At 66.9% G+C, this 55,770-nt stretch carries 56 protein-coding genes, 1 tRNA gene and 1 pseudogene (2 of these 58 running past the window's edge); 31 read left to right on the top strand and 27 right to left on the bottom strand.

Annotated elements, in window-relative coordinates:
• Both MJ603_RS18110 and MJ603_RS18105 read left to right on the top strand, forming a co-directional pair.
• Positions 1-463, top strand: partial view of a carbohydrate ABC transporter permease gene (locus tag MJ603_RS18110; protein ID WP_243065164.1) — the 3' portion only. 380 nt of this gene lie to the left of the window's left edge; only the last 463 of its 843 coding nucleotides appear in the window; its start codon lies off the left edge, out of view; its stop codon occupies positions 461-463.
• 20 nt (positions 464-483) lie between these two features.
• On the top strand, positions 484-1,554 hold the full coding sequence (locus MJ603_RS18105; RefSeq protein WP_243065163.1) for a LacI family DNA-binding transcriptional regulator: 1,071 nt from the start codon (positions 484-486) through the stop codon (positions 1,552-1,554).
• A gap of 10 nt (positions 1,555-1,564) precedes the next feature.
• Here MJ603_RS18105 and MJ603_RS18100 read toward each other — a convergent pair whose 3' ends face one another.
• Positions 1,565-2,146: a TetR/AcrR family transcriptional regulator gene (locus tag MJ603_RS18100; RefSeq protein WP_243065162.1), complete on the bottom strand. Its 582-nt coding sequence runs from the start codon at positions 2,144-2,146 to the stop codon at positions 1,565-1,567.
• A 110-nt stretch (positions 2,147-2,256) separates the two neighbouring features.
• On the opposite strand from MJ603_RS18100, the gene MJ603_RS18095 reads away from it, so the two are divergent.
• Positions 2,257-3,138 (top strand): SDR family oxidoreductase, encoded by an 882-nt coding sequence (locus MJ603_RS18095; protein ID WP_243065161.1) that lies wholly within the window; start codon positions 2,257-2,259, stop codon positions 3,136-3,138.
• 118 nt (positions 3,139-3,256) lie between these two features.
• Positions 3,257-3,712 (top strand): heme-binding protein, encoded by a 456-nt coding sequence (locus tag MJ603_RS18090; protein ID WP_243065160.1) that lies wholly within the window; start codon positions 3,257-3,259, stop codon positions 3,710-3,712.
• A gap of 4 nt (positions 3,713-3,716) precedes the next feature.
• On the opposite strand, the gene MJ603_RS18085 is transcribed toward MJ603_RS18090, so the two are convergent.
• The 6 genes from MJ603_RS18085 to MJ603_RS18060 form a co-directional block, all read right to left on the bottom strand.
• Positions 3,717-5,216, bottom strand: a complete 1,500-nt coding sequence (locus MJ603_RS18085; RefSeq protein WP_243065159.1) for a glycoside hydrolase family 43 protein — start codon at positions 5,214-5,216, stop codon at positions 3,717-3,719.
• Positions 5,213-5,821, bottom strand: a complete 609-nt coding sequence (locus MJ603_RS18080) for a nuclear transport factor 2 family protein (RefSeq protein WP_243065158.1) — start codon at positions 5,819-5,821, stop codon at positions 5,213-5,215. Before MJ603_RS18080 ends, MJ603_RS18085 begins: the two co-directional genes overlap by 4 nt.
• 81 nt (positions 5,822-5,902) lie before the next feature.
• Positions 5,903-6,301, bottom strand: coding sequence for a RidA family protein (locus MJ603_RS18075; protein ID WP_243065157.1), 399 nt, complete (start codon positions 6,299-6,301; stop codon positions 5,903-5,905).
• A gap of 3 nt (positions 6,302-6,304) precedes the next feature.
• Positions 6,305-7,174, bottom strand: a complete 870-nt coding sequence (locus MJ603_RS18070; RefSeq protein WP_243065156.1) for a fumarylacetoacetate hydrolase family protein — start codon at positions 7,172-7,174, stop codon at positions 6,305-6,307.
• A complete protein-coding gene (locus MJ603_RS18065; RefSeq protein WP_243065155.1) occupies positions 7,171-7,611 on the bottom strand; it encodes a nuclear transport factor 2 family protein in 441 nt (146 codons plus the stop codon). Before MJ603_RS18065 ends, MJ603_RS18070 begins: the two co-directional genes overlap by 4 nt.
• On the bottom strand, positions 7,608-8,942 hold the full coding sequence (locus tag MJ603_RS18060) for an FAD-dependent monooxygenase (RefSeq protein WP_243065154.1): 1,335 nt from the start codon (positions 8,940-8,942) through the stop codon (positions 7,608-7,610). The genes MJ603_RS18065 and MJ603_RS18060 overlap by 4 nt, the downstream gene beginning before the upstream one ends.
• Positions 8,943-9,269: 327 nt before the next feature.
• On the opposite strand from MJ603_RS18060, the gene MJ603_RS18055 reads away from it, so the two are divergent.
• From MJ603_RS18055 to MJ603_RS18010, 10 genes are all read left to right on the top strand, one after another.
• Positions 9,270-10,334 carry an ABC transporter permease gene (locus MJ603_RS18055; protein WP_243065153.1) on the top strand — a complete coding sequence of 355 codons (1,065 nt, stop codon included), beginning with the start codon at positions 9,270-9,272 and terminating at the stop codon, positions 10,332-10,334.
• A 91-nt stretch (positions 10,335-10,425) separates the two neighbouring features.
• Entirely contained in the window at positions 10,426-11,592 is a 1,167-nt protein-coding gene (locus MJ603_RS18050; RefSeq protein ID WP_243065152.1) for a substrate-binding domain-containing protein, read from the top strand.
• Positions 11,589-13,226, top strand: a complete 1,638-nt coding sequence (locus MJ603_RS18045; protein ID WP_243065151.1) for a sugar ABC transporter ATP-binding protein — start codon at positions 11,589-11,591, stop codon at positions 13,224-13,226. The genes MJ603_RS18050 and MJ603_RS18045 overlap by 4 nt, the downstream gene beginning before the upstream one ends.
• A gap of 62 nt (positions 13,227-13,288) precedes the next feature.
• Positions 13,289-14,338 carry an amidohydrolase family protein gene (locus MJ603_RS18040; RefSeq protein WP_243065150.1) on the top strand — a complete coding sequence of 350 codons (1,050 nt, stop codon included), beginning with the start codon at positions 13,289-13,291 and terminating at the stop codon, positions 14,336-14,338.
• A 14-nt stretch (positions 14,339-14,352) separates the two neighbouring features.
• On the top strand, positions 14,353-15,621 hold the full coding sequence (locus MJ603_RS18035; RefSeq protein WP_243065149.1) for a DUF3500 domain-containing protein: 1,269 nt from the start codon (positions 14,353-14,355) through the stop codon (positions 15,619-15,621).
• A 74-nt stretch (positions 15,622-15,695) separates the two neighbouring features.
• Positions 15,696-16,829 (top strand): FAD-dependent oxidoreductase, encoded by a 1,134-nt coding sequence (locus MJ603_RS18030; RefSeq protein WP_243065148.1) that lies wholly within the window; start codon positions 15,696-15,698, stop codon positions 16,827-16,829.
• 45 nt (positions 16,830-16,874) lie between these two features.
• Positions 16,875-17,312 (top strand): MarR family winged helix-turn-helix transcriptional regulator, encoded by a 438-nt coding sequence (locus MJ603_RS18025; RefSeq protein ID WP_243065147.1) that lies wholly within the window; start codon positions 16,875-16,877, stop codon positions 17,310-17,312.
• Between the two features lie 63 nt (positions 17,313-17,375).
• Entirely contained in the window at positions 17,376-18,290 is a 915-nt protein-coding gene (gene purU / locus MJ603_RS18020) for a formyltetrahydrofolate deformylase (RefSeq protein WP_243065146.1), read from the top strand.
• Positions 18,290-19,135 carry a methylenetetrahydrofolate reductase gene (locus MJ603_RS18015; protein ID WP_243065145.1) on the top strand — a complete coding sequence of 282 codons (846 nt, stop codon included), beginning with the start codon at positions 18,290-18,292 and terminating at the stop codon, positions 19,133-19,135. Before purU ends, MJ603_RS18015 begins: the two co-directional genes overlap by 1 nt.
• 42 nt (positions 19,136-19,177) lie before the next feature.
• The gene (locus tag MJ603_RS18010; RefSeq protein ID WP_243065144.1) at positions 19,178-20,533 is read left to right on the top strand and encodes an aminomethyl transferase family protein; all 1,356 of its coding nucleotides are present in this window, start codon (positions 19,178-19,180) and stop codon (positions 20,531-20,533) included.
• 40 nt (positions 20,534-20,573) lie between these two features.
• Here MJ603_RS18010 and MJ603_RS18005 read toward each other — a convergent pair whose 3' ends face one another.
• The 3 genes from MJ603_RS18005 to MJ603_RS17995 form a co-directional block, all read right to left on the bottom strand.
• Positions 20,574-21,062: a MarR family winged helix-turn-helix transcriptional regulator gene (locus tag MJ603_RS18005; RefSeq protein WP_243065143.1), complete on the bottom strand. Its 489-nt coding sequence runs from the start codon at positions 21,060-21,062 to the stop codon at positions 20,574-20,576.
• Positions 21,063-21,155: 93 nt separating this feature from the next.
• A complete protein-coding gene (locus tag MJ603_RS18000) occupies positions 21,156-21,854 on the bottom strand; it encodes a GntR family transcriptional regulator (protein ID WP_243065142.1) in 699 nt (232 codons plus the stop codon).
• Between the two features lie 37 nt (positions 21,855-21,891).
• Positions 21,892-22,812, bottom strand: coding sequence for a LysR family transcriptional regulator (locus MJ603_RS17995; RefSeq protein WP_243065141.1), 921 nt, complete (start codon positions 22,810-22,812; stop codon positions 21,892-21,894).
• A gap of 140 nt (positions 22,813-22,952) precedes the next feature.
• Between MJ603_RS17995 and hpaD the strand changes: the two genes are divergently transcribed.
• The 3 genes from hpaD to msrA all read left to right on the top strand — a co-directional run bounded on the left by hpaD (position 22,953) and on the right by msrA (position 25,135).
• Positions 22,953-23,948, top strand: a complete 996-nt coding sequence (gene hpaD, locus MJ603_RS17990; RefSeq protein ID WP_243065140.1) for a 3,4-dihydroxyphenylacetate 2,3-dioxygenase — start codon at positions 22,953-22,955, stop codon at positions 23,946-23,948.
• Positions 23,949-24,067: 119 nt separating this feature from the next.
• Complete coding sequence (gene msrB / locus MJ603_RS17985) at positions 24,068-24,535, top strand: peptide-methionine (R)-S-oxide reductase MsrB (protein ID WP_243065139.1); 468 nt, start codon at positions 24,068-24,070, stop codon at positions 24,533-24,535.
• 84 nt (positions 24,536-24,619) lie between these two features.
• A complete protein-coding gene (msrA, locus tag MJ603_RS17980; protein ID WP_243065138.1) occupies positions 24,620-25,135 on the top strand; it encodes a peptide-methionine (S)-S-oxide reductase MsrA in 516 nt (171 codons plus the stop codon).
• Between the two features lie 283 nt (positions 25,136-25,418).
• Here the strand turns inward: msrA and MJ603_RS17975 are convergent, their stop codons facing one another.
• From MJ603_RS17975 to MJ603_RS17960, 4 genes are all read right to left on the bottom strand, one after another.
• Positions 25,419-26,612 carry an enolase C-terminal domain-like protein gene (locus MJ603_RS17975; RefSeq protein WP_243065137.1) on the bottom strand — a complete coding sequence of 398 codons (1,194 nt, stop codon included), beginning with the start codon at positions 26,610-26,612 and terminating at the stop codon, positions 25,419-25,421.
• 86 nt (positions 26,613-26,698) lie between these two features.
• Positions 26,699-27,643 carry a sugar kinase gene (locus tag MJ603_RS17970; RefSeq protein ID WP_243065136.1) on the bottom strand — a complete coding sequence of 315 codons (945 nt, stop codon included), beginning with the start codon at positions 27,641-27,643 and terminating at the stop codon, positions 26,699-26,701.
• On the bottom strand, positions 27,640-28,251 hold the full coding sequence (locus tag MJ603_RS17965; RefSeq protein WP_243065135.1) for a bifunctional 4-hydroxy-2-oxoglutarate aldolase/2-dehydro-3-deoxy-phosphogluconate aldolase: 612 nt from the start codon (positions 28,249-28,251) through the stop codon (positions 27,640-27,642). The genes MJ603_RS17970 and MJ603_RS17965 overlap by 4 nt, the downstream gene beginning before the upstream one ends.
• Before the next feature lie 14 nt (positions 28,252-28,265).
• Entirely contained in the window at positions 28,266-29,102 is an 837-nt protein-coding gene (locus tag MJ603_RS17960) for a sugar phosphate isomerase/epimerase (RefSeq protein ID WP_243065134.1), read from the bottom strand.
• Between the two features lie 313 nt (positions 29,103-29,415).
• Between MJ603_RS17960 and MJ603_RS17955 the strand changes: the two genes are divergently transcribed.
• The 7 genes from MJ603_RS17955 to MJ603_RS17925 all read left to right on the top strand — a co-directional run bounded on the left by MJ603_RS17955 (position 29,416) and on the right by MJ603_RS17925 (position 37,133).
• Positions 29,416-30,798, top strand: a complete 1,383-nt coding sequence (locus MJ603_RS17955) for an ABC transporter substrate-binding protein (protein WP_243065133.1) — start codon at positions 29,416-29,418, stop codon at positions 30,796-30,798.
• A gap of 62 nt (positions 30,799-30,860) precedes the next feature.
• On the top strand, positions 30,861-31,802 hold the full coding sequence (locus MJ603_RS17950; RefSeq protein ID WP_243065132.1) for a carbohydrate ABC transporter permease: 942 nt from the start codon (positions 30,861-30,863) through the stop codon (positions 31,800-31,802).
• The gene (locus MJ603_RS17945) at positions 31,799-32,779 is read left to right on the top strand and encodes a carbohydrate ABC transporter permease (RefSeq protein WP_243065131.1); all 981 of its coding nucleotides are present in this window, start codon (positions 31,799-31,801) and stop codon (positions 32,777-32,779) included. Before MJ603_RS17950 ends, MJ603_RS17945 begins: the two co-directional genes overlap by 4 nt.
• Positions 32,776-33,663, top strand: a complete 888-nt coding sequence (locus MJ603_RS17940) for an NAD(P)-dependent oxidoreductase (RefSeq protein WP_243065130.1) — start codon at positions 32,776-32,778, stop codon at positions 33,661-33,663. The genes MJ603_RS17945 and MJ603_RS17940 overlap by 4 nt, the downstream gene beginning before the upstream one ends.
• A 40-nt stretch (positions 33,664-33,703) precedes the next feature.
• Complete coding sequence (locus tag MJ603_RS17935; RefSeq protein WP_243065129.1) at positions 33,704-34,954, top strand: enolase C-terminal domain-like protein; 1,251 nt, start codon at positions 33,704-33,706, stop codon at positions 34,952-34,954.
• Entirely contained in the window at positions 34,951-36,240 is a 1,290-nt protein-coding gene (locus MJ603_RS17930; RefSeq protein WP_243065128.1) for an ROK family transcriptional regulator, read from the top strand. Before MJ603_RS17935 ends, MJ603_RS17930 begins: the two co-directional genes overlap by 4 nt.
• The gene (locus tag MJ603_RS17925; RefSeq protein ID WP_243065127.1) at positions 36,237-37,133 is read left to right on the top strand and encodes a hypothetical protein; all 897 of its coding nucleotides are present in this window, start codon (positions 36,237-36,239) and stop codon (positions 37,131-37,133) included. Before MJ603_RS17930 ends, MJ603_RS17925 begins: the two co-directional genes overlap by 4 nt.
• Positions 37,134-37,140: 7 nt before the next feature.
• On the opposite strand, the gene MJ603_RS17920 is transcribed toward MJ603_RS17925, so the two are convergent.
• The 9 genes from MJ603_RS17920 to MJ603_RS17880 form a co-directional block, all read right to left on the bottom strand.
• Entirely contained in the window at positions 37,141-38,112 is a 972-nt protein-coding gene (locus MJ603_RS17920) for an NAD-dependent epimerase/dehydratase family protein (protein WP_243065126.1), read from the bottom strand.
• Entirely contained in the window at positions 38,109-39,344 is a 1,236-nt protein-coding gene (locus MJ603_RS17915) for a S9 family peptidase (protein ID WP_243065125.1), read from the bottom strand. The genes MJ603_RS17920 and MJ603_RS17915 overlap by 4 nt, the downstream gene beginning before the upstream one ends.
• Entirely contained in the window at positions 39,337-39,915 is a 579-nt protein-coding gene (locus MJ603_RS17910; RefSeq protein WP_243065124.1) for a DoxX family protein, read from the bottom strand. Before MJ603_RS17910 ends, MJ603_RS17915 begins: the two co-directional genes overlap by 8 nt.
• 84 nt (positions 39,916-39,999) lie before the next feature.
• Positions 40,000-41,121 carry an aminotransferase class V-fold PLP-dependent enzyme gene (locus tag MJ603_RS17905; RefSeq protein WP_243065123.1) on the bottom strand — a complete coding sequence of 374 codons (1,122 nt, stop codon included), beginning with the start codon at positions 41,119-41,121 and terminating at the stop codon, positions 40,000-40,002.
• A gap of 42 nt (positions 41,122-41,163) precedes the next feature.
• Positions 41,164-42,021 carry an ABC transporter permease gene (locus tag MJ603_RS17900; protein WP_243065122.1) on the bottom strand — a complete coding sequence of 286 codons (858 nt, stop codon included), beginning with the start codon at positions 42,019-42,021 and terminating at the stop codon, positions 41,164-41,166.
• Positions 42,018-42,860 carry an ABC transporter permease gene (locus MJ603_RS17895; RefSeq protein ID WP_243065121.1) on the bottom strand — a complete coding sequence of 281 codons (843 nt, stop codon included), beginning with the start codon at positions 42,858-42,860 and terminating at the stop codon, positions 42,018-42,020. The genes MJ603_RS17900 and MJ603_RS17895 overlap by 4 nt, the downstream gene beginning before the upstream one ends.
• 137 nt (positions 42,861-42,997) lie before the next feature.
• Positions 42,998-44,125, bottom strand: a complete 1,128-nt coding sequence (locus MJ603_RS17890; RefSeq protein WP_243065120.1) for a spermidine/putrescine ABC transporter substrate-binding protein — start codon at positions 44,123-44,125, stop codon at positions 42,998-43,000.
• Positions 44,126-44,278: 153 nt separating this feature from the next.
• A complete protein-coding gene (locus MJ603_RS17885) occupies positions 44,279-44,773 on the bottom strand; it encodes a hypothetical protein (protein WP_243065119.1) in 495 nt (164 codons plus the stop codon).
• A gap of 81 nt (positions 44,774-44,854) precedes the next feature.
• Entirely contained in the window at positions 44,855-45,775 is a 921-nt protein-coding gene (locus tag MJ603_RS17880; RefSeq protein ID WP_243065118.1) for an aldo/keto reductase, read from the bottom strand.
• A 115-nt stretch (positions 45,776-45,890) separates the two neighbouring features.
• Between MJ603_RS17880 and MJ603_RS17875 the strand changes: the two genes are divergently transcribed.
• Positions 45,891-46,469 (top strand): TetR/AcrR family transcriptional regulator, encoded by a 579-nt coding sequence (locus tag MJ603_RS17875; protein ID WP_243065117.1) that lies wholly within the window; start codon positions 45,891-45,893, stop codon positions 46,467-46,469.
• Between the two features lie 16 nt (positions 46,470-46,485).
• Here the strand turns inward: MJ603_RS17875 and MJ603_RS17870 are convergent, their stop codons facing one another.
• A complete protein-coding gene (locus tag MJ603_RS17870; protein ID WP_243065116.1) occupies positions 46,486-47,079 on the bottom strand; it encodes a hypothetical protein in 594 nt (197 codons plus the stop codon).
• Positions 47,080-47,205: 126 nt separating this feature from the next.
• On the opposite strand from MJ603_RS17870, the gene MJ603_RS17865 reads away from it, so the two are divergent.
• Positions 47,206-48,057 (top strand): alpha/beta fold hydrolase, encoded by an 852-nt coding sequence (locus MJ603_RS17865; protein ID WP_243065115.1) that lies wholly within the window; start codon positions 47,206-47,208, stop codon positions 48,055-48,057.
• A gap of 17 nt (positions 48,058-48,074) precedes the next feature.
• Here MJ603_RS17865 and MJ603_RS17860 read toward each other — a convergent pair whose 3' ends face one another.
• Complete coding sequence (locus tag MJ603_RS17860; protein WP_243065114.1) at positions 48,075-48,926, bottom strand: patatin-like phospholipase family protein; 852 nt, start codon at positions 48,924-48,926, stop codon at positions 48,075-48,077.
• Between the two features lie 251 nt (positions 48,927-49,177).
• Between MJ603_RS17860 and MJ603_RS17855 the strand changes: the two genes are divergently transcribed.
• Together MJ603_RS17855 and MJ603_RS17850 are read left to right on the top strand one after the other, a co-directional pair.
• Positions 49,178-50,458, top strand: a complete 1,281-nt coding sequence (locus MJ603_RS17855) for an LCP family protein (protein WP_243065113.1) — start codon at positions 49,178-49,180, stop codon at positions 50,456-50,458.
• Positions 50,459-50,544: 86 nt separating this feature from the next.
• Positions 50,545-50,633 (top strand) — tRNA-Ser (locus MJ603_RS17850).
• Between the two features lie 165 nt (positions 50,634-50,798).
• Here MJ603_RS17850 and MJ603_RS18895 read toward each other — a convergent pair.
• Positions 50,799-51,038 (bottom strand): annotated as a pseudogene (locus MJ603_RS18895) (tyrosine-type recombinase/integrase); the annotation flags it as partial.
• A gap of 265 nt (positions 51,039-51,303) precedes the next feature.
• Between MJ603_RS18895 and MJ603_RS17845 the strand changes: the two are divergent.
• The 3 genes from MJ603_RS17845 to MJ603_RS17835 are packed head-to-tail and all read left to right on the top strand — an operon-like array spanning position 51,304 to position 53,787.
• Entirely contained in the window at positions 51,304-51,894 is a 591-nt protein-coding gene (locus MJ603_RS17845) for a PadR family transcriptional regulator (protein ID WP_279239577.1), read from the top strand.
• Positions 51,881-53,086, top strand: coding sequence for an NAD(P)/FAD-dependent oxidoreductase (locus MJ603_RS17840; protein ID WP_243065112.1), 1,206 nt, complete (start codon positions 51,881-51,883; stop codon positions 53,084-53,086). The genes MJ603_RS17845 and MJ603_RS17840 overlap by 14 nt, the downstream gene beginning before the upstream one ends.
• On the top strand, positions 53,083-53,787 hold the full coding sequence (locus MJ603_RS17835) for a DUF998 domain-containing protein (protein ID WP_243065111.1): 705 nt from the start codon (positions 53,083-53,085) through the stop codon (positions 53,785-53,787). Before MJ603_RS17840 ends, MJ603_RS17835 begins: the two co-directional genes overlap by 4 nt.
• Positions 53,788-54,236: 449 nt before the next feature.
• Here MJ603_RS17835 and MJ603_RS18830 read toward each other — a convergent pair whose 3' ends face one another.
• A protein-coding gene (locus tag MJ603_RS18830) for a beta-galactosidase trimerization domain-containing protein (protein ID WP_243065110.1) crosses the window boundary here: on the bottom strand, positions 54,237-55,770 show its 3' portion. 560 nt of this gene lie beyond the right edge of the window; the window shows 1,534 of its 2,094 coding nt (coding positions 561-2,094); the start codon falls outside the window, past its right edge; its stop codon occupies positions 54,237-54,239.

The following is a 55,770-nucleotide window of genomic DNA, read 5'->3' as shown; positions in this document are numbered from 1 at the left end:
GACGATCGTGCTTCTGCTCAGACAACTCGGTCTAGCAGGCACAGCGATCGGCATGATCAGCGTGTACACGGGCATGTACCTGTCAACCGTGATCTTCTTCGTCACCGGATTCATCCGAACCATTCCGCCTGAGCTCGAAGAAGCCGCCCGTATGGACGGAGCCAGCCCCGTCGGGGTCTTCGTTCGGATTATTCTTCCGCTGCTCAGCCCGACGTTGGCAACGGCGACGATCTTGATCTGCCTCTACATCTGGAACGACGTGTTCTACGCCCTCTTCGTCATCGGCGGCCGACTCGACACCCTGCCGCTGAACCTCTACCAGGTAGCCAGCTCGGGGCTCTATCTTCAGAACTGGCACCTGATCTTCGCTTACATCATCCTGATGAGTCTTCCGCTGCTGATCACGTTCGTCGTTCTTCAGCGCAAGATCATTTCTGGTATCACCAGCGGCGCCGTCAAGTGAACTCGAGTAGAGGCAGAACGATGAGCAACGGTAACAACGTGCGCAACGCCACGATGGCTGATGTTGCTCGGCTCGCCCAGGTTTCTGTTCCCACCGTCTCCAGGGTGCTTTCTGGCGCTGCTCGCGTTCGGCCAGACAAGCAGGCGAGAGTCGAGGCCGCCATACAGCGCCTCGGCTTCCGACCCAGCGCTGCGGCCCGCGCCCTCGCCTCGGGCCGTTCGGAGGTGATCGCGGTCATTACCGGCAGCACCTCCAATTACGGCTATGCCGAAGCCATTCGCGGCGTAGAAGAAGCTGCTCGTGCCGATGGATACACCGTCATCATCACCGTGGTCGAGAGCTTCGATGACGACGTGGTCTCTGCAGCCGTTGAAAATGTTCTCAACCAGTCGATCGCCGGTGTGGTGGTACTGAAATTCGATCGTGCAGGAGTTGCTGCACTTCGTCACCTTCCCTCCGATCTGCCTCTCGTCGCTCTGTCCGGTGTGCGAGATACCGGTGTGCCACAGGCCGTGATCGACGAGACCCGGGGCGCCGAAGAGCTCACCGAGTACCTGCTCTCGCTCGGCCACGAGACCGTTCACCATGTGCGAGTGCCACCGTCACGCCGAGAGGACGGGCGGACGACCGGATGGAAGCGCGCACTGCGTAAGGCGGGCGCGCCGATACCGCTTCCGCTGGACGCAACGTGGGAGCCACGCAGCGGACGCGTGGTCGGTCGTGATCTAGCTCGCAATCCGGATGTCACCGCCGTGTTCTGCGGTAACGATGAGATCGCAATGGGTGTGATCAAGGGCATCACGGACCAGGGACTCGCGGTGCCAAAAGACATCAGCGTCGTCGGATTCGACGATCACCCGCTCGCGGAACTGTGGACGCCTGCGCTCACCACAGTGCGTCAGGACTTCGCAGACCTGGGCCGCCGCGGGTTCGGTCTGTTGAAGCCGATTCTCGACAAACAGGCGGCCTCGCAGTTCTCGTCGGTGCACCCCGAGATGATCATCCGATCAAGTGCTGCGGTAAGAACGGATTCTCAACGGCGGAAGTCCACCGAAGGATCTGGCGACGCTTCTGGGGCGATGAGCGCTTAGCCGCAGATCCCTATCGCAGTCCAGTGGCCGCGGCCTGCAGCTCGTCGAACGCCGCTCGCGTATACGTCGTCAGCTCGCCGGGATCGTCGTCGCGGCTCGGGTCCGCCCACCGCCGGTACCCGACCTTGAACGCGAGCACGCCGAGCTCAGCGGCGACTTGCGCCGTCGGCTCGGGGACGTTCCGCTGCATCAATGCGTCGACGATCGCCGCCGCCATGCCGATGCTCTTCATCGCGTCGCGGGTGCGCAGCTCCTCGTTCGCCTCGATCGCCGCGTGCAGCCGCGGGCTGAGGTCACGATTGAACGACGTCATCTCACCCGAGGCGCGCTCGAGGCCGGCCACGACGGCAGCCAGCGGCGTCGCATCCGTGGGCGCATCCGCAATGCCGGCTGCCAACAATCGGCTGAGGGTCTCCTGGCCCGCTGCAAGGATCTCTCGCTTGTCGCCGAAGTGGCGAAAGAACGTGCTGCGCGTGAGCCCGGCACGCTCGGCGATCTGCGCGACCGTCGTCTCGTCGTAGCCCTGTTCGGCGAACAGGTCGAGGGCGGCGACGGCCAGACGCTCGCGGGCATCCGGCTTCCATCTCGGCATGGGTCGATTCTACGCGATGCGACACGTGTCGCATCATCGGTGTACCCTGATGGGACATCAGTCGCATCACCTAGACCGCAGATGCGGTCGCAGAATTCAAGGAGCTCAGCATGCGCGTCTTCATCACCGGCGGAACGGGTCTCATCGGATCGGCCGTGGTCTCCGAACTGATCAGCTCGGGGCATTCCGTCACCGCGCTCGCCCGATCGGATGCCTCGGCCGCGCGCGCAGAGGCCGCGGGCGCCGACGTGCTCCGTGGCGGCCTCTCCGACCTCGACGTGCTGCGGACCGGCGCGCAGGAGGCGGACGGCGTCATCCATCTCGCCTTCGCCAACGACTTCAGTTCGCCCGAAGCGCTCGCGCACGCCATCGATGAGGAGGGCACAGCGCTCGCGACCCTGGGCGAGGTGCTGATCGGATCGGACCATCCGCTCGTCACAGTGTCGGGCACGCCGTACGTGCCGGGACGCCCGTCGACCGAGCAGGACCCGCTGCCGACCGATGGACCCGTCGGCGGCCGAAGCGTATCGGTTGGCCGAGCGCTCGAGCTCGCCGACCGTGGCGTGCGCAGCTCAGCGATCCGGCTGCCCCGCACCGTGCACAACAACGGCACCGGTGGATTCACCGGGCTGCTCACCCAGATCGCGCGCGGAACAGGCGTCGCAGGGTACCCGGGCGACGGTACGCAGCGCTGGCCCGCGGTCCACGCGCTCGACGCGGCCGTGCTGTTCCGCCTCGCGTTGGAGAACGCTCCGGCAGGAAGCGCGTGGCACGCCGTCGACGACGAGGGTGTCGCGGTACGCGACATGGCCGACGTCATCGGGCGACGACTCGGCATCCCGGTCGAATCGGTGCCGGAGGAGACCTTCGGAACCCTCGGTCCGATCTTCGCGACCGATCAGCCGGCATCCAGTGCTCACACACGTGCCGTTCTCGGGTGGGAGCCCACGCATCCGAACCTGCTCGACGACCTGGAGAACATCGAGGCCTGAAACTGGGCGTCGTCGTGATCGCGCGAGAGCGCGCACGGTCACGACGGCACGGTCATGACGGCACGGTCACCACGATGAAGACGATGCACTGGCAGGGCCGATGGGCCAGGATGTCGTCATGACCCACCCGGAACCCGTCTACACCCTCGAACAGCTCGAAGCCGAGCCCGTCGCCGAGTTCGCCTCCTTCAGCCGCGACGACGCGGTTCGCCTCGGCGAGCTCGCCGTTGCGCTGGTACGCGAGCGCGGGCTGAACCTGGCTATCGAGGTGCACATCGGAGACGATCTCGTCTACCGCGCGCAGCTCGGCACGACCGGTCAGCACAACGCCGACGTGATCGCAGGCAAGCGTCTCGTCGTCGAGAAGTTCGGGCACAGTTCCGTGCTCGCACGCTTCAAGAAGGATGCCGACCGGTCCGTCGCCGAGGGCCTCGGCCCTGAGTACAAGTTCTGGGGCGGCAGCATTCCGATCTTCGTGAACGGGGAGTTCGTGGCGACGCTCTCATCATCCGGCGAGGCGGATGTCGTCGACCACGAGACCATCGCGGATGCGCTCGCGCAGTTCCGCGGGTAGCGGATCAGCCCAGCTCCCACCCCTCGTAACGGAACCGGCGGATGCCCACGCGCCCGCTTTCGGCGACCACACCGATGACCCGACCCGTGAATCCTCCCGCCACCTCGGTGGACAGATAGCGGCCGTCCAATCGCCCGAGCTCGACGGTCTCGCCGTCGCGCACGATCGACGCCACGATCGTGTCGGGACCGAGTCTCGTGGTGAAGGGCAGGGCATCCGACGCTACGGTCTCCAGACGCAGCACGTCACCCTCGAGGCGCTGGCGTTCGCCGAGCGTCGATGCGAGTCCGCCGATGCGTGCGACTGCCCGGACGACATCGCCGGCCAGCTCGACGGAGACGGCGTGCCACGGGTCGATGCGCAGTTCCAGTCCGCCGCGCGAACCGTCGGGCACGTCGAGTTGCACCATTGCGACCATGCCGGTGTGCTCCTGCCTGCGCCCAGTGAAGACTCGGCTGGAGGCTGACGCCGTCAGCCGCACGGTGCCGTCCGGATCGGTGGTCGAGACATCCTGAGGGAACGCACCAGGCGTGATCCAGGATGCCGGCAGCGGCCCCGCCCCGATCTCCTCGACGAACGGCTCGCGCCGCGTCGGCTCGAGATGCGCCGGCTCGATCGGCTCGCTGTACACAGGCCATCCGTCGCGCCACTCGATGCTCGCGCCGAACGTCTCCCGGCCGAGAACGTGCCACTGCGGGAACATCCCGCGCGGGCGCACACCGAGGAACACCATCGCCCAGGTGCCGTCGCCGCGCTGAACGAGGTCGGCGTGACCGGTGCTCTGCACCACGGAGTCGCTGCCGCTCGCCGTGATCAGCGGGTTGTACGGACTCGGCTCGAACGGGCCTGATGGTGACGCGGATCGCGCGACAGTCGCCGCATGGCCCTGGCCCGTGCCGCCCTCGGCGAGAACGAGGTACCAGTGCTCACCGACTCGGTAGAGATGCGGGCCCTCCGGAAACTTGCCGCCCATGCCCTGCCAGAGCAGGGCAGGTTCGCTGAGCAGTTCGCCCGTCGCCGTATCGAGCTCGGCCTGCATCACGCCGTCGCGCAGATCGGCCCAGGTCAGATAACACGTGCCGTCGGCGTCCCACGCCAGGTCGGGGTCGATGCCGCGGCCCGTGCCGGGTATGCGCAGCGGCTCCGACCACGGTCCGCCCGGGTCGGTGGCGGTGACCAGGAGCAGACCAGGGGCGCCTGTCGAGTTGCGCACGATCATCCAGAACCTGTCGTCGTGAAAGCGCAGCGTCGGCGCGTAGATGCCGCCCGACGGACGAGCGGATGCCAGATCGAGCCGCGACGGACGGTCCAGCGCGTGTCCGATCAGTGTCCAGTCGAGCAGGTCCGGCGAACTGAAGATCGGCACGCCCGGCGCGTATTCGAAGGTCGAGCACGCCAGGTAATAGGCATCGCCCGCGCGGCAGACGCTCGGGTCGGGGTGGAATCCGGCGAGCAGCGGGCGACGCGGGAGCTGGTCCGCCGCGTGCTGTGACGACTCGCTCATGCGCCGGCGAGCCAGGCATCCGCCTCGGCGTAGAACGCCGTGACGAGGTCCGGTCGGTCGGTGCCGGGCAGATCGTCGGGCACCGGGTAGCCGATGCTCAGGTTGAGGTAGCTGAGGAACCGGTACGACTTACGGGCGCTGTCGAGGATGCCTGTGTCGAGCTCGACCGTCGCCCCCGAGAGAACCGGGTCGAGTCTGTCCTTCAGATAGATCGCGTCGAACGTGAGCAGTCGCCACACTCCGTCGCGCCGCTCGGCTCGCGAGAAGAACCGGCACCACGCCGTGACGTCGCACTCCTTCTCGTGCACGCGCGGCCTGATCAGGATCTGCCCTCTGCTCTCCACGACGGCCCGGTCGCCCTGCACCTGCAACCGCACGGGCGTGATCGTGTGCATGCCGCCGCCCCCGCGCTTCGCACGCTCGCGCGACACGGCGACGAACTCGTCGGCCGTGCCCTCGAACCACGTGACGCGCACGAACGAATCGGGCCAGTACGAGGCGCTCAGGGCATCCCAGTCACCGGTGTCGCGTGCCCAGCGCTCTCGCTGCACCAGTGTGAAGAGCTCGTGCTCCAGCTCGAACGACGGCGAGGACGATTCGCCCATGATTCCTCCTTGACTCGTGCGCGACGGCCGTGGCGTGCCCGACGCGACCCTTTCACAGTGTCGTCGTGGCGGCTATACCCGTCATGAATCGGTCGCGAGCCCGAGGATCGCGACGAGGTCGCACTGGATCAGGCATCCGCCGTCGAGGGTCGCGGCCATCGCCTGGCGTGCTGGGCGGCTCGAGGCATCCGGGAACAAGGCCAGCCACTGGTGGTTGAGGGCGTCGCGGTCGCGGTAGTCGGCGAGCCAGAACGTCATCTTGACGATGTCGTCACTCGAGCCGCCTGCGGCATCCATCAGGGCGCGCACGTGAGCGAAGAGGTTCGCGCACTGCTCGCCGAGGGTCGGCGGCAGCTCGCGCGTCTGCGAGTCGCGGCCGGTCAGAACGCCGGAGAACAGGAACGGGCCGATCCGGCTCGCGGTCGGAATCGGATTGGCGTGGGAGAACCCCGGCAGAGTGATGCTGACTCGACCCGCCACCGGTCAGCCCTCCGAGACGACGCGATTCTCGATCGCGCCCAGCCCGTCGATCTCGGCCCGCACGACGTCGCCGACACGCAGGAAACGCCCGGTCGGCGCACCGATGCCGGCAGGGGTCCCGGTCGCCAGGATGTCGCCGGGCATCAGGGTCATCACCTGTGTCAGATACGCGATCTGCTCGTAGATGTCGTAGATCATGTCGTCGGTACGCCAGTCCTGCCGCACCTCGCCGTTGACGGTCAGGTGCATGTGCAGGTCGAGAGGATCCTCGATCTCGTCATCCGTCGTCATCCACGGTCCGATCGGACCGTGCGTGTCGAACGACTTGCCCAGCGTAAACGTGGGCGAGCGCTTCTGCAGCCAGTCACGCACCGAGACGTCGTTCGCCACCAGGTAACCGGCGATGACGGCACGGGCATCCTCCACCGCAACGTTCTTGCATCGCGTGCCGATGACGACGCCGAGTTCGATCTCGTAGTCGAGCTCGTCGGACACGGTCGGCTTCACGATGTCGTCGTACGGCCCGACGATGCACGACACCTGCTTGTTGAACCAGAGCTGGCTGGTCGGCGTCGGGATGCCGGCCAGCCTGGCCTCCTCCGCGTGCTCGCGATAGTTCATGCCGATGCCGAGATACTTCTGGGGGTCGTCGATCGTCGGCAGGAGCGTGACCGAATCGAGCGGATGCCTCGGCGCGCCGGTCGTGGTCAGCGTCGCGCGGAACGCCGGGTCGGTCAGGCGGGGCAGCACGGCCCGCACGGAGCCGTCGACGGCGTCCGAGAGATCGACGATCGTGGTGTGGTCGGTGCCGGCATCGACGACGCGACCGACGCGCGGAACGCCGTCGCCGAGATGGAAGCGGGCGAGCTTCATGCGTTCGCCTGCTCGCTGGGCAGCGCGCCCCAGATCTGCTCGCCGTCCGGCGTCATCTGGAAGCTCACGAAGCGCCATTCGCCGCCGTCATCTCGGTGCAGCACCTGGGTCACCGGTCCTGCGACGATGCGCTCCGAGCCGTCGGGCGAGCCGAGCCGGTTGACGATGCGCCCGGTCATGACCGCGACATCGTCGCCGATCATCCGGATGCGCGGCTCGTCGCGCTCCATGCCGCGATAGGCGCCGCGCGTCACGAGGTGCTCGATCAGCTGCGCCTTGTTCTGCACCAATCCCGGCGCGTGGATGTGCACGAGCTCGTCGTCCATGAGCGCCGCGAGAGCGTCTCCGTCCACGTTCACCAGGGCCTCCTGGCGGCGACGCTCCACGTCGAGGATCGCGGCGCGGGTTGCGGCATCCGCGTCCTGCACCCGGCTCATCGTGCGGCCTCCGACGTACCGGTCAGCGTGCCACCGGTCAGGGAGTCGCCGGTGCGGAATCCCGTCGCCTCGCCGGCAGCGCGGCCCGGCCTCGGCGAGCCGACGAGGGAGTGGTACTTGCTGAAGATCTCGTCGGCCTCGGCCAACGGCAGCACCTGTTCGATGTCGCCGAACGGCTGGTGATCCGTGCGGTCGGCGACGATGCGCCGGATCACCTCGTAGCCCTCACCGCGCATGTTCTCGACGATGCGGTTCACCGGCACGCGGCGAGCGGCGTCGTAGGCGACGAAGGCGGCGTGCGGGTCGAGCGGATGCGCGACCAGCTGCTCCACGATGACGCGTGCGTCGATCATCGCCTGCGTGATGCCATTGCCGCCGCGCGGGTACATCGCGTGTGCGGCATCCCCCATCAGCGCGACCCGCCCGTCGACCCAGTTGTCGAGCGTGTCGTGCCGGATGAGCGGGAAGAGGTAGACCTCGCGGGCGTCGCGCATGAGCTGCTGCACGTCGAGGAACGGGATCTTCGCGCTGTCGTAGAGCGGGATGACGTCGGTGATGTCGCCGACCTGGTTCCAGTCTTCGATGGTCTCCTCGCCGTTGGTCTCGACGACCCAGTTGATGAGGTCGAGTCCCGAGTCCTCGAAGTTCTGGGCGATGGGGTAGACGATCATCGACGAGATGGTCGGGTCGCCGATGTGGCAGATGGTGTGGCCGCCGCGGATCGGCTCGCGCAGCGTGGTACCGCGCCACATCGTGATGCCGGAGAAGTGCGGTTCGGCCTGGTTCGGGTGCATCTCGCGACGGATCGCGGACTTGATTCCGTCAGCGGCGATCACCGCGTCGTGCCGCACGTGCTCGGTGCGGCCGTCGCGGCCGACGATCTCGAGCGTGACACCGTCGGCATCCTGGGTGTAGCCGGTGACGCCCGCGCCGAGCCTGACGGCATGCGCTCCGAGGCGCTCGATCACCGTGCGGTAGAAGAGCATCTGCAGGATGCCCCTGTGCACGAACCGCTGCTCGTGCAGGTACCCCATGTGCACGCCGCACTTCTCGGCGTAGATCTCCTGGCCGTAATGGTTGAAGAAGATGGAGTCCTCTGCGTCCACCGAGATCGCGCGGAACTCGTCGAGCAGGCCGAGGTCCTCGAGCTCCGCGGTGCCGACCGTCTTGATGTCGACGCCCACGCCGAGCGGCTTCAGCTCGGGCACCGTCTCGTAGATCGTGGGACGGATGCCGTGCTGGTGCAGGCGCAGCGCGGTGACGAGCCCTGCGGGGCCGGCGCCGATGATGGCGATATCGGGCTCGGGGTGAGATGTGGGCTCAGCGGGCATGGTGTCCTCGTGCTTTCTCGTGCGCGTCATTGCGGCCACGGGTCGTGCGTGCGATCGGATGCCGACGGCGCCCATGGCGAGGCATGGCAGCGATCGTATGGAAGATCGCACACGATTTCAAGCGAAACGAGTCAGGTTGACGGCATCGTGTCGGTTTCCGCCTGACTGGCAAAACCGAGAAATACAGCCGATGATCAGGACTAACACCTGAATCTGCTGGGAGTATGCAGATTTGCTGGTTGGATTTCATGCGAGATGTGCATAGGATTTCGCACACGATGTTTGCACGACACTCGCGATGTTGCGAGAGATCGGGAGCATGACCCCATGATCCAGACCCCCAGTACCGGGACCCGCCGTAGCGACGCCCATACCGTCGCCCCCGCAGGTCCCGACCCGTACACGGGCGTCGTGACCGCGCAGGAACGTCGCGTGGCGACTCGATCGTTCGGCTGGTTCGCCACCCGGTTCGCGGTCATCGTCGTCTGGCTGCTGTTGATCGTGCTGTTCTCGGTGCTCGAGCCGTCGAGCTTCTTCACGGTCGGCGCGCTGCAGTCGATCCTCGGCGGACCGACCCAGACCACGCTCGTCTTCCTCTGTGCGGCGCTGCTCTGCACGATCCTCGTCGGCGAGTTCGTCGACATGTCGGTCGCATCGAACTTCGGCCTCGCGGCGATCCTCATCTCGGTGCTGAATGTGAACCTGCATCTCAACGCGTACATCGCGGCGATCGTCGCGATCGCGGCATCCACCGCTGTGGGCGCCGTGAACGGCTGGCTGGTCGTCAAGCTCGGCGTCAACACGATCGTCGTCACACTCGGCATGGGCACGTTCCTGCTCGGACTCTCGCTGTGGGCGGCGAACCTGCAGCCGGTCAGCGGCGTTGCGACCTACTTTCAATGGATCGCGAACGCCAAGTTCCTCGGGCTGCCGCTCGCGTTCTACCTCGGCCTGATCCTGATGCTGGGCTTCGCCTACCTGTTGCGGTTCACGCCCCTCGGCCGCAACATGCGGTTCGTCGGAGAGAACCGCGAGGTCAGTCGCCTGGCGGGCGTGCGTGTGCAGAGCATCCGTTTCGGTGCCTTCACCTTCGCCGGTCTGATCGCCGGTCTCGGTGGGGTGATCGCGGCGGCAGGCACCGGCGGCTTCGACCCGAACGTGTCGAACGCCTACCTGCTGCCGATGTTCGCGGCGACGTTCCTCGGCACGGCGATCATCGATCCCGGCCGATTCAACGCTCTGGGCACACTGCTGGCGGTCTTCTTCCTCGCCACGGGCGTGCTCGGTCTCCAACTGCTCGGCGCCACGTCGTGGGTGACCGATGTCTTCTACGGCGGCGTGCTCGTGGTCGCCGTCACGATCACGACGATTCTGCATCGCAGGGCCCGATGAACGCCGCTGACCGAAGAGCGGCATCGCAGCACCGGCCCACTCAACCCGAAAACCCTTCCACTGCCGAAGACGCCAACCAGGAGGACCCATCATGAACAGAACCCACGTGGGACGAGCGCGTGCGCTCGCCTTCGTCGGCTCCGCAGCCCTCGTCGCACTCGCTCTCGCGGGCTGCGACGCGACGAGCTCCACAGCGTCGTCGACCTCGACCAGCACCTCGACCACCGGCACGGGGCTCGCCGCCCAGGTGCAGAAGCTCGAACAGCCGTTGAAGAGCTGGCCGATCCCGACGGATAAGGTCACGAACGCGGACGCCCTCAAGGGCAAGACCGTCTACTACATTCCGATCACGCTTCAGGCTCCCGAGTTCGGCACGATCCAAACCGCCTTCACGGCGGCGGTCGCCGCGCTGGGCGGCAAGGTGCAGGTGTGCGACGGTCAGGGCACCCCGACGTCGATCTCGGCGTGCGTGACGCAGGCGACCAACGCGAAGGCGGCGGCGATCGTCGCGGACGCGATCCAGTACGAGATCGCCGGCAACGCATTCACCGCTGCGCAGGCCGCGGGGGTTCCCGTCATCATCGCCGACCAGGCGGCCGAGAGCGCCCACCCCGACTCGAAGACGCTGGCCACCATCACCGGGCCCGTCGGCAACGCGATGGACGAAGCACTCGCCAAGTGGACCGTCGTCGACTCGAAGAGCAAGGCCGATGTGCTCGCCAACGTGTCGGCGGACGGCTCGTCGCCGGCGAACTACTTCGCCTCGGCGCAGAAGGTCTTCTCCGCGTGCTCAGGATGCACGGTGACCGTCAACAAGGTGTCGTCGGGCAACTTCCCGCTCGTGGCCCCCTCGACGAGTTCGGCGCTGCTGAAGGACAGCTCGGTCGGCTACCTGCAGGTGCAGTTCGCACAGTTCCTGCAGGCCTCGCAGGGCGGAGTTCAGGCCGCAGGCAAGGGGAGCAGCATCAAGGTGACCACCGGGGCCGCCCAGCTCGGGGAGTTGCAGGCGGTGAAGGCCGGCACGGTCGCGGCGGCCGCCAGCCCGTCGGGAGCGTTCGAGGGCTGGATCTTCGCCGACGCCGCGCTGCGTCTCATCGGCGGCGACACCATCCCCGACTATACGGTGCCGATGCGACTCTTCACCGCCAACAACATCGGCTCCATCACCCTCACAGCCGACGCGATGAACACCGGCGCCTGGTACGGCCCGAGCAGCTCGTTCTCTGACGGATTCAAGACGCTCTGGGGCGTGAATTGAGCGCGGATGCCTCACAGCCGGAAGCGCGGACGGTCACCTCATCCGCGCTTCCGGCGCGCCTGACCGTCGACGGCCTCGGCATGACGTTCGGTGTCAACCGGGTGCTGCGCGACGTCGCCATCGAGGTGCGACCGGGCGAGCTGCACGGACTCATCGGCCAGAACGGCTCGGGCAAGTCGACGCTCGCGAAGGTGCTCACCGGTCTCTACTCGCCGGATGCCGGCACGGGCATCGCGGTCGACGGCACGCCCCTGCGCCTGCCGGTTCGTCCACAGGAGTCGCGGGCCGCGGGGGTCGCCGTCGTGCACCAGAGTCTCGGGCTGATCGAGCACCGCACCGTGCTCGAGAACCTCCGGCTCGGACGGCTCAGGGGCCACGGCATCTCGCGGCGCATCGACTGGAAGCGCGAGCGTGCCGAGGCGGCATCCGTGTTCGAACGGCTCGGTCGTTCCGTGGACTTCGATGCGAAGGTGTCGAGCCTGCGGGAGGAGGACCGTGCGACCGTGGCGATCGCTCGAGCACTGCAGGACGCGACGCCCGGTCGCGGCCTCATCATCTTCGACGAGTCGACGAGAGCGCTCAGCCGTCGTTCGCTCGAGCACTTCTTCACGATCCTCGACGAGATCGTCGCCACCGGAACGTCCATACTGCTCATCACCCATCGTCTCGAAGAGATCGTCGATGCGGCAGACCGGGTGACGATCTTGCGGGACGGCCGCGTCGTCGAGTCCGGTCGCGAGGTGGCGGGCATGGACGAGGGCGATCTCACAGCGATGATGCTGGGCCGCGGGCTGGTGAGTCTCGGCACGCACGTGTCGCAGGCATCCGCCGGCTCGGGCGCGCCGCTGACCGTCGAGAATCTTCGCGGCCTGGGCGTCGACGACGTCGAGTTCGATGTGGCGCCGGGAGAGGTGCTGGGTCTGACCGGCATCGCGGGATCGGGGTACGACGACGTCCCCTATCTGCTGAGCGGGGCATCCACTGCGCAGTCCGGTCAGTTGAACCTCAGCTCGGTGAAGGTGCCTTTGCGCGGGCTCACACCGTCGCGCGCGATCGAGGCCGGCGTCGCCCTGGTGCCGGAAGGGCGCGATCACGCGGGTCTCGCCGGCAACCTGAGCGTGGCGGAGAACGCCGCGTTTCCGCAGACCAGCCGTTCGCGCCGCGCGGTGCTGCCCTTCTCCCAGTCGGCGGAGAAGACCCTTGCGAAGGAGTGGATCGAACGCCTCGATGTGCGGCCGGCAGACCCTAAGGTGCTGGTGAAGAACCTCAGCGGCGGCAATGCCCAGAAGGTGCTGCTGGCCAAGTGGCTCGCCACGGCGCCGGAGCTGCTCCTGCTGCACGAGCCGACGCAGGCCGTCGACGTCGGCGCACGGCACACCATCGTGTCCGCCGTGCGCAAAGCCGCCGCCGACGGGCAGGCGGTGATCGTCGCGGGCTCCGACGAGAACGAGCTGTCACTGCTCTGCGACCGCATTCTGGTGTTCAAGGACGGCCGCGTCGCGCGCGAGCTCACCGGTCAGCAGTCGCCGGACGACATCGTCGACGCGATCTACGCGGGAGGCGCCCGCGTTCGGCTGCGACAGAACCGAGGCGAGGAGGATCGCCACAGTGGCTCTGCTCCGAGCTCTGAGTAGAACAAGACCAGACGTAGAACACGACCAGACGTAGAAGAAGAACGAAGTAGGAGAGAAGCAGCATGACCGTCGTCGACATCAACATCCATCACCTGCCGGAGGACCTGTTCTCGAACCCGAAGATCCTGAACGCGTTCCTCGACTCTGCCCCGCGCGGATTCGGCGAGATCGCGCGGGTCATCGAGATGGAGTCGGGCAAGAAGCAGCTCATCCTCGAGAAGCCGGCCGGCCACCAGAACCTCAACTACGTCGAGGGCGATTACTCGGCACAGGCGAAGCTCGCCGCCATGGACGACGCCGGCGTCGACTACGGCATCATGCGGGTGCCGGTCTGGCAGGAATGGCTCCCGCTGGATGCCTGCAAGATCGTCAACGACGAGGCTGCCAAGATCGTCTCCGAGTCGGGCGGCCGACTGTTCATGACTGCGGCGGTTCCGCCCTGGGGCGGCAAGGAGAACATCGCCGAGCTCGAGCGCTGCATCGACGAACTCGGCGCTGTCGGCGTGCAGCTGGCCTGTCACTACGGGCAGCTCTACCTCGACGACGAGGCGTTCATCCCGTACCTCGAGGTGCTCAACGACAAGCAGATTCCGGTCATCGTGCACCACACGCCGCTGCCGGTGGAGTGGCGCTCGATCATCGACTACACGAACCTGCGTCGCGAGTTCGGCCGCATCCAGGACCAGGCGACGGCCGTTGGCCGCGAGCTGTTCAGCGGTATGTTCGACCGATTCCCGAATCTGAGGTTCGTGCACACGATGCTCGGCGGCAACTGGTTCGCCAACACGGAGCTGCTCACGCCGCACGCCTCCAACAAGAAGGAGTCGATGGTGCGTCTCGACCCGACGGGCGGCGAGAAGATCAAGAGCTACCTCGAGAACAACATCTTCTACGACCTCACCCACCCGCACTCGTGGGGCACGAAGCAGGTCGAGGCCGCCATCGATATCAACGGCGCCGACCACTTCATGTTCGGGTCGTCGTTCCCGGTGTTCTACGGCTGGATGAGTCAGGGGGTCGACTTCATGCAGAACAAGGTCGAGCTGTCGGATGCCGACCGCGAGGCCGTGCTCTCCGGCAACGCGAAGCGGCTGTTCAACCTGCCGATCTGAGGAAGCAGAGCTCCATGAAAGACCGGCGCGCGGCGTCGAGCGCAGACAACGACATCGACTCGACGTTCTCCTCCGACCGGGTCGCCGGCAGGGCCGACGGCGTCGCGTTCGAGAGCGAGGACTTCCGCGACTACCTGTATCCGCTCGACGACCCGATGCTGGTCGCGTCACGCGAACTGGACTACCAGCAGTTCTCCGCCGACAAGGAGAGCGCACCGTTCCTCGCCGACCTGCTGCGGTACTGGCAGGGGCTGTACGACGAGCCGTTCGAGGGCGTCACGACCGACGGCGTCGTGCGTCGGGGGCTCTACGAGTCGACGCAGGCGAGCGTGTGGGATGCGGAGGCCGCGGCCGCAGCATCCGTCGTCGTCGACCTGCTGCCTGCTGTGCGGCATCCGATCGACGCTCACGAGTGGCGGGCGTGGAGCAACCCGGAGTTCGTCGTGCACAGGGTCGGCGTGCGGCTCGAGGAGCTGTCGGATGACCAGGTGACGGCCGTGCTGCGCGTGGTCGAGGCATCCCTGTCGCCCGCCGGGTTCACGAAGGTGACCGGCGCCATGGCTCTCAACGGCATGCTCGGCGAGCTCGTCGAGGTGCCGCGCGTGCTGAACGAGCGGTCGTACTGGTTCTCGGTCTTCGGCACGCCTGAGGTGGGCGGAACGTGGGGCTGGCAGCTGTTCGGGCACCACGTCGCGGTGAACTGGGTCAGCGACCGGGGACGGCAGACGTGCGCGCCCGTGTTCCTCGGCGCAGAACCGGCCGTGGTCGACGGCGCCGGCCTGTTCGACGAGCGAGTGCATTTGGCGCTGGACCTCGCAGGCTCGTGGGATGCCGCCCAACGGCAGGTCGCGGTCGTGTACGCGTCGGTGCTCGACGAGGCGATGCCGCAGGGAAGATTGCACCCGGCAGACGAACGGCACGTCGCCGGCGCGTTCCGCGACAACCGGGTGATCCCGTACGAAGGGGTGCGCTGCGCCGGCTTCACAGAGGAGCAATGGGCCGCGGTGCGCGGAATCGTCGCGGACTGCCTGCTGCAGCGGGACCCGGGGCCGATGCTCGCCCTCGTCGACCGGAATCGGGACGAGACGTGGGTGAGCTGGTACGGCGCGACCGACGGATCCCAGCCGTTCTACCTGCGCGTGCAGAGCCCCGTCGTGCTCGCCGAGCTCGACCATCACGCCGGGGTGTGGTTGAACAACCGGCTGCCGGCACGGTTCCACATCCACACGACGCTGCGGCATCCGAACGGCGGTGATTACGGAGGAGTGCTCGCGGGCACGTGACGCACTCGACGTGTTGATCTTGTGTATGTCTCAATATATATTGAGACATACACAAGGACGCAAGGGAGCGTGACATGCAACACGGCAGCATCCTCATCATCGGTGGCGGCATCGGTGGACTCTCCGCAGCGATCGCGCTACGGCAGAAGGGGTTCGGGGCAACAGTTCTCGAGCGGTATCCAGACATGCACGCCTCGGTGTTCGGTGTCGGGATCATCCAGCCCGGCAATGCTCTGCGCGCCCTCGACGCGATCGGCTGCGCCGATGCCTGCGTGGCAGCCGGGTACCCGGCGAAACAGTGGGGGCGCATGCTCGACGTCGCAGGCGATCACGTGCACGACATGCCAGGGGTCGCCATCGCGGGTTCGACCCTTCCGCCGCTCAATGGCATCACCCGGCCGCGGCTGCATCAGATCCTCACCGACCGCGCGCTCGCCGTCGGGGTCGACATTCGGTACGGCACGTCGATCGACACCGTCGACGACGACGGTGATCGCGTGACGGCGCGGTCGGACAGCGGCGAGAGCTTCACGGCCGACATCCTCATCGCGGCCGATGGTGTGCGTTCTCGAGTACGTCGGCACGTGCTCGGCACCGAGATCGAACCGCACTACATCGGCCAGTCGGCGTTCCGTATCAACATTCCGCGCCTGCCAGAGATCGATTGCATCGTGCTGCAGGGGGATGACCGGGGTATGGCGGGCTATGTGCCGATCGGCCCCGACCTTGCGTACATGTTCTACAACGCGCACCTCGGCGCTCACGAGCGCATCCCGGAGCAGGAGTTGGCTCCGCGTCTGCGCGAGTATCTCGCGCGCTTCGGAGGCCTGACCGCGCGTGTGCGCGACGAGTTCATCGCCGACGATGCCGAGATCGTGCTGCGCCCCGAGGAGTCGATCGGCGTGCCGACACCCTGGCACAAGGGGCGCATCGTCCTGATGGGCGACGCAGTGCACGCCATCACGCCGCACCTCGGGCAGGGAGCGGCGCAGGCGATCGAGGACGGCGTCGTGCTTGCGGAGGAACTGGCATCCGATCGCGACGTCGACGCGGCGTTCACCGCCTACACGGAGCGCCGCTACGGCCGCTGCAAGCTGATCGTCGAGACCTCGTTGGCGATCGGCGAGTGGGAGATGGGCCGACTGGACGGCTTCGACAACGTCGCCGCCACCAACCACGTCCTCGAGGTGATGGCGCAGCCGCTGTGACGGCGTGCTGCGACAGTGGAGGCGGCGACGGGGGAGAATGCAGCGGTGTCAGACGAATCGGTAGCCGTCATCCTTCGCGAGCTCGCGTGGACCATCCACAAGCGCGCGCCGGACCCGGCGGGCGTCGGCCCGCTGCCTACCACCGAGGTTGCCATGCTGAAGCAGGTGGTGGATGCCCCCGGCTCGACGGTACGCGAGCTTGCCGGCGCCCTCGGGCTGCAGCAGTCCAACGCGAGCGCTGCGCTGCGCGTGCTCGCCGGCCGCGGTCTCGTCGTTCGCGAGGCGGGGGAGCGTGACAAGCGCACGGTGCGCATCCTCCCCACCGAGCAGGGCCGTCGTGAGCACGTCTCGATCTCGGCGGCATGGGCGGCCGGGGTGGAACAGGCGCTGACGACGCTGGCGCCGGAGGAGAGGGATCGGCTGCAGGCGGCATCCGATGCTCTGCTCGCGCTCACTCGGGCGGTGCGATCGCTCGACGCTTGACGCTCCCAGGCATATGGTTTAGTTTCAGATGACTGAAACACTTCAGTGCAGAGGACGTGTGCAATGACGCTGGTCGAACCTCGAGTTCCCAATCTCGAGCTGAAGCTGCCCTCCGACGAGGGCGTGCTGCTCGTGCAGGGCGAGGACCGGCCTGGACTGGTGCGGGTGATCTCGACCGTGCTCGCGGAGCTGGGTGCGAACATCCTGTCGCTCGACCAGTACACCGACGATGCGGACGGCGGGCACTTCTACCAGCGCGCGGTGTTCCACGTGGTCGATCTCGCAGGCATTCGCCCGGCGCTGGAGACGGCGCTCGACGAAGCGCTCGGCCGCGGGCTCGAGCTCACCTGGCGGCTCGCCGACCGCTCGGCGCCGAAGCGCGTCGCGATCCTCGCCTCGACTTCGGACCACTGCCTGCTCGATCTGCTCTGGCGGCAGCGCCGCGGCGAGCTGCCCGCGACGATCCCCATGGTCGTCTCCAACCACACGAAGGTTGCCGACGACGTGCGCTCGTTCGGCATCCCGTTCTTTCATGTGCCGTCTCCGGTCCCGGGGGAGAAGAGCAGCGACAAGGCGGCCGCAGAGGCCGAGATCCTTCGACTGCTCACGGGCAACGTCGACCTCGTGGTGCTCGCTCGGTACATGCAGATCCTTTCCGCCGATTTCTTGCAGAAGGTCGGTGTGCCGGTGATCAACATCCACCACTCGTTCCTGCCGGCCTTCGTGGGCGCCGCCCCCTATCGCAAGGCGAAGGAGCGCGGCGTCAAGCTCATCGGCGCCACCGCCCACTACGTCACCGAGGACCTCGACGAGGGTCCGATCATCGAGCAGGATGTCGTGCGCGTCACGCACGTCGACACGGCGGCGGATCTGCAGCGGCGCGGCGCCGACGTCGAGCGCGCCGTGCTCGCGCGGGCCGTCACGTGGCACTGCCAGGACCGGGTGTTCCGCAACGGGCGCGAGACGGTGGTGTTCTGATGGACGCCGACGTTGGCGTGCCGGCGAGAGTCATGACGGATGCCTCACTCGAGATGACCGCGAAGGATGCGGGCGACGTGGCCGCGGCATCCGCCGTTCTCGCGCCGGGCACCTGCGTCAACATCACCTATCTCGGCAGCGAGACGACCGACTCGCGCGTCGAGGCCGCCCGGGCCGTGCGTGCCGCAGGCCTCACTCCCGTGCCACACCTCTCTGCTCGGCGCCTTCGCAACCGCGACGAGTTCGTGCGGTACCTCGAGGTGCTGAAGGGAGCGGATGCCTCGCGGACCGTCTTCGTCGTCGGCGGCGACCCCGCGACGCCGGAAGGGCCGTTCGGCAGTGCAGAGTCCCTTCTGCGCACCGACCTGCTGCAGGAGCACGGAGTGCGCGACGTGGGTATCGCCGGGTACCCGGACGGGCATCCCGAGATCGCCGACGCCGAGTTGTGGCGCACGTTGCACGCCAAGGTGGACCTGCTCGCCGAGCTCGGGCTCGGGGCATCCATCACGACGCAGTTCACGTTCGACGAGGCTCCGGTTCTCGCATGGGTCGAGCGCGTGCGCGAGGAGGGCATCGAGGTGCCGATCCGGGTCGGCGTGCCCGGCCCGACCGGCATTCGGCGGCTGCTCGGCTACGCCCGCCGCTTCGGCATCGGCGCCAACGCCACGATCGTCAAGAAGTACGGCTTCTCACTGACGAACCTGCTCGGTGCAGCGGGACCCGGCGTCTTCATCGACGCCCTCGAGCAGGGCTACGACCCGGCGCGACACGGCGTCGTCACCCTGCACTTCTACTCGTTCGGCGGCCTGGAGGCCACAGCGCAGTGGCTCCATGACGCCCGCTGAACTCATCACAGAAAACCCTGATCCTCACAGAAAGTGATGGCCATGACCGACAAGCAGAACCCGCCGACGCTGCAGGACGCGATCGACCGCGCCGGTTCCCCCATGAAGTTGCTCTGGAAGCCGGATGCCGAGCCCTGGGACGTTCCCGTGCTCGCCCCCGAGTATGCGGGCTGGCAGGCGGAACAGGATGCCTGGCGCTCCGGCGTCGCCATCTCCGACCTCTCGTTCCACATGTTCGACACCGTCGTCGAGGGACCGGATGCCACCCGCCTGCTCTCCGAGGTGAGCGCCAACAACTTCGCGAAATTCGCGATCGGCCAGGCGAAGCAGTTCGTGCCGGTGGCCTACGACGGCAACATCATCACCGACGGCATCCTGCTGCGGCAGGCAGAGCACCGCTACACGCTCTCCGGCGTACCGGCCGCGCAGAACTGGGTGAAGTTCCACGGCTCGACCGGCGGCTACGACGTCGCCTTCGAGACCGACCCCGACTCGTCTGTTCGCACCGACCGCGACCCGAAGCTGTTCCGTTTCCAGGTGCAGGGACCTCACGCGCTCGAGCTCGTGGCGCGCGCTTTCGGCGGTCCACTGCCCGAGACGAAGTTCTTCCACTCGACGATGGTCGAGTTGAACGGGGTGACCCTGCGCGCACTGCGGCACGGCATGGCCGGCCAGGCCGGATACGAGTTCATCGGCGACTACGCCCATCACGACGCGGTGCTGGATGCCCTGCTCGCCGCCGGCGCTTCGCTGAACGTCGTGCAGGTGGGCGGCCTCGCCTACTTCACCAATGGCGTCGAGAGCGGCTGGATCCCCACGCCGACCCCGGCGATCTACCTCGACGAACGACTGGCGGACTACCGACAATGGCTCCCGATGTTCTCGTACGAGGGCATGAAGCCGCTCAGCGGCAGCTACTACTCCGACGACGTGCGCGACTACTACCTCTCGCCGTGGGAGCTCGGCTATGGTCGCTCGCTCTCGTTCGACCACGACTTCATCGGACGCGATGAGCTGCTGGCAGCAAAGGAGGACGCGCACCGCTCCAAGGTCACCGTCGAGCTCGACCCGGCGGATGTCGCTCGCGTGTTCGGCGACGATCCCGGGTATGTGCGGGGCTACGACCGGCACCGCATCCAGACGCTGGATGGCGAGCTGGTGGGCATGACGTTCTGGACGGCATCCATCGCGCCCGTCGACCGCATTCTCGCGCTCTCCCTGGTCGAGAGCTCGGCCGCGACGCCCGGAACGCAGGTCGAGATCGTCTGGGGCGAGCACCCCGGTGCGGGAACGGCACCGGATGCCGACCTCGGGCTCCCGCGCATCCGCGGCACGATCGCGGTCTCGCCCTACAACGAGTACACCCGCACCGCCTACCGCGCGGGTGCGATGGCCTGAGGGCGGCGGCCCGTTCGCGGGTCGACCAGCGAAGGGCGCGTCAGTCGCGCCGTTGCCCGAGCAGCGGCCACATCGTGCTCGTCGGCACCTCGACGCCGTCGAAGCGCGACGTGAGTGCTGCCAGCGCCGCGCGCAGCACGGTCTGCTGGTCGGCGTCGAGCACCTCGTCGACCTCCCGGTTCACGACGGCGACCCGGGCGCGACCCTCGTCGGCACCCTTGAGGCCGGCCTCGGTGAGCTCGTACCAGATCACGCGCTTGTGAACGGGGTGCGGCACCCGCACGACCCATCCCATGCGCTCGAGGTGGTTCAGTGCTGTTGTCGTGCTCTGCGGCGTGAGCCGGAAGAGCCGCGCCAGATCGGATGCCGACATGTGGCCCAGCTCGTCCAGGTGCACGCAGATGCCAAGTTGCGTGACGGTGACGCCGAGGTCCTCGATCGCTGTGACCGTGTGCCCGTTGAGCGCCTGATTCGCGCGCCACAGTCGGTAAGGAATGCCGTCGAGCCATTCGGACGGTCCGTCGGTCATGGCGCCTCCCGTACTGAAGTGACTGAGAACATCCTCCAGCATCGCACAAGGTTTCAGAGAGCTGAAACAGTACGAGCGCGATCGAGGCTGCAGCTACCGCCGACGTCGCGACGTCGGCCGCTCGGCATCGCTGCGATCGTGCTCGGTCGCTTCCGCGTCGTACTTCGTCACGGCCTCGAGCGTGTTGACCTCATGCCTGCGAGCGGCGGTCTCGATCATCTCGGCGTCTGCTGCGCCCTCGATGAGGTCGAGGATCGCGTCGTGTTCACTGATGGATGCCAGCGCCCGTCCGGGCGCGTACCAGAACGCGGACCGGCGGATGAGCTCGATGCGGGTCCATTCCGCGTCGACGAGGTCGTGCAGGCGGTCGTCGTTGCAGCGGGAGTACAGCAGCTCGTGGAAACGCCGGTTGAGGCGGCCGAAGCGCGCGGGGTCGAAGTTGGCAAGGGCATCCCGCATGTCGCGGTTCAGTTCTCGTGCCTCTGCGATGTCATCGGCAGTGAGGTTCGTCGCAGACAGTGCGGTCGCGAGGCCCTCGAGTCGGGCGAGCAGTCGCATGCTCTGCTGCCACGAGTCGGTGTCGAAGGTCTTGACCACGGCGCCGACGTTGCGGATGATGTCGACCCAGCCCTCGGCCTCGAGCCGGCGCAGCGACTCGCGCCACGGCACGGAGCTGATGCTGAACTGCCGACTCAACTGGTCGATCACGAGGCGGTGTCCTGGGCCGAACGTGCCGTCCATGATCCGCTCTTTGACGATGCGGTAGGACTGCTCCGCCTTGCTGTCAGCCACTCTGGTGCCCTCCTGCGGCGTGGCCGCTTCGTACACGTTATCGTACAGGATCTGGGGTATTTGTGCGGATGTGTGCGAGCAATCCGGCAACGATCGCATTCTCGGAAGCGGCCGGCCTGGTGAGCACCACGGCACGAAGCGGGTCGGGCTCCGGAACGATTCGCCGCACCGTCACGTCGAAGCGCGTCAGGCTCGCGTGGTCCGGGTCGGGCAGGATGCCCCAGGCCAGTCCCGCCTCGATCAACGGCAGGCTGGTCTGGATGGTCTCGACCGTGCGGATCGACACCGGCACGACGCCGCTGCTGCGCAGGGATGCCTCGACCGCCTCCGGCAGGCTGGGAACTGCTGCCGTACGGCGGGGGAGCACGAGGGTGCGGCCGTCGAACGCCTCGAGCGGAAGGGGCTCGTCGGCGTCGCCCTCCGACGGCGGGAGCACCGCCACGAGCGGAATGGCACCCCAATCGACGATGTCGAGTGAGCCGCTGTGCCTGGCGATGAACCGGCGCGGATCCGACACCATGATCGCGGCGAGGTCGGCGGTGCGCTGCTGAACCATGTCGATCGCCGTCCACGGCGGCGGGTCGACGAGGCGCACCTCGACATCCGGCGCGTCGACCGCGAACGCGCGCAACAGCGCGGGCAGCCGGTGCCACATCAGCACCGGCACGGCGGCCATGGTGAGCGTGCCTGACGTGCCGGAGCCGAACCTGCCGAGCGCCGCGACGATGTCGTCGACCTCGCCGAGCAGGCGAGCGGATGCGTCGAGCAGGTACCGCCCAGCGCTGGTCGGCTCGACGCCGCGTGGCGTTCGCACCAGCAGGCGCAGGCCGAGCTCGGCTTCCAGCTTCGCGATCGCGACACTCAGCGGGGGTTGCGAGAGGTGAAGCGCGGTCGCACCGGCCGTGAACGAGCCGGCTTCGACCACGGCCGTGAAGTAACGCAGTTGCCTGAGCTCCACGCAATCGAGCATATGCCGTAGGCATGGTGATCAGCTGGATATAGGCATCCGTTATGGCTGACAGAGCGAGAAAGTAGTTCCCCGACGGCCGTACCGGTGTCACGCTCGAACGGAGACGCACCGAACTACCGGAGGCCACGATGCTGCCGACAACCAACCCGAATCCGCCCTTCGAGCTCACCAGGGCCAGCCACGTCAGGCTCGCGGTGACCGATCTCGAGGCGAGCCGCGACTTCTACCGCGACGTCGTCGGACTCGTGGTCTCAGAGGAGACCGACGACGCCGTGTACCTGCGCGGACTCGAGGAGTCGGCGCACCACAGCCTGGTGCTCGAGCGTGGTGAGGTCGCGCAGGCGCTGCGCGTCGGCCTGCGCGTGCGCACCGACGACGACATCGTCGCCGCTGAGCGCTACTTCGCCGACACCGGCATCGAGCACGAGCGTGTCGAACGGCCGCACCAGGGGCCGACCCTGCTTTTCAGCGACCCGGTCGGAACCCACATGGAGCTGACCTCGTCGATGGACCTGCTGCCGCGCAAGATGCAGAACTTCGACGAGTTCGTGGCAGGAGCGCCACAGCGCATCGACCACTTCCAGTGCATCACCTACGACGTGCAGGCCGGTACCGACTTCTGGACCGGTCTCGGCATGCGAATGTCGGAGTACACAGCCAAGGACGGCACCGACGAACTCTGGGGAACCTGGATGGAGGTGAAGGGCAACACGCACGACCTGGTCTTCACCAACGGCCACGGCCCGAGGCTGCACCACTTCGCCTACACGGTGCCCGACGGCATCTCGCTGCTGCATGCCGCGGATGTCGCCGGCGCGCTCGGCTTCGGCGAGGAGATCGACCGCGGACCGGGTCGGCACGGCATCAGCAACGCCCTGTTCCTCTACCTGCGCGACCCCGACCAGCACCGCGTCGAGCTCTTCACGACGCACTACCAGTTCATCGACCTCGAGGACGAGCCGATCCGCTGGGACATCAGCAACGCCAAGCGTGCGCAGTTGTGGGGGATGCCGGCATCCAACCGCTGGTTCTTCGAGGCGAGCGAGTTCCCGGGCGAGGTGCTGCACGAGCCGTTGTTGCACGCGAACCCGCAGACCCTCGAGGCCTACCTCGGCGTGCACTGAGTCGTCTTGTGCGCCGGTCTCTGCCCGGCGCGAGTCACAGCATCCTCACAGCCACAGGGGGCACAGGCGGGAACTTACTGAAGGGGTACTGCGTTTTCCCCTTTGTAAGGAGTTCACACATGAGCAAGTACAGCAAGGACCCCAAGGCGATCGCAGACCTGACGCCCCGCCAGTACGAGGTGACGCAGGAGGCCGCGACGGAGCCCGCGTTCCGTAACGAGTTCTGGGACAAGAAGGATGCCGGCCTCTACGTCGACATCGTCTCGGGCGAGCCACTCTTCGCATCGACGACCAAGTACGACAGTGGATGCGGCTGGCCGAGCTTTACCGCGCCGCTCGACCCCGCGAACATCGTGGAGAACACCGACAGGGCGTTCGGCATGGTGCGCACCGAGGTGCGCTCGACCCACGGCGACAGCCACCTCGGCCACGTGTTCGACGATGGCCCGATCGAGGCAGGCGGATTGCGCTACTGCATCAACTCCGCCGCGCTGCGTTTCGTACCCCTCGCCGACCTCGAGAAGGACGGCTACGGACAGTACGTCTCGCTCTTCGATCACGCGGCGTCCACCGGCGCACAGGCGTAAGCGCGAACGGATGTGACGTCCGCTGTGACGGCGGGCGCGCATCCGACAGACAATGTCAGCATCCACAAATAAGGAGTCATCACTATGAGCACCGAGCGTGCCATCCTCGCAGGCGGATGTTTCTGGGGAGCCCAGGAGCTTCTGCGCCACAAGCCGGGCGTGATCTCGACGCGCACGGGATACTCCGGCGACCCGAACACGCCGAACGCGACGTATCGCCACCACGGAGATCACGCGGAGTCGGTGGAGATCATCTTCGATCCCGATGTGATCAGCTACCGCGACATCCTGGAGTTCTTCTTCCAGATCCACGACCCGTCGACCAAGAACCGTCAGGGCAACGACATCGGCCGCAGCTACCGCTCGGCGATCTTCTACACGTCGCCTGAGCAGGAGCGCGTTGCGCGCGACACCATCGCTGATGTCGACGCGTCCGGTCTCTGGCCGGGGATGGTCGTCACCGAGGTCGAGCCGGCAGGCGTGTTCTGGGAGGCCGAGGAGGAGCACCAGGACTATCTGGAGAAGTACCCGGCGGGCTACACCTGCCACTACGTGCGCCCGAACTGGCGTCTTCCCCACCGCGAGGCGCAGACCGCGTAGCCCCAGCTCCCTGAGCGAACGCAGCGAGTCCCTCGCCCGGCGACTTCACGGCGGGGGCATCCGAGGGCCTGAGCACTTTGCTGCTCGATACCGTCGCACCAGGTGGGCAGGCGGCGTCGACGTCGCGGATCGATGAAGCGGGTGGCCGCGGCGGTCGGCGAGGGGTCGAGCGCCGTCGCATCCGTTCATCGGGCGCTCGCGCTCTGAGCGGCAGGCCGGCGTGAGTCGTCGGCGCCGGTGAGTCGTCTGCGAGGGTGAGTCAGGTCCGAACGTCGATCGACGCTCAGGCGGCGAGCACGTCGTCGCTCTGCACCTTCGATTCGTCGATGCGGATGCCGAAGCCCGGCCCCGTCGGCAGCCGGAACGCGCCGTTCACGGGGGCGGGGGCATCCGTCTCGAAGTGATGCCGTACCGGCATCATGCGCCACAGGTACTCCGCCTTCGGGCACACCTCGGGGGACTGCGACGCGATCACGTGGAGCGCCGCGTGGATGCCGTGTCCGTGCGGGATCAGCGGAACGCCGAAGGTCTCGGCAAGGGTCGACATCCGCACCAGTTCGGTGACGCCGCCGCACCACTCCGGATCGCACTGGAGCACCGCGATCGATCCGTCGGCGAGCAAGTCGAGCGCCTCCTGACGGTCGTAGACGTGCTCGCCGGTGGCGATCGGGATGGCAGTCGACCTCCGCAACTCCGCGAACGCGGCGTGCCGGTTCGGGAGCAACGGCTCCTCGAGCCAATCCGGCCGGTACTGCTCGACGCGTCGAGCCCATGCCCGGGCGAACGGCAGATCCCAGCCGTGGTACGCGTCGAACATGATCGGCTCGTCCGGCCCGACGGCTTCACGCACCTCGCGCACGAGCTCGACGTTTGCGCGCAACCCTGCAGGTCCGCTCGCTGGGCCGTGCTCGAAGAACCACTTCTGACCGGCGAAGCCCTTGGCCTGTGCTTGCGCGGCGGCAGCCCGTACAGACTCGGCGTCGAGGGGTGTGCCGAGCATGCTGGCGTATGCCGGGATGCTGCGACGCGAGCCTCCGCCGAGCAGCTGCCAGACCGGCGCATCCAGGACGCGCCCGCGCAGATCCCACAGCGTGTTGTCGATCGCGGAGATCGCCGCCTTGTGCAGACCGTGCCTGCTGTGCCGGTCGACGCGCTCGAGTTGATCCCAGATCGTGGAGCTTGCGAGGGCATCCTGCCCCATCAGCAGTTCGCGGTAGACGTCGAGCACGACCCGCGCAGGCAGCTCGTCGATCGGACCGTAGAGACCGTGCGCGCCGTCATCCGTTTCGATGCGCAGGTAGCAGCGCGAGATGGTCGTCGGACGCTCGCGCCCGCCGGCCGCGACTCGCAGGGGTTCCCGCGCCGACTCGTACAGATCGATCGCCTGCACCTGGCGCTGATGGTCGCCTGGCAGCGGGTCGGGATGCTGTCCCGTCAGCCTGTGCACCTCGACCTTGCTGATCTTCGAGGTGCGCATCGATCCTCCTGTCGGCTCGGACTCGTCGAGGTTACGCCGGGCGTCGCGATCTCGTGGTCGCCGCAGGTCGCCGGCACGGAGGCGGCTCAGCGCAGTGAGGCGATGAAGCGCACCTCGTCAACGGATGCCACGTCGTGGATCGAGCGCAACGCCGCTTCGGCGAAGGCGTGTCCCGACGCGAGCCGTTCCGTAGCGGATGCCCCGCTCAGCAGACCATGCAGATACCCGGCGCCGAACGCGTCCCCTGCTCCGACCGGCTCGACGACCTCCACCTCGTGTGCCGGCACGAAGGCCGCGCCGTGCTCGCCGAAGGAGGTCGCGCCGATGGCGCCGTCCTTCACCACGAGTTCGGGACCGGGGAGCAGCTCACGCACCTCCGACGCCGTCTGACAGCCCCACAGCGTGTTCGCCTCGTCGAGTCCGACGAACACCAGATCGGATGCCGCGGCCTGCGCGAGCAGCACCGGCGCGGCATCCGCGACGCTCCACAGCCTCGCCCGGTAGTTGACATCGAACGAGGTGACCGCTCCGACGGCGCTCGCGGCGATGGATGCGTCGCGCACGAGCTGCGCGCATCCGTCGGAGAGTGCGAGCGAGATCCCGGTCAGGTGCAGCACGCGCACGCCGTGCAGATCAGGGAGGTCGACGGCCTTCGTGGTGAGCCGCGACGCGGCGGAGCCGCTGCGGTAGTAGTACACCGAGGTGCCGGTGGGTTCGGGGTCTTTGAAATAGACGCCGGTCGGGGCATCCGGATCGATGAGCACGTGGGACGTATCGACGCCGTAGCCGCCGATCTCCTCCAGCATGCGCTGCCCGAACGGGTCGTCGCCGACGGCGCTGACCCACGCGACGCTGCGTCCGGCAGCCGCGAGATAACACGCCGTGTTCGACTCGGCGCCACCGATGCCGACATGTACGGAGTCCGCGTGCGCGAGGCGCGCCCCGTTAGGCACGAGTTGCACCATCGTCTCGCCCAGCGCGACCACGTCGTACGCGGTGCCGGGTTCCGCGCCGCTCGGGGCCGTCCTCATGCCCTGGTGAGCAACGGTGTGATGGCGGACAGCTGCTCCGGGTCGGCGAGTGCAGAGCCGAGCGCGACGACGGATGCCCCAGCAGCGAGGAAACCCGCGGCGTTGCCGGCGTCGATGCCGCCGGTCGCGACGAACTTCACCTGTGGAAATGGTCCGGCCATGTCCTTGAACCACGCCGGCGTCAGCCTGGCAGCGGGGAACGCCTTGAGCCAGCGCAGCCCGATTCCGACGGCGGCCTGAATCTCGCTCGCCGTCGCGACACCGGGAATGCTCGGCATGCCGGCGGCGACGGATGCCAGCACCACGTCGGCCGAGAACCCGGGACTCACCGTGAACTGCGCTCCGGCATCCCGCGCCTGCGCAACGGTCGTGTCGTCGATGACCGTCCCAGCGCCGACTGCGAGGCCGCGCCCCTTGCCCGCCGCGACGGTGGCCTCGAGCGCCTCGATGTCGCGGGTCGACTGGATCGGAACCTCCACCAGCGTGACGCCGAGATCCCACGCCTTCTCGGCCAGCTGGAGCGTGCGCTCCGGGCCGAAGCCGCGCAGAATCGCCATCACCGGGCAGGCGCCAAGAGTGGCGTCGAGCCATTCGTTCTCGGAATGCATGCTTCGTTCTCCGTTCAGAACATGTCGCCGTAGCCGAGCCCCACCAGGTGGGCGCGCGAGTCGGCCAGGCAATCGTAGATGTCGCGCCCGTACTGCTCGTCCTGCTCGATCAAGAGATACTCTGCGCCCGCGGCCACACCGGCATCGACGACGCCGGCGAAGTCGAGGTTGCCTCGCCCTACCTCGGCGAACTGCACCAGGGCGCTCCAGGCCGCATTCCAGGTTGTCTGGTCACCGCCCGCGAGCGCGTCGAACGCCTCGGGGGACGGCAACTCGATGCGGTAGTCCTTGAGGTGAACCAGGTCGACGGCCCCCGAATAGCGCTCGAGCACCGTGACCGGGTCCATACCGCCGCGCTGGATCCAGTGCACGTCGAGTTCGAGCTTGAGGTCCGGCGCTCCCTCCCTGATCAGGTCGAGGATGTGTTTCCCGTCGATTCGTGCGAACTCGGCGTGATGGTTGTGATAGCTCAAGACGATGCCCTGATCGGCGAGGCGTCGCGCCATCTCGTTCGCGTCGGCGATGAAGGCGAGCAGGGCATCCTTCGATGCGAGCGACGGGGTCGGCAACATTCCGATGCGCACGCGCTCGGTGCCGAGCGCCCGGCAGTCCGCCACGATCTTGTCGAACGACTCCCGCAGCGAGTCGTTGCCGCCGCCGCCCGTCTCGCCCATGCCGCCGGAGATGGCAGCGACGACGATGCCGAAGTCGTCGCCCGCTCGCACGATCTCGTCACGAGTCGCCTCGGTGAGCTCGATCTGAGACACCTCGACCACACCGAAGCCGTGGTCGGCCAGTCGTTTCCACACCGCGTATGCGCCCTCTGCCGCCACGTGCTGTTTCAACATCATTGCCTGGACACCGATTCTGGCCACGTTCTTACCCCAAGTTCTCTCGTTGCTGCGGATCTTGCGAATGCAAGTGTGGGCGCGATCCGGTCGATAAGGCAAAGGGTTGCCATCGGATTGCCATCCGTGTGCGCACGCGCTGATCGGCCTTCGAACGAGGTAGACGCAAGGCTCGCAACGCACCCCGTACGGGGGAAGACTACCTGCCTCTTGATTTAGTAACACTCTTGGTTTTATATTTACCACCACGCCGGGTGGCACCGATAGTCCGGCACGGAGTGCATCCATGCACAATCACTCAACAACGGGAGTTTCAATGAAGAAACGCGTACTGAAGGTCGCGACCATGCTCGCGGCCATCGGCACCATCGCGGCCCTAGCGGGCTGCAGCGGAGCCGGGACCGGGACCAGTTCGGATCAGAGCAAGGCCGATCCGAAGGCGAAGGTCACGATCACTGTCGGAGACGAGCCGACGGCCGACAAGAAGGCCGACCGGGCGAACTTCTTGAAGCAGCTGCAACAGTTCGAGAAGATGTATCCGAACATCACGGTGAAGCCGTCGACCGAGTACTGGCAGGCGCAGACCTTTCAGGCCAAGCTGGCCGGTGGCACGCTTCCCGACACGATGAACGTGTCGCTCACCTACAGCAAACAGCTGATCGCCAACAAGCAGTTGCCGAACATGACGCCGTACCTCAAGCAGATCGGCTTGCTCGACGACCTGAATCCGCTCGCACTGAAGAACGTGCAGGACGCGAACGGCGACGTTTACACGGTGCCATACGGCCTGTTCTCGGTCGGAATCTCTTACAACCGCGCGCTCTTCACCAAGGCCGGTCTCGACCCGAACAAGCCGCCGACCACCTGGGACGAAGTGCGCGCCGACGCCAAGCAGATCCACGACAAGGTGCCCGGTGTCGCCGGCTACGCGCAGCTGACCACGAACAACACCGGCGGCTGGATGCTGACCGCCATGACCTACAGCATGGGCGGTACGGTCACGAACAAGGCCGGTACCAAGACCGACATGGGATCGGCGACCGAAGAGTCGCTGCAGTTGCTGCACGACATGCGCTGGACCGACAACTCGATGGGCAGCCAGTTCCTCTACAACCAGGATGACATCCGCAAGGCGTTCTCCGCCGGCAAGATCGGCATCGTGATGCAGGCACCGGACATCTACGGACAGGCGATCCCGACCTACGGCATGAAGCCTGCCGATTTCGGGCAGGGCGCGTTGCCGCAGGCCAATGGCACAAACGGCACGTTGACCGGCGGCACGATCGCCATGTTCAACGCGAAGGCGACACCGAACCAGTTGCTCGCCGCGGCGAAGTGGGTGAAGTTCATGAACTTCCAGCAGTACTTCGACAAGGACCTGGCGGTGCAGAACGCCACGGCAAATGCGGCTGATGGAACCGCGGTCGGCGTCCCGGGCCTACCTCCTGTAACGGACGCGATCAACAACCGCTATCTCGGCTGGATCAAGGACCAGATCAACGTGCCGCTCGACCAGTTCAAGGGCTACACGTCGTCGACGCTGCCGCTGATCCCGGAACCCGCGGATGCGCAGAACACGTATGCGGCGTTGGATCCGGTGGTGCAGAAGGTGCTCACCGACAAGAACGCGGACATCAAACAGTTGGTCCAGGCGGCCGGTACGACGATCGACCGCAACCTGTCGCAGGCCGCGGGCTGAGACAGGATTCGTGAGGGGCTCGGCCCCGGCTTCGGCCGGGGCCGAGCCGCACGGAACACATCATGACTCGAACTCTTGACATCGCAACGCCGCGGCAACTCGGCCGCCCGCGCAAACGGTTCAGCGTCAGCCGGTGGTATCGCGCCGGCGGGCTGACCACGGCTCTCTTCGCCGTACCGATCGTGCTGATCTTCCTCTATTTCTCGTGGGGCCCGGTCGTCAACGGCCTGGTGCTCAGCCTGCAGAGGACCAACCTGGTCTCCGCGGCCAGCTGGGTCGGCCTGAAGAACTTCGAATTCGTCCTCACCGACCCCGGGCTGCCGCAGGCGGCGCTCAACACGGGCTACTACGCCCTCCTAGGCCTGGTCTTCGGATTCCCCGTGCCGATTCTGCTCGCCGTGTTCATCAATGAACTGCGCAAGTACGACTGGATGTACAACCTGCTGGCGTACCTGCCGGCCGTCGTGCCGCCGGTGGCGGGCATCCTGCTCTGGAAGTTCTTCTACGACCCCTCCAGCGAAGGCATCTTCAACACCATGCTCGGATGGATCGGCCTCGGGCCGTTCCCGTGGCTGAACTCGGAGGCGATGGCGATGCCATCCCTCGTGCTCTACACCACCTGGGCGGGGGCAGGCGCGACGGCGATCATCTACCTCGCAGCGATCGGCGGCATCAGCCCTGAACTCTACGAGGCCGCCGAGATCGACGGCACCGGCATCTGGTCGCGGCTGTGGCACGTGACGATTCCGCAGTTGCGCAACATCATCTTCATCATGATGCTGCTGCAGCTGATCGGCACGTTCCAGCTGTTCACCGAACCATTCCTGTTCACCGGAGGCGGCCCGAACAACGCGACGATGACCATCATGCTGAAGATCTACAACTACGCCTTCGTCAACGGCGACTTCGGCTCGGCAACCGCACTCAGCGTGCTGCTGGCTGCAGTCCTCTGCGTGCTGTCGATCATCTACCACTTCGTGACCAAGAGATGGAGCCCGTCATGAGCGCGCTCGGACAAACCATCGTCGTTCCGGGAACAGACTCGGTTGCGGCAGAACCGATTTCGGCGCACCACTCGAAACGGCCGCAGAAGGAAGCGAAACCGCGCGGTGCGATCTCCACCGCCGACCGCAATCGGCCTGTCGTCAAAGTCAGCATGTGGATCATTCAGATCGTGATGTTCATCGGGCTGATCTTTGCCGGCCTCGGGCCGATCCTGTGGTCGGCCAGGGCGTCCGTTGCGCCGAGCCAGACGATCGTCAGCAATCCGATGGGCATCTGGTTCTCCCCGTACGAGTGGGGCAACCTGTTGCAGGCCTGGAACGGAGCTCAGATCGGTTCGTCGCTCGCCAACACAGCGTTCGTCGCCATTGGATCGACGGTCTCCACACTGTTCATCAGTGCCACCGGCGCCTATCTGCTGAGCGTGCTGCGACCGAAGTGGGGCCCGATCCTCTCCGGTGCCATCCTCGCGACGCTGTTCCTGCCCGGCGTGATCTCACTGGTGCCCCTGTACCTGACGATCCTGCACATGCCCGTGATCGGCGTGAGCCTGCAGAACACGTTCTGGGCGGTGTGGCTGCCGGCCGGCGCGAGCGCGTTCAACGTCATCGTGCTCAAACGGTTCTTCGACTCGATTCCGCGCGAGCTGATCGAGGCGGCGAAGATCGACGGCGCCGGCCAACTGCGGGTGTTCACCACTGTCGTCATACCGCTGTCGCGCCCGATCCTCGGTGTCGTCACCCTGTTGACGGTGATCGGATCATGGAAGGACTATCTGTGGCCGATGCTGGTGCTGACCAATCCGAACCTGCAACCGGTTTCGGTGGTCCTCGGCAGCTTCGGAAACGGAACGTCGCAGCCGTTCTCGGTGCAGATGGCCGCGGTGTTCTTGACCATCATCATCCCGGTGATCCTCTTCATCATCTTCCAGAAGCAGTTCCTGCGCGGCGTCGGAGCGGCGGGAGGGATCAAGGGATGACGCGACTGGATGGACGGCGCGTGCTGGTCACCGGGGCATCCGGTCGCATCGGCCGGGTGGCGACTCGGCGCCTGGCCCGGTGCGGGGCCCTCGTGACGGCGATGTGCGCACACGGCACGACTGTCGAGCATGCCGACCGCGTCGTCGAGGGCGACACCCGGGCGGTGGACGACGTCGCCGGAGCGCTCGACGGCGTCGACCTCGTCGTACACCTCGCAGCGCTCGCCCATCGTGACGCGGCACCCGCCTACGACGTGTACAGCAACAACGTCGTCTCGACGTTCAACGTGCTCTCGCAGGCGGCCGAGCGTGGCGTGCGGCGAGCGGTCGTCGCCGGGAGTATCAACCGTTACGGGCTGCCGCAGGGCATCGATTCGAACGCACAGCCGCCCTACCTGCCCATCGACACCGACATGCCCGCCGATGTCTCCGACTGGTACTCGTTGTCGAAGCTGAACGACGAGAACACCTCGCGCATGGTGTGGAGGCGATGGGGAATGGATATCGTGACGCTCCGTTTTCCGCACGTGAACATCACGGATGCTCTGATGGCGCAGTCCGCGACCCTCACCCGCGACCCGCGTCACGGTCTCACCGAGGCGTGGGCGTATCTCGATGTGCGCGACGCCGCGAGGGCCATCGAGCTCGGGCTGACGGCATCCACCAGCGGAGCGGTCGCGTTCTATCTGGCGGCGCCGACCACCAGCATCCCGTACCGCACGGAAGACGTGCTCGACGCGATCGCACCCGATGTCCCGCGGCGCAGGCGCTTCGCCGGGCGCGAGGTTCCGATGGACCTCGACGACGCGGAACGTCTGATCGGGTTCAGGGCCGAGCACGAGCTCGACCTCGAGACGCGGGAGCTGCCGGCTGACATCCGCTGATCGCACCGATAAACCGACAACTGAACGACGAAAGAGCACGATGAACACCTTCGACAACCCCTGGACCGCGCGCACCGATCTGCGCATCACCTCGGTTCGCGCCATCGTCACAGCGCCGGAGGGCACACCCCTCGTCGTCGTGCGCATCGACACGGACGAGCCGGGACTCTACGGGCTGGGGTGCGCGACGTTCACGCAAAGGTGGACGGCCGTGCGCTCGTTCGTGGACGACCACGTCGCCAGATTGCTGGTCGGGCGATACCCGGGCGACATCGGCGACCTCACGAGGCTGGTCGGCTTCACCGGGTACTGGCGGGGCGGGCCCGTGACGAACAATGCCATCTCGGGCATCGACCAGGCACTGTGGGACATCGCGGGCAAGCGGGCGGGTATGCCGGTGCACGAGCTGCTCGGCGGCAAGGTGCGCGCGGCGGCCGACACCTATCTGCATGCAGACGGTCGAACGATCGACGAAGCTCTGGATGACGCGGAACGGCTCATCGAGCAGGGCCAGCGCTACGTGCGCCTGCAGGTCTCCACTCCTGGCGGTGGCGGATACGGCGCCCCAGCCGTGCCGACCGAGTACCCGAACGCGCCCTATCCCAACGGCTGGAGTGCTCGGGACTATGTGCGGCGCACACCCGCGCTCTTCGAGGCGGCGCGTGATCGTCTGCCCGACAACGTCGAGCTCCTGCACGACGTGCATTCGAGGCTCACACCGAAGGATGCCGTCTGGCTGGCGCGCGCGCTCGAGCCGTATCGCCTGTTCTTCCTCGAAGACGTGCTGCCGCCCGAGCACTGGGATCGGCTGCCAGAGGTGCGGGCTGCGAGCCCCATCCCGATCGCTGTCGGCGAGCTCACGACGTCGTTCCAGGATGCCGCGCGGCTCATCCAGGGCAAGGGCGTCGACCTGATCCGCAGCCACGTCTCCGACATCGGCGGCCTCACCGCTGGGCGCAAGCTCGCCGACCTCGCCGAGATCAACGGAGTGCGCACGGCGTGGCACGGCCCGGGGGACACCTCGCCGATCGGTGCCGCGGCGAACGTCGCGCTCGACGTCGTGTCGCCTGCGTTCGGCATCCAGGAAGGACACGTCTACAACGAAGCGACCCACGAGGTCTTCCCCGGTACTCTACGTATCAGGGACGGCTGGTTGACGCCCAACGATGCTCCGGGGTGGGGAATCGAGATCGACGAGGCGGCGGCCGCACGGTTTCCGGCCGGACTCTCGGGCCACGACGCATGGGCGGCAGGCGTGCGGCGACCGGATGGCGCTCTGGAGGCTCCGTGACACAGGTGGGCGAAGAACCCTCGCTACTGAAGAGCGCGCGACCCGCGCGTCGCGCGCAATCGAGGGGAGCGGATCGGCGCGCTCACGGCGGCGCCAACCAGTACGACCTCGGCTCGTTCAACGAGGCGACGATCATCGAGACCATCAGGCAGGCAGGGGTCATCAGCCGTACCGAAGTGGCGGAGCGCACAGGGCTCACGCAGCAGTCGGTGTCACGCATCCTGCGCCTGCTGATCGAACGCGGACTCGTCGTCGAGGGTGAGCAGGTGCGCACGGAGCAGGTTGGCAAGCCGCGCACGACCATCAAACTTCGCGCCGAGGCCGCGCACGCGGTCGGCGTGCTCGTCGACCCCACCTCATTGACATTCGTGCTCTCGAACCTCGACGGCAGCGTTGTCGAGCGCCACACCGTCGCACTCGATGCGGATGTCTCGCCGGACAGCCTCGTCGAGTCGATCTCCGACCGCATCGACGAGCTGATATCGACGTCGGGCATCGACCGTGACTCCCTGCTCGGTGTCGGGGTGGCCACACCGGGACCGATCACGATGGACGGCGCACTGCTCGAACTGCCGCTCTCGCGCTCGTGGCGCAACGTGCCGCTGCGGGACTTGCTCGAGAAGCGGTTGGACTGCCCGGTGATCGTGCAGAAAGACGGCGAAGCCGCCGCCGTCGGTGAGCGCTGGGTCGGGCGGACCACGCGTTCGGGCGACTTCGTCTTTCTCTACTTCGGAACCGGTATCGGCTCAGGCCTTGTACTGAATGGCGATGTGTACCGCGGCGTGAGTTCGAACGCCGGCGAGTTCGGCCAGCTCTGCGCCATCCGCGTCGGCCGCGTCGATTCGGCCGGAAGGCCGCTGCTGGTGAGGGAATGCAACCCGACGGCTGCGCTGCCGGAGATCGCACGAGAGCTCGGCTACGCGGGCACGGCATCGACGTATCGGGAGATGTGCGCAGAGGTCGGGCGTGGAGAGGACCACGCAGTGGCGGCAGTCGAACAGATCGCATCCGTCATCGCGCAGGGTGCGACGGCGCTGATCGATCTGCTCGATCTTCCGCTCATGGTCATCGGCGGCCCGGCGTTCGAACCGGAACTGCGTGATCTCGTGGTGTCGGTGATCTCCCGTGAGGTGAACACCGTGCCGACGGCGCACTCCGCGCGCGAGGTGCTCGTCGAACGGTCCGTTCTGCAGGGCGAGGCCGGCGCGATCGGCGCGGCGTCGTCGATTTTCCACAACACTTTCGCTCCCCGAATGGGCAGCAAGACGAGGTCGATGACGCTATGAAACGAACCGCCCCCGCAAATGCGTCGGCGGATGCTCGTGCACTGGAAAAGGTCTCGATCGGCTCGACTGCGCTCGATGTCGCCGTCGAGCCCCTTGGTGCCCGCATCTCATCGATCATCGATCGCCGCACCGGCACCGAATTCCTGCTCAGCACTCCATGGGCCGACGAGCAATGGGAGCCAATAGCACTATCCGCCGGCACGAGTGTCGAGTGGCATCGCCGCTACCCGGGAGGATGGCACACCCTTGTTCCACACGCCGGGGACGAGCGCACGGTCGCCGGCGTGGAGCATCCCTTCCACGGCGAAGCGTCCTGGCGCACCTGGCGCCTCGTGGAGCACGATGATGCGGTCTGCGCGCACGAGGTGGTGTTGCGTACCGTACCGCTGAGGGTCACGCGGCGTGTGAGCATCGAGGGCCCGACAGTTCGCGTCGAGCAACGAGTGGAGAATCTCTCGCCGGAGCCGATCGATTTCACCTGGACGGAGCATCCTGCCCTCGGGCCGGCTCTGATCGGTCCGCGAACGGCCGTGACCACGCCGGCGGGCCGGCTCGATCTCGCGTTCCCGCAGAGCGAGCAAGGTGTTTCGGGGTTCCGCTCGCTGCCGGTCGGTGATCGCGGCGAGGCAACCATCGCCGACCCCGACTCCGGGGCGTTCGGTCGCTTGCGCTGGGATGCCCGGCTCATGCCGTACCTGCACGTCTGGCAGGAGCACCACGCGACCGACGGCTTTCCCTGGTGGCGCACCATCTCGGCGATCGCGCTCGAGCCGGCGTCGCGCGACTACTGGCCGAATGGGGAAGGGCTCGGACCGGTCGTCGTGCCGGGACGGGGCGTCGTCGACGGGGCGATCGAACTCACCGTTGGCGTGCGCGAGGACGGGGCAGAGTGACAGCGCCTCACACGAACGCGAGCCGCCGCTCGAACGCACCGTTGCCGTTCAGCCATCCGACGGCCTCGCGGGTCGCCTCGAGCGACGTGTACGCGGGCCTGTAGCCGAGCATCCGTCTCGCCTTGTCGATGCTCATCGCATGGCTGCGTGCGACGTGCTCGATCGTTGTCGCGGCGTTCTGCTCGCTCGTCGCCGAGGCGAGTTCGGCGAGGGGCACGTAGCCGAGGTTCGCGGTGTGACCGAACCAGCCTGCGGCGGCCTCTGCGAAGCCGCGGAGCGTGAGGGCGCTCGCCGACACCGCGAAGAAGGCGTTCCCGCCGACATCAGGGCCGCTGGCGACCGCCAACTCGAAGAGCTGGGCGACATCGTCGGCGTGCACGTGGTGAAGCATCCCGAGTCCTGAGTCGGGGAGTATCACGCGCTCGCCGAATGCGAGGCGCTCCCACACGAGCGGATCGAGGTTTCCGGCCGGGTTGATCACGTGCCACCCGGGACCTGAGATGTGTCCGGGGTCGATGATGACGCTCGGCAGACCGTTAGGACGCGCGGATTCCTCGAGCAGATAGCGTTCGAGTTCGGCCTTGCCGACGCCGTACTCACCCCAGGCGTTCAGCGGGGAGTCCTCAGTGCCGGGCACCTCTGTCAGGATGCCGCGCGACCAGATCGATCCGCACGACACGAGCATGCGCACGCGTCCGCGCAACGACTCGACCAACTGCGCAGCGGATGCCCGCGAGAAGCAGATCATGTCGATCACGACGTCGGCGCCCAGGGACGCGACCCGCTCGCCGAAGGTGCCGGCGGAATCCTCGGCCTCGCGGTCGAGGTCGATGCGCTCGACCGCGTGCCAAGCATCGTCGGCGCGGTACGGCGCGCGGAGTCCACGCGACAGGGCAACGACGGAATGACCCGCTCGCACCAGACGAGGAACGAGGTAGCCGCCGACGTGACCGGTGGCGCCGATGACGACGATTTTCATGAGTCCTCCGATCCCACCTGCGCGAAGCGTTCGTCGAGCCAGTCGAACATGCGCTCGTCCGTCAACGCGCGCGCGAGGGGTTGACAGTGCAGGTCGGCGCCCTCGGCTGCGGTGAAGGGAACGAGAGCGGAGACATCCTGTGTCAGCTTCGCGAGTCGTTCGGACTGGCCAGGCCAGAACTGTTCGCCCTCCGGCGAGGTGATGAGCAGCGGCGTCGTGATCTGCTGCGCGACCTTCTCGAGGTCGTACGTGAGTACCTCTTCGATCGTTTCGGCGTATCCGAGCGCCCCGTACGGCCGAGCACGGAAGGCCCAGGTGACCGCGTTCTGCGGCTGGAACTTGAGCCCGAGCACCATGTCTTTGTCGAACTTCTCGTTCTCGCCCTTGTCGATGAGTTCGAGCATGCTCTTCGGCAGGTGCGACGTCCACGAGGCTGACACGTCCACGACACCGGGGTCGGCGATGGCCGCCGCGAAACGGTGCTCGAAGGCGAGCGCCCGTGGCACCCAGTAGCCGCCCTGGCTGATGCCGTAGACGGCCGTGCGCCTCGCATCCACGCCATCGAGGCCGAGCGCGAAGTCGAGCACCGGCGTCAGTACCGCCTCCCAGTCGGGCCGGAACGTCGTCTTCTGCTCGAAGAGCATCGACTGCTGACCAGGGCCGTCGTAGAGGAGCACGGTGTACCCGCGCTGCAGGGCGCCGAAGACGCACGACGTCCACATCGAGGTGAGCGATCCGTCGCTGCCGTTCGTGCCGATCAGGAGCGGTGTCGATTCGGATGCCTCGCGCGGTCGGAACACGTACCCCGGCAGCGTCGCCCCCTCGTACGGAATCGCGACGCGCTCCACGCGTGCCTGTGTCGTGGTGTCGACGAATCCGTCCCACGCGGCACGGTGCTTGCGGAAGGTCGTCAGCAGTTCGTTCTCCGAGTCGAGCGCGGACGCCGCATTCACCGCGACCGCGTAGTAGCCGGATGCCCGCAGATACGCCCCCGACGCACTCGCGGCGTGTCCCTTGCCGTGCGCGGCATCCGCGTCGGCGGCGATGCGGTCGCCGAGTGCCAGCCAGGCCTCGAACCACCCCCGGTGGTCCTTGCCCTTGACGGATTCGACAGCGGCGAGAACCTCGCCGACGTCGGCGGCGCCGGAGTACGCCCCACCCAGCACGGTGCGGATCTCATAGTCCGCATCCGCGTTGTCGGAGAACGCGTTGATCAGCGAATGCTTACTCATCGCTCGTGTCTTCGTCGTCGTCGTCTTCGGTGGTGTCGTCCGGGTCTGCAACGTCGTCCTCAGCCGCGTCGGGTTCCTCAGCCGAAGCCACGGGCGCGAACCGCCTGCCCGCCGCTATGGCAAGGCTCGAGCCGATCGCTCCCGCGAGCACGGCGAAGACGGCCCAGCCGGTGCCCCACTTGGAGCGACCGAACGCTCCGTCGATCGACGCCTTGCCGGGCCGTTCGGCGAGCAGAACCGCAGCCGCGATCATCACGAGGTTGAACTCGGCACCGCCCTTCGAATTCCAGAGTCCGTTCTTCGCGTGCACCTTGCGAACGGCCGTCAGCATCGTCGCGATCAGCCCGGCGGACGCGAAAGGCGTGGCGACGCCGAGCGCCAGCGCAGCACCCCCGGCGGTCTCGGCGAGGCCGGCCGCACGTGCCTGAAGATTCGCGGGATGCATGCCGATGGCATCCATCGTCGCCTCTGTCTGCTTCAGCCCGCCGCCTCCGAAGAGCCCTGCGAGTTTCTGCAGGCCGTGCCCGACGAAGAGCAGTCCGACGACCAGTCTCAGGATGAGCGTTCCCATGCGATCCTCCGTGATGCGGTGTGCGAAAGGGGCGGCGGATGCCCCGGCTACCGTTCTATCGGCATGGCCGCGAAATCGGTCGCTTTACGTATGGTCCGAACCGTCGAGCGCGCCCGCGAGCGACTCCAGGTCGACAGCGACGCCGAGCCCGTGAAGCGCGCTTGCGTAGGCATTGACCGTGCTCGCAACGGACGCGAAGTTCGCCCGGCGCCCGGTGTGATTGAGCCGCACGAAGCGTCCGGCCGCTTCGCCGAGCGCCGCAGAGATCGTGTCGTCGAGTCGGCGTGCACGGGCGATGAGGTCATCGATGTCGATGCCGACCGGCACCGGCGCGAGCGTGACGAGGTGGGATGCGTCGGCGTCGTCCGCCGGAGATGGCCCGATTCCCAGCCCGCCCACCGCACCAGTCACCGCGACCCTCGCCAGAGCGGATGCCTGCGCGTGGCGCTGAATCACGGCATCCGTGCCCTCGACGAGGAAGGTCTGCACCGCGTTCTCCAGCGCCCAGAACGAGAGCGGATCCGGAGTTCCCGGCAGCAGCCCGCGTCCTGCGTCGAGCCAGTCGCGCTTCAGATCGATCAGCGAGAGCACGGAGTGCGAGGGGCCGTCGATGGATGCCCAGGCCGCGGTGGACACCGCAACAGCTGACAGCGCCGCCGGCCCACCCAGTGCCTTCTGCGGCCCGACCACCGCGATGTCGATGCCCCACGCGTCGAGGTTCAGCGGGTGGGCGCCGACCGACGCGACGGCATCCACCACGACGAGCGCCCCGTGCGCACGAGCGGTGGCGGCGAGGTGCTCCAGCGGGTTCGCGACCCCGGTCGCGGCCTCGCCGTGCGTGATGTAGACGACTTCAGCGGGTGACTGCTCCAGCGCGACGTTCAACTGCTCGGGATGGATGGCCGTCGGGCCGGCGGCGCGCAGGTAGCGCACGTCGCTGCCGGCGGCCTCGAGCCAGCGACCGAAGACATCCCCGTACGGGCTCGTGACAAGCACGAGCGCGCTGCGGCCGGGTGCACCGACGGATGCCGCCACCGCCTCGAGCGCGACGATCGCCTCCGCCTGCACGAAGACCACGTCGCCGATCGTGCCGAGGATGCCGCCGATGCGGTCGGCCAGCGGCGCATACCGCTCGGCCGGGTACGGCCGCACGGCGAATCCGGATGGCACGAAGCCGGTTGCCGCGGAGGGATTCCACTCGGTCATGGTCTGTGTGCGTCTCCTGTCCTTTGTCGCTCACGTGCACCGTCACGCATCAGCGGCATCCCGTCGGCGTACGCGCAGCGCCGTCCTCAGCAGCAGAGCCGCGATGCCGAGCGCGACCACCGTGAACACGAAGATGAGCGTCGCGGTCGCGTAGACGGCGGGTGTCGCGCCGTACTGCAGGGTGCCGTAGAGATACACGGTGAGAACGTTGACGGTTGGCGTCGAGAGAAAGTTCGCGATCACCACGTTGTCGAACGCGAACGTGTACGCGATGAGCGCTGCGGCGCCGATCGCCGGGCCGAGTTGAGGGAGGACGACGGTGCGCAGGGTGGTCAGGCGCGCGGCTCCGAGGTCGGCCGCGGCATCCTCGACACCGGCATCCAGTGTGAGAACGCGCGCCCTGATCACGAACGCCACGACCGAGATGCTCGGTGGTGTGAGCGCCGCGATCAGCGTGAACTCGTCGAGGGGAATTCGGGTCTCCGTGTAGAACAGCAGCAGCGAGACGCCGAGCACGGTCTCCGGCACGATGAGCAGGATGTACGTGAGCCCGGCGAGCAGGCGCCGCACCGCGCGATTGGGGTTGCGCGCCAGCTCGAAGCCGAGGATCGTGCCGATGACCACTGCGATGAGTGCTGCCCAGAACGAGACGACGAGGCTCGTGCCGGTTGCCTGCGCGATCGTCGGGTCGCTGAACGTGTGCGTGTACCAATCCCACGTGAACCCAGTGAACGCCGAGGTCTGCTTGCCTGCGACACCCTGGTTGAACGAGTAGGCGATCGCCGTCACGATCGGCGCGAACAGGAACACGACGACGACGCCGAACCACACCCACAGGGCGATGCCGGTGGCCAGGCGCCCCCTGCGGCCAATTCGCTCAGGGAACTGGTGCGCGGTCATCCTGCAGTCCCTTCGAACCCGCGGGTGAGGCGCACCAGCAGCGCGACGATCACCGCGACGGCGAGCACGAGCAGCACGACCATGGCGGAGCCGAGCGCGTAGTTCTGCGACTGCACGTACTGCGTCGAGATGGCCTGCGACAGGAACAGCCCCTTGTTGCCACCGAGCAGTACCGGGATGACGAGCTCGCCGAGCATCGGCACCGCTGTGAGCAGAGCGGCGGTGGCGATGCCGGGTCGGCTGAGCGGAAAGATCACCGTCCAGAACGTGGCGGTGGGGGATGCCCCGAGGTCGTGGCTCGCCTCGACCACCTCCGGCGGAATGCGGTCGAGCACCACGGCGAGCGCGATGATCGCGATCGGGAGATAGACGGCGATCGTGCCGATGATCACGGCGGGCAGTGAGTCGAGGATGGTGATCGGCGAGTGCAGCACGCCGATCGCGCGCAGGACCTTCTCCAGCGGACCGCCTTGCGCGAGCAGGATCTGCCACGACATCACCCTGATGAGCAGGCTCGCCAGATAGGGCAGCAGGATCAGCGCGAAGGCGACGACCTTGAAACGTCCGCTGCGCCGGGCGATGGCATAGGCGATCGGGTAGGCGAGCACGAGGCAGAGCAGGCTCGATCCGACCGCGAACCCGAGCGTGCGCAGGAACGTCTCCAAATAGAGAGGACCGAGCGCCTGCACGTAGTTGTCGAGCGAGAACCCGAGCTGCACGGTGCCGAATCCGCTGGTGCCGAACGAGTACACCAGCGTGAACCCGAGCGGCACGAGGAACAGCACGGCAAGCCACGCGAGCGGGATCGCCGCGAGTACGTGGTCACCCGTGCGTCTCACCCTTCGATCCTCCCATCGCCCGTCCCCGCCTGCGGAGCCCCGTTACCGCGAGACTGCACGCCCCGGGCGAGACAGCGGGTATACCCCGCAGCTTCGCCGCGGGCGTGCAGTCTCGCGGTCGCGCCAGTCGCGCCGGTCTACGCGCCGGCTGCGGCCTGCACCTTGTTCTGGATGTCTTGGAACGTCGGGTACGTGTCAGGGTTCACGATGAAGCTGGTCAGCTTGTCGAAGTCGACATCCGGGCCGCCGAAGATGAGGTCCGACTCCTTCACGTTCGACGGCAGCTTGTCGCGCAACCCGTTCAACGAAGCCGGGTAGCCGAGGTAGACGGTTTCGTTGACCTGCACGGTCGGCGTGAGCTGGTACTTCAGGAACTCGTATGCCCGCTCCACGTCAGGAGCACCCTTGGCGATCGAGAAGCTGTCGACCCAGAGCTCGCTCGTCGGGCCGGGCACGACCCACTTCAGCTTCGGGTTGAGCAGAATCGCGTTGCGCGCCGCAGCCTGGTTGGCCTGCGCCATCACGATGGCGCCGCTTTTCAGTGCGTTCGGGTCGAACGCCGAGAACGTCTTCACGTGCTTGGCGAACGTGGTGAGGAAGTCTTCGGTGCCCTGGATGTCCGCGATCTTCTTGGTGTTCCAGTCCTTGCCCTGCACCCACAGGGCCGGTCCGACTGTTTCCTCTGCCGCGCTCGTCATGCGGATGCGCCCGCTCGCGCCGCTCTTGGCGCCCGCGTCGAAGAAGTCCTGCCAGGTCTTGATCTCGCCGCCGACGGCATCCGGATCGTAGACGACACCCAGCAGACCCCAGTCCTTGGGAATGGAGTACTTGTTGTGCGGATCGTAATTGCGGTTGAGCAGCGACTGATCGAGGTTCTTCAGGTTGAACCGGTCGAGGTCGAGCTCTTCGAGCAGGCCCTTGTCGGAGATCTGCTTGATCCAGCTCGACGACGGCACCACGATGTCGTACCCGGCGCCGGCGGCCGAGTTGAGCTTCGTGAACAACGTGTTGTTGTCGGTATAGGTCGAGATCTTCGGCGTCACACCGTACTTCTTGGCGTAGGCCGCGAGGTCCTTGTCGCTGAAGTAGTCGGGCCAGGTGTAGATGTTCAGCTGGCTGGTGAGCTTCGCGGATGCCGTGCCCGACGATCCCGTCGACGAGCAGGCCGCGAGGAACGCCGCGATCGGTGTGAGTGCTGCTGCACCGAGAACGGTGCGCCGGCTGATCAGGGAGGAGCCGACGCTCCTGGGCGCTGACGTGCTCATGGACGGGTCCTTTGCTGTGGGAATCCGTTCGCGGGTCGTGCCGTCGCGGGTCGTGCCGTCGTGCGGATTCGGGGGATAACTGCCTCGACGTCAACGGTAATCATCTCGCGCGACCGCGGCGTCCGCGCCGGTCACCTGGCGTAATGCCCGGCCTCAGTGCTTGCCGTGCACGTCCACGCGGATGTCGATGCGCAACCGCCCGCTCGAGGTGGACGTCTCTGCGAAGTGGCGCGTGACGTTGGCCTCATCCGGCGGAGCGCCCGCGGCGAGCGGCGACGGGGCATCCTGCGGCAACAGGACCACGGCGTGCATGGTGCCGTTGCCGGGGGAGTCCCCGCCGGATGACGTCGAGCTGACGACCTTCGTTCCCGAGGGCAGGTCGAGCGCCGACAGGGCCGCGATCTCCGCCACCGTGAGGTCCGAGCAGGGGCGGGGGTCCAACGGTCCGACGAGGTAGCACGAGCCGAAGGAGGTGTCGTACCTGATGCCGTCGACGATGGACCAGAGGGCGATGCCTCCGCCGAACACTGCGGCGAGCAGCACGACGAGGCCGGCGGCGAGCATCCACACCTGGGTCGCGGTGCGGGGCGCGCGCCCGGGTGGATCGGTGGGCTCGGCACCGATCGAGGTGAACAGATCGTCGGACATCCCTCGATGGTCGCAGAGGATGCCCGTGCCCCGCGACTGCGCAGCGCGACCGCTGCTCCGCGAATGGCAACTCCGCGACTGCTACACCTCGGTCGCCCACTGGATCTCGCCGGCACCCACCGGCTCGAGCACGTCGAGCGTGGCCAGCGTCTCCGCGTCCAGCTCGATGGATGCGACCGCGAGGTTCTCGTCGAGGTGCTCGATGCTCGCAGTCCCGGGGATCAGCGCGATGTCGGGGGAGTGTTGCAGCAGCCACGCGAGTCCGATCTGCGAAGGAGTGGCGCCGAGGCGGGTGGCGGCATCCAGCACAGCGGGCTGCTCGGTGACCTTCGCCAGCCCGGGGAACGCTCCGCCGAGAGGGAAGTACGGGACCCACGCGACGCCCTCGGCCGAGCACAACTCGAGCATGCCCTCGAACTGCCTGTCGACCAGGCTGTAGGCGTTCTGCACCGCCGTGATGCCGGCCGGGAGCGCGTGGCGCACGCCGTCGGCATCCACGGCGCTGATGCCGAGCGCGGCGATCTTGCCCTCGTCGCGCAGGGCGGTCAAGGTCGCGAGCTGGTCGTCCATCGGCACGATCTGGTCGCCTTCGGGTCGGAGGCCGGGGCCGACATCCATGCGTCGCAGGTACACGAGGTCGAGGATGTCCGTGCCCAGCGACCGCAGATTGTCCTCTACGCTCGCGCGCAGTTGCTCCGGCCGTTGAGCGGCGCGAAGGGGGAGAGGTCCGCCGGGGTTCGGGGTCGCTCCGATCTTCGTCGCGACGAAGACGTCGTTCCGCACGCCGGCAACGGAGCGGATCACCGAGTTCACGAACCCGTTGCGGTAGAACTCGGCGGTGTCGATGTGGTCGACGCCGTGGTCGAGAGCGTGACGCAGCACGGACGCTGCAGCATCCGGATCATGCGACAGCCGCTCCAGCTGCATGGCGCCGTAGCCGATGCGCGCGACGTCGCGCCGCGCGATCGTGACTGTTCCACCTGGTGTGTTCTGCATCGTCATGGGGGCGTGCCTTCTCTCTTGAATCGAGTTCCGCGCCCGAGCACCTCGCGTCGTATTATGGATGCCATAAGCGGAGGACTCTCCGATTCATTGAGCGTAACGGAGGGTCCTCCGGATGTCTACCACCGAAGCACCGCGCATGCGTGCCGACGCCGCGCGCAACCGCACCCTGCTGCTGGCGACGGCGCGGGAGGCGTTCGCTGCGGCCGATGACGACACCTCCGTATCGCTCGAGAGCATCGCCCGCGCTGCGGGCGTGGGCATCGGCACGCTCTACCGTCACTTCCCGACACGAGAAGCGCTCGTCGAGACGCTCTACGTCTCCGAGCTGGATGACGTGGCGAACGCAGCCGACGCGCTCCTCGCCGAGCACACCGGCTTCGACGCCTTGCGCCTCTGGATGGACACGTACTCGCACTTCGTCGCCACCAAGCAGGGGATGCCGAATGCCCTGCGTGCCGCATGGTCGTCGGGGACGCTCCGCATGTCGGATACCCGCGAACGCATCAGCGGAACGATCGGCAAGCTGCTCGCGGCCGGCGCCGCCGACGGCACGATCCGCGCCGACGTCACAGCTGCAGACGTCACCGACATGCTCGTCGGCATTTTCGTCGCCACTCGCGACGCGAAGGATCAGAGTCGTATCAGTCGGCTGCTCGACCTGCTGGTCGACGGCCTACGGCCAAGGGCATAGGGATCAGCCGGGCGCCCTACGCCTCGGTCAGTGCCTCGAGCTCGGCGCGCAGACCGGCCAACTCGATGTCTCGGTCGACCGGGTCCAGGCGCGGCTGCGCGCCCGGCGAGTACAGCAGGGCGTGGTCGACCAGCGATGCGCTGACCTCGTGCCAGGCATCCTGTCGCGCCTGCTCGATGAGCCCCAGCAGGTAGTCCTCTTCGGCGGCCTTCTGCCGAAGCAGGCTCGCGGCCTCGGTCGACACCATGAGCCGGTGCCGCACGTTCGCCTCATCTCCGCGCCGGTAGTCGTGCACGTGCTGCGCCTTGCCTGAGCGTCCGATCGTGTTCGCCAGCTCCTCGGTGAGCCGGTCGGATGCCTGCTCAGACTCGTCGGCGAGCTCCGTGAACGCGGCGGAAGCCTGCGGCAGATACGAGCGCGCGTCGTAGGCATCCGGCGACACGATCGCACCGATCGCGATGTCGTTCTTGAGACGCATGCGCACCGCGTACTCCGCGATCATCAGTCCTTCGGCCACGGACTGCTCCACCGTGGCCGTCGGCCGCTCGTTGATGGCCGCATCGTTGTAGGGCGTCAGGATGCGGCGGCGCCGCCAGTTGAACCAGGCCACCGCGCCTCCTTTCGCCGACGTTAAAAGGTACCGGGGACGCGCCGCCGCCGTGGGCTACCGTGGACCCCAGTTCCCTGAGCGAGCGAAGCGAGTCGAAGGGCGATGGCCAGACCGAACGGAGTCCCGATGGCGACCGAACAAGATATCGAGCTGCCGAACGGCCGTGTGGTGCGAACCTGGGACACCGGCGTCGACAGCGGCGACCTCGCGATCGTCTGGCACCACGGAACGCCGCAAACCGGAAGCCTGCTGCCGCCGGTGGTCGACGCGGCGGCCGCGCGGGGCATCCGTGTCGTCTCATGCGCACGCGCCGGGTACCCCGGAACGACGGTGCTACCCGGTCGCACGGTGGCGGATGCCGCGGCCGACGTCGTCGCCGTGGCCGACGCCCTCGGACTGGAGCGGTACGCGACGGTCGGGGCATCCGGTGGCGGACCGCACGCACTCGCATGCGCCGTGCTCGATCCGCGGGTCTTCGGCGTCGTGACGTTCGCAGGGATCGCTCCCTACACGGATGCCTACCCCTGGTTCGCGGGAATGGCCTCGCCGGGCGGTCTCGAGTCGGCGCTGAACGGACGCGAGGCCCGCAGGATCTACGGCGAGACGGCGGAGTTCGACGAGACCGTGTTCGTCGACGTGGACTGGAAGGCCCTCGATGGCGCGTGGTCCTCGCTCGGCGCCGACGCGAACCGCGCCTCGACGCTCGCCACGGCCGATGGCGGCGTGCCGTGGGGCGAGATCGACGACGATGTGGCGTTCACTCGGCCGTGGGACGTCGAGATCGCGGCGATCGGATGCCCCGTGCTCGTCGTGCAGGGCGGTCGCGATCGCGTCATCCCGCGTGCGCACGGCGAGTGGCTCGCGGCGAACCTGCCGGCAGCGCAGCTCTGGCTGCGCCCTGCCGACGGCCACGTCGCCGTGCTTCAGGCGCTCCCGGTAGCCCTCGACTGGCTCCGCGACCTCGCCCCACTTCCCTGAGCGAGCGAAGCGAGGCATTACGCCAACAGGGCGGCGACCCGGGATGCCTCGCGCCGGCCGACCTCGCGGCCCGCGAGCGCCGACTCGGGTCGGGTCGCCGGATCGAGCGGGTTCGCGCCGAACGCCGCGATCGATGCGGCATCGGCCGGCACGATAGCCACTTGTGCGTCGCCGAGAGCGGCGAGCTCTGCTTGCGACACCGATCCCAGTCTTTCCGGGGCATCCGCCGCAGACGGTGTGATGATCAGCACGCGCTCGCTGCCCTCTGCGAGGTCCGCGTTGGCCGAGGTGCGCACGCCGCCGTCGACGTATTTGCGGTCGCCGATCGTCACGGGCGGCCACACCCCCGGCACGGCGCAGCTCGCCGCCACCGCGAGAAGCAGATCGACGTCGGAGTCGCGGTCGAAGGTGACGAAGGCGCCGCTCGCGGCATCCACCGCAGTGATGGTCAGCGACCTCTCCGGCCAGTCCAGGTGCGGCAGTCTGGCCCGGATCGACACGAGCCGCTCCGGTTCCGTCACGGTCGCCGCGGCCAGGGCGAAGGCGCCGACGTTCTGGAGTCGCTGCTCCTGGGTGAGTCCGGGCTCGTCGAGCGCGGACAGCGATTCCCAGAGCTTCGCCACGTCGACCTTCGGGTCGAACTCGGCAGTCTCCGACGAGAGCTGCGCTGCATAGAGGGCATCGACATCCAGGCCGCCGGCAAGCTGTGTCGCGACCGCCGAGCCGGCCGACGTGCCGATGTAGCGTGTCTGCGGGTCCCGGATCAGGGATGCCAGTTGCCTGCTCGACTCCATCAACCCGGCGACCACGCCGAGCTCCCATGCGATGCCGGCGACCCCTCCGCCGGCGAACACCACTGCATCGGACATTCGCGACTCCTTCATCTGTCGAAATGACGCTACTCGGAGCGTCCGACCCCGTCGCGGCGAGTCGTGACGTGCCACGGCTTTCAGGTTTTGCCCAGGTCTTGCGGGGTTTCGCATAGAGAGGTCGTTTAGCCTGGAATGCGGGCCTGATGCCCCAGCACCACCACGACACACGAATCGAGCGCCGCGCCGGGCATCCGATTCGCAGGCGGGTACGACTCGAATCGGCCCTGACGAGATGGAAGGCGGCGCGCGTGACGGATCACGGAACCAGGCACACCCGCGCTGCCGCCCGCAGTGAGCGGGCGCCGCGGGGCATCGCCAGGCACGGCCGTCTGCACGCGCATCCGTGGGCCACGTTCGGCAAGGTCGTGGCGTCGGTGGCCGTTGTCGCTGTGGTGAGTGTGCTCGGCATCGCGGGCGTCGCGGCCGCGAACCTGGTAAGCGATTCCAAGAAGTCGTTCCACCTGAGCGGTGAGGCCGCGCAAGCCATCCCGAACATCGCGGCGCTCAAGGGTGGCGTGAACATCCTGGTCGCGGCATCCGACACCCGCAGCGGTCAGGGCGATTCCTGGGGCTCGCTCGACGACAGCGCGGGGGCGGGCAACAACGACGTGACGATGCTTCTGCACCTCTCGTCGGATCACACGCACGCCATCGTCGTCAGCTTTCCGCGCGACATGACGGTTCCCGTTCCTGCCTGCGGCAACAGCTCGGCGCAGGATGCGGCGCAGTTCAACAGCACGCTCTCCGAGGGCGGCATGAGTTGTGTGGCCGACACTGTCACGCAGCTGACCGGCATCAAGATTCCGTTCGCGGCGCTGATCACGTTCGAAGGCGTGGTCGCGATGTCGAACGCGGTCGGCGGCGTGCAGGTCTGCATCGGCGGCGACGGTATCAACGATCCCGACACGAGCCTGGTTCTTCCGGCGGGCAACGTGACACTCAAGGGTCAGGATGCCGCGGAGTTCCTGCGCACCCGTCACGGCTTGGTCGACGGCTCGGACCTGTCGCGCATCAGCAACCAGCAGGTCTTCCTGTCGTCGCTGGTGCGCACCATCATGAGCAACGGCACGCTGACCAATCCGGCGAAGGTGTGGGGGCTCGCGAAGGCGACGACCAGCAACGTCTCTTTGTCCGACAACCTGAACGTGACGACGCTCTATCAGATCGCCACGGCCCTCAAGGGTCTCAGCTGGAGCAACATAGCGTTCGTGCAGTACCCGGTCGTTGAGAATCCGGATAACACGAACTGGGTCATCCCCGACGATACGGCCGCACAGACCCTCGATCAGGCGATCATCGACGACCAGTACGTGCAGATCACGGGCGGCACCGGTGACGGTTCGGTGACGTCGACCGATCAGCCTGCGGCGCAGCCATCCGCGACCAGCACGCCATCGGCGAGCGACAAGAAGGCCAAGAAGAGCACCGCAACGGCGACTCCGGCACCGACTTCCACCCCGGTGGCATTGAGTGACAATGTGCACGGTCAGACGGCCGCGACGCAGACCTGTTCGAACGGCGCTGGTTAGCGCTCCGCGCTCCTGCCTTGCCGGGTTCGAAGAGCCTCCTTCGGTCCGTTATGATGGTGGGCGTGTGTCCGCCAGGCGGGCACGCTGGAGACGTCGCATAGTCCGGCCGAGTGCACCACCCTGCTAAGGTGGAGTCCCCGCAAGGGGACCGAGGGTTCAAATCCCTCCGTCTCCGCTCAAGAAATACCAGGTCAAGAGCTGTTTTGACGCCATCTCGCCGGCCTTCGCCTCTCTCGCTCGCGTTCTCAGGTATGGCACGAGGGTCCTGTGGCGGTCCCGACGCCAGCTCGTTGAGGCGGCGCAGCCCCTCGATCGTTTCCCGCTCGCCCAGAACGTGCGCGTAGACCTTGAGCACCGTCCGCGGGTCGTCACCCAGCCCCTCCGTGACCTGATTGATCGGAATGCCTGCGCGCAGCCAATGGGTGGCGCAGTAGTGGCGCAGTATGTGCGGGCGCTTGCGCGGCGCTGTGACCGACCACTTCGTGAAGCGACGGTAGAGGTTCATGTGCAGCTGCCTCCCGGCCGGGCTCGTGAAGAGGTAGCGTTCGGGCCGCTTGTCTGCTACCCCTTCGCGTGCGATTTCGCGCGCCGGTCGCTGAGCGGCACGGCCCGTTCGCCATGAAGCCCGATCACGGTGTTATCGGCGGCAAGATCGTCCTCCCGAGCGAAAGGAAGATGGTCGAGCGTGACCTACTGAAGCCGTTCGGGGGAACAGTCAGCCGGGGATCAGAATTGACTATTCAGGATTAACTAGTCATAATCGATCATATGGTTCATTGGTCCGTTGAGGTTGGAGCGTCTTCGTGGTGAAGCGGAGGGTGTCGAATCCGTTGGCGTTGCCGGTGATGTCGTATCTGACAACGCGTCCGATGCACCGTTATGACCTGGTCCGCACGTTGACGGCGAACGACGATGGTCGGAGCGTGAAGTTCACGCCCGCCACCGTCTACATGGTGGTGGAGCAACTGGAGAAGGCGGGGTTCATCGTTGAGCATGAGACGTTGCGCACGGGTGCCTACCCCGAACGTATCGTCTATGCGTTGACCGACGAGGGCCGTGCTGAGTGTCGGGAGTGGTTGCGCAGTCTGATCGCCGACCCTGCGCACGAGTATCCCCAGTTCGCGTTGGCGCTGTCGTTGATCGGCGCGCTCGAACCCGACGATGCGGTTCGTCTGCTGGAGGAGCGTCGAGGCCGGGTTGAAGAAGTCCAGGCCGAGGACAGGGATTCAATGGAGAAGGCTCTCGCGGCCGGACTGCCGCCGTTGTTCTTGGTCGACGAAAAGTACCGGCTGGCATTGATGGACGCCGAGCTGGGGTTCATCGCGGGTCTCATTGAGGACATCACCGCTCCCGAGACGGGCTGGGCCGGCCCATGGGCAGCCCATCTCGCGCAGTCCCGTTCTCAGCAGCCAGGAGATGACGATGCCCACCGTTAGGAAGGCGCTGATCATCGGCGCTGGGATCGCGGGGCCGGCGATGGCGCTGGCATTGCAGAAGGCGGGGATCGACTCGGCGTTGTTCGAGGCGTACCCGAGTCAGGCCGGCGGTGTGGGGGCCTTCTTGACGGTGGCGTCGAACGGGGTGGACGCCCTCGACGTGCTCGGAGCACAGGATGTGCTCGCCCCGGCGTTCACCACACCCGCGATCGTGCTTCGCAGCAGCACCGGAAGATTCCTGGGCCGGACCCTCACCGGAGTCAAACTTCGGGACGGAACGACAAGCCAGACCATCACCCGCCCGGATCTGTACCAGGGCATGCACGACGCCGCCGCGGAACGAGGAATCGCCGTCGAGTACGGGCGCCGTTTAGTCGGCATCAACGAGACCCCAACCGGCGTACAGGCCCGCTTCGCCGACGGTACGACGGCAGAAGGCGATGTTCTGATCGGCTGCGACGGTGTGCACTCCACGGTCCGGAACCTGATCGACCCGCACGCGCGAAAGCCCGCGTACTCGGGCCTGCTCACCACAGGTGGTTACGTGCAGGAGGTGCCGGTCGACACCGAGCCGGGCAGCTACGAGATGATCTTCGGCAAGCGCGCGTTCTTCGGCTATGCCCTCGCCCCCGACCGCTCAGTGTGGTGGTTCGCCAACATTCCCCGAGGCGAGGAACCTGCCCCTGGTGCGCTCGAGATGTCGGACGACGACCTGCGACGCCAGCTGATCGACCTGTTCGAGGGCGATGCAGGGCCGGCTGCGGCACTGATTCAGGCCACCGAAACGCCGATACCGTTGAGCCCGATCCACACCCTGGCCCACCTGCCGAACTGGCACCGTGGCCGAAGCGTCGTGATCGGTGACGCCGCCCACGCTCCCTCACCGACATCGGGGCAGGGGGCATCGTTGTCGATCGAAGATGCCCTGGTGCTGGCGAAGTGCCTACGGGACATTCCGGATTACACGTCGGCTCTCGATGTCTTCGTGACCCAACGCCGCGCTCGCGTCGAACCGATCATCAAGTGGGCGGCCCGGATCAACAGCAACAAAGCCTCCGGCCTGTTCGCCGCCAAGATCCGAGACCTCGTCCTCCCCCCGATCATGAAACTCACCGCCAACAACAAAGCCGCCATCCGCCAGTTCGCCTACCACGTGGACTGGAACACCCCAGCAGATATAAGTGCACGATGACGAACCCGGAAGCACAGCCAGCAACCCGCTCGTATCTGCCGCTTGCCGCGGTCGCTGGCCCGATGCTCTTTACTCTCGCCTGGTTTACGTTGGGCTTTGTCAGCACCGGGTACACCCTGTGGGGAGTGCACGTCTCGCACTACTCGCCTATTCAGGCGCAGGTCAGCGCCCTGGGCGTCGGTAACACCGCGCCTTACATGAACGTCGCATTCATCATCACTGGTGTGCTCCTGATCCTCGGAGCCATCGGCATCTTCCGGGTACTCAGGGACGACATCCCGAGCGGCAGCATGCGCCGGTGGTGCTTCGCGCTGTGGCTGCTCCCGGGCATCGGCAGTATCACCGATGGGATATTCACCTTCCAGAACACCTTCCTGCACTTCCTCGGCTTCGGACTCTTCCTCACGTCCGTGTTCGCCTTCGCGCTCACCGGAATCGCGTTACGCCGGACAGTCCGCTTGAAGCGCATCGGCACCTGGCTCATCATCGCCGTGCCTCTCACGATCGCCTTGACGATCCTGTTCTTCTCAACCTTCACGCCAACCGCGGCCGGACAACTCACCGGAATCGCCGGAGTCACCGAGCGCCTCCTCGTGACCGAAATCATGTTCTGGTACGCCACATTGGGATGGATAGCGTTTCGCACCGCGAGCGGAGCCAGGTTCTCGCCATCCGAAAACGTTGATGAGCTCGTCCCCTAGCCTCGATCCCTCGGTCAGTTGGGGCTTGTACCGCGACTGCCGCCGATCGCCGCAGGTTTACTCGCGGAGCGTCCCCGGTTCCCGTTCGACATCGTCTATCTTCGGATCGACAACGACGTCTAGATCGTCGCTTATGCTCACGAGCGGCGTCACCCCGGCTACTGGAAAATCGCGTCGGCCGCTGACCGCGAGCGTGCAGTCGAGGGTCCCGTAGGGGTCCTAGCGTGGGCGGACAATGCCGAATCAGACGTGTTTCAGATGAAGGATCGCACGATTCCTGCACCAACTGCATGCGTCGCCGGCCCGCTAAGGTGGACTCCCCGCAGGGGACCGAGGGCTCAATTCCCTCCGTCTCTGCAAAATACCTGATCAGAGGAAACGTCTGTGCCGCTCGCCAGACGAGATTCGGCCCCGTCTTAGGATCGGATGCCGCCACAGAAACGCTGCGCTCAGAACTCGATGTACTCGGCGGAGTGAGCAGCGAGCCATCCCGGTGCGGAGGGTACGAGAGGGATGCGCCGCCGAGCCGAGATGGCACTGACATCCACCGGCGAAGCACGGTGATTCACGATGACCCCACGGTCGCCGAAGTGCGCGAACTCGACGCCACGCATCGGGCGCATCGGCGCAGACGGTGACGTGCCGATTTCGACATCCACAGGGGTCTGCTCGAGGAGTACGAGTGGATGCATCTCGCCTCGTCCGTATGCCGGCGGCACGATCGGCATCGTTCGTCGTGAATAGGCGTAGCCGTACTCGAAGCCGATGGAGAGCACGCTTCCTCGCCCGACCCGGGTGCGCAGGATGCCGGGGCGGCCGGATTCGATATAGCTGCCGAGCACCTCGCCTTCCGACGCAAAGGCCGAGGTCGACCAGCCATGTGGAATGAGATCCTCACGCCACCTGACGCAGTCGAACGGCGCCGGTTCGTCCGTGATGTCGAAGGCGCCCTTGGCGAGGCCGCTGTTCGACCCGTGCATGACGGTGCCACCGCTTTCGGCGAATGCGCGTACCGCTGTCTCGAGGTCGGCGGTTTCGCCCACGTCGTAGAGGCTGTCGGTGGGTACCACGAGGTGTCGGTAGTCGTGGAGCGCACCGGCGACCACTTGATCGGGATGCACGATGTCGACGTGCCATCCGAGGTCGGTCAGTTGCTGGTACCAGCCGAGCAGGTCCATCCTGTGGCGTCCGCCCTCGTCGAGCTCGAGTGGCTCGTAGAAGCTCATCGACGCAGGGAAGAGCAGTGCGACCTCGCGAATGCGAGGCTGCTGAAGCAGCGGCATAACTTGGGCAGCCCACGCGGTTCCGGTCCGCAGCGAGTCCTTGAAGACGGCATCCATGCGGAACAGCACGCCACCGTCGTCGAGGCCGCTGTAGCCGTACACGTGGAGCCGTCGTGCGCCGCCGGCCACGTGGGTCGCGATCGCCTCGGCGGGCGGAACGGTGCGATAAACATCCTCGTTGAGGTGGCGCCCGAGGTAGAGGCCCCCGGTGAACGCCCGTCCCTCATTGGCCGTGCGGGCGATCGAGGTTTCGACACTGAGCACGGATGCGTCCGGTCGGTTCTCGGCATTGAGCGGTGCGGTGATGAAGAGCGCACTGTCGACATGCTTCGCCACGCGGTAGACATCCAGCGCTCGCTGCCCGGTCTGCCAGTCGCGCTGACCAGGCGGGTTGAAGAAGTATCCCCATTGATGAAGCACCGGCTCGACGAAGAGCTCGGGCTCGCTCGCCCTCCAGTGCTCCCGCATCGTTGCGAAGTACTCGACCATGACCTCACCGAGGTAGGTCTGATTGTCGACCCAGCGATGCCAGTCCGCGGTACGCTCGGTGACGTCAGCGGCGGTCGGCAGAGCGCATCCGACCCAGTCGAGTTCGTCGGGTCGCAGCCAGTACTGGGCCGGGAGCAGGTCGTCGAAGGTCGCAGCGCAGATGCCGTATCGCTCGTTGACGCGATCGACGTCGCCCTCGTAGCGTGCAGAC

The organism is Humibacter sp. RRB41, assembly GCF_022761015.1.
GTDB lineage: Bacteria > Actinomycetota > Actinomycetes > Actinomycetales > Microbacteriaceae > Humibacter.
The sequence above is the reverse complement of the archived record's forward strand: the minus strand, read 5'-3'. Positions and strand labels throughout refer to the sequence as shown.

Bases quoted from the DNA above. Each gene is read 5' to 3' on its own strand.
- MJ603_RS18105 (WP_243065163.1), top strand. From the start codon at position 484: ATGAGCAACGGTAACAACGTGCGCAACGCCACGATGGCTGATGTTGCT.
- MJ603_RS18100 (WP_243065162.1), bottom strand. From the start codon at position 2,146: ATGCCGAGATGGAAGCCGGATGCCCGCGAGCGTCTGGCCGTCGCCGCC.
- MJ603_RS18095 (WP_243065161.1), top strand. From the start codon at position 2,257: ATGCGCGTCTTCATCACCGGCGGAACGGGTCTCATCGGATCGGCCGTG.
- MJ603_RS18090 (WP_243065160.1), top strand. From the start codon at position 3,257: ATGACCCACCCGGAACCCGTCTACACCCTCGAACAGCTCGAAGCCGAG.
- MJ603_RS18085 (WP_243065159.1), bottom strand. From the start codon at position 5,216: ATGAGCGAGTCGTCACAGCACGCGGCGGACCAGCTCCCGCGTCGCCCG.
- MJ603_RS18080 (WP_243065158.1), bottom strand. From the start codon at position 5,821: ATGGGCGAATCGTCCTCGCCGTCGTTCGAGCTGGAGCACGAGCTCTTC.
- MJ603_RS18070 (WP_243065156.1), bottom strand. From the start codon at position 7,174: ATGAAGCTCGCCCGCTTCCATCTCGGCGACGGCGTTCCGCGCGTCGGT.
- MJ603_RS18065 (WP_243065155.1), bottom strand. From the start codon at position 7,611: ATGAGCCGGGTGCAGGACGCGGATGCCGCAACCCGCGCCGCGATCCTC.
- MJ603_RS18060 (WP_243065154.1), bottom strand. From the start codon at position 8,942: ATGCCCGCTGAGCCCACATCTCACCCCGAGCCCGATATCGCCATCATC.
- MJ603_RS18055 (WP_243065153.1), top strand. From the start codon at position 9,270: ATGATCCAGACCCCCAGTACCGGGACCCGCCGTAGCGACGCCCATACC.
- MJ603_RS18050 (WP_243065152.1), top strand. From the start codon at position 10,426: ATGAACAGAACCCACGTGGGACGAGCGCGTGCGCTCGCCTTCGTCGGC.
- MJ603_RS18040 (WP_243065150.1), top strand. From the start codon at position 13,289: ATGACCGTCGTCGACATCAACATCCATCACCTGCCGGAGGACCTGTTC.
- MJ603_RS18035 (WP_243065149.1), top strand. From the start codon at position 14,353: ATGAAAGACCGGCGCGCGGCGTCGAGCGCAGACAACGACATCGACTCG.
- MJ603_RS18030 (WP_243065148.1), top strand. From the start codon at position 15,696: ATGCAACACGGCAGCATCCTCATCATCGGTGGCGGCATCGGTGGACTC.
- purU (WP_243065146.1), top strand. From the start codon at position 17,376: ATGACGCTGGTCGAACCTCGAGTTCCCAATCTCGAGCTGAAGCTGCCC.
- MJ603_RS18015 (WP_243065145.1), top strand. From the start codon at position 18,290: ATGGACGCCGACGTTGGCGTGCCGGCGAGAGTCATGACGGATGCCTCA.
- MJ603_RS18010 (WP_243065144.1), top strand. From the start codon at position 19,178: ATGACCGACAAGCAGAACCCGCCGACGCTGCAGGACGCGATCGACCGC.
- MJ603_RS18005 (WP_243065143.1), bottom strand. From the start codon at position 21,062: ATGACCGACGGACCGTCCGAATGGCTCGACGGCATTCCTTACCGACTG.
- hpaD (WP_243065140.1), top strand. From the start codon at position 22,953: ATGCTGCCGACAACCAACCCGAATCCGCCCTTCGAGCTCACCAGGGCC.
- msrB (WP_243065139.1), top strand. From the start codon at position 24,068: ATGAGCAAGTACAGCAAGGACCCCAAGGCGATCGCAGACCTGACGCCC.
- msrA (WP_243065138.1), top strand. From the start codon at position 24,620: ATGAGCACCGAGCGTGCCATCCTCGCAGGCGGATGTTTCTGGGGAGCC.
- MJ603_RS17975 (WP_243065137.1), bottom strand. From the start codon at position 26,612: ATGCGCACCTCGAAGATCAGCAAGGTCGAGGTGCACAGGCTGACGGGA.
- MJ603_RS17970 (WP_243065136.1), bottom strand. From the start codon at position 27,643: ATGAGGACGGCCCCGAGCGGCGCGGAACCCGGCACCGCGTACGACGTG.
- MJ603_RS17965 (WP_243065135.1), bottom strand. From the start codon at position 28,251: ATGCATTCCGAGAACGAATGGCTCGACGCCACTCTTGGCGCCTGCCCG.
- MJ603_RS17960 (WP_243065134.1), bottom strand. From the start codon at position 29,102: ATGATGTTGAAACAGCACGTGGCGGCAGAGGGCGCATACGCGGTGTGG.
- MJ603_RS17955 (WP_243065133.1), top strand. From the start codon at position 29,416: ATGAAGAAACGCGTACTGAAGGTCGCGACCATGCTCGCGGCCATCGGC.
- MJ603_RS17950 (WP_243065132.1), top strand. From the start codon at position 30,861: ATGACTCGAACTCTTGACATCGCAACGCCGCGGCAACTCGGCCGCCCG.
- MJ603_RS17945 (WP_243065131.1), top strand. From the start codon at position 31,799: ATGAGCGCGCTCGGACAAACCATCGTCGTTCCGGGAACAGACTCGGTT.
- MJ603_RS17940 (WP_243065130.1), top strand. From the start codon at position 32,776: ATGACGCGACTGGATGGACGGCGCGTGCTGGTCACCGGGGCATCCGGT.
- MJ603_RS17935 (WP_243065129.1), top strand. From the start codon at position 33,704: ATGAACACCTTCGACAACCCCTGGACCGCGCGCACCGATCTGCGCATC.
- MJ603_RS17925 (WP_243065127.1), top strand. From the start codon at position 36,237: ATGAAACGAACCGCCCCCGCAAATGCGTCGGCGGATGCTCGTGCACTG.
- MJ603_RS17920 (WP_243065126.1), bottom strand. From the start codon at position 38,112: ATGAAAATCGTCGTCATCGGCGCCACCGGTCACGTCGGCGGCTACCTC.
- MJ603_RS17915 (WP_243065125.1), bottom strand. From the start codon at position 39,344: ATGAGTAAGCATTCGCTGATCAACGCGTTCTCCGACAACGCGGATGCG.
- MJ603_RS17910 (WP_243065124.1), bottom strand. From the start codon at position 39,915: ATGGGAACGCTCATCCTGAGACTGGTCGTCGGACTGCTCTTCGTCGGG.
- MJ603_RS17905 (WP_243065123.1), bottom strand. From the start codon at position 41,121: ATGACCGAGTGGAATCCCTCCGCGGCAACCGGCTTCGTGCCATCCGGA.
- MJ603_RS17900 (WP_243065122.1), bottom strand. From the start codon at position 42,021: ATGACCGCGCACCAGTTCCCTGAGCGAATTGGCCGCAGGGGGCGCCTG.
- MJ603_RS17890 (WP_243065120.1), bottom strand. From the start codon at position 44,125: ATGAGCACGTCAGCGCCCAGGAGCGTCGGCTCCTCCCTGATCAGCCGG.
- MJ603_RS17885 (WP_243065119.1), bottom strand. From the start codon at position 44,773: ATGTCCGACGATCTGTTCACCTCGATCGGTGCCGAGCCCACCGATCCA.
- MJ603_RS17880 (WP_243065118.1), bottom strand. From the start codon at position 45,775: ATGACGATGCAGAACACACCAGGTGGAACAGTCACGATCGCGCGGCGC.
- MJ603_RS17875 (WP_243065117.1), top strand. From the start codon at position 45,891: ATGTCTACCACCGAAGCACCGCGCATGCGTGCCGACGCCGCGCGCAAC.
- MJ603_RS17865 (WP_243065115.1), top strand. From the start codon at position 47,206: ATGGCGACCGAACAAGATATCGAGCTGCCGAACGGCCGTGTGGTGCGA.
- MJ603_RS17860 (WP_243065114.1), bottom strand. From the start codon at position 48,926: ATGTCCGATGCAGTGGTGTTCGCCGGCGGAGGGGTCGCCGGCATCGCA.
- MJ603_RS17845 (WP_279239577.1), top strand. From the start codon at position 51,304: ATGTCGTATCTGACAACGCGTCCGATGCACCGTTATGACCTGGTCCGC.
- MJ603_RS17840 (WP_243065112.1), top strand. From the start codon at position 51,881: ATGCCCACCGTTAGGAAGGCGCTGATCATCGGCGCTGGGATCGCGGGG.
- MJ603_RS17835 (WP_243065111.1), top strand. From the start codon at position 53,083: ATGACGAACCCGGAAGCACAGCCAGCAACCCGCTCGTATCTGCCGCTT.